This window comes from Gleimia europaea ACS-120-V-Col10b, assembly GCF_000411155.1.
Classification (GTDB): Bacteria; Actinomycetota; Actinomycetes; order Actinomycetales; family Actinomycetaceae; genus Gleimia; species Gleimia europaea_B.
The window spans coordinates 86,572-139,793 of the sequence record NZ_KE150268.1 but is presented as its reverse complement, the minus strand read 5'-3'; the positions used below and the strand labels follow the sequence as shown (position 1 = coordinate 139,793).

42 protein-coding genes, 1 tRNA gene, 3 rRNA genes and 1 other RNA gene are annotated in these 53,222 nt (G+C 56.1%); 10 read left to right on the top strand and 37 right to left on the bottom strand.

Features of this window, described 5'->3' with window-relative positions; genetic code table 11:
- Positions 1–4 precede the first annotated feature (4 nt).
- The 5 genes from rrf to tyrS form a co-directional block, all read right to left on the bottom strand.
- Positions 5–123: ribosomal RNA gene (gene rrf, locus HMPREF9238_RS08475) — 5S ribosomal RNA — on the bottom strand.
- Between the two features lie 172 nt (positions 124–295).
- Positions 296–3,421, bottom strand: a 23S ribosomal RNA gene (locus HMPREF9238_RS08470).
- 45 nt (positions 3,422–3,466) lie between these two features.
- The gene (locus HMPREF9238_RS09105; RefSeq protein WP_232217618.1) at positions 3,467–3,685 is read right to left on the bottom strand and encodes a hypothetical protein; all 219 of its coding nucleotides are present in this window, start codon (positions 3,683–3,685) and stop codon (positions 3,467–3,469) included.
- 95 nt (positions 3,686–3,780) lie between these two features.
- Positions 3,781–5,319: ribosomal RNA gene (locus tag HMPREF9238_RS08465) — 16S ribosomal RNA — on the bottom strand.
- The 16S, 23S and 5S rRNA genes sit together here, the layout of an rRNA operon.
- Before the next feature lie 436 nt (positions 5,320–5,755).
- Positions 5,756–7,021 (bottom strand): tyrosine--tRNA ligase, encoded by a 1,266-nt coding sequence (gene tyrS / locus HMPREF9238_RS08455; RefSeq protein WP_016445042.1) that lies wholly within the window; start codon positions 7,019–7,021, stop codon positions 5,756–5,758.
- Between the two features lie 94 nt (positions 7,022–7,115).
- On the opposite strand from tyrS, the gene HMPREF9238_RS08450 reads away from it, so the two are divergent.
- The 3 genes from HMPREF9238_RS08450 (at position 7,116) to HMPREF9238_RS08440 (ending at position 9,729) form a co-directional block, all read left to right on the top strand.
- Positions 7,116–7,646: a transcription repressor NadR gene (locus HMPREF9238_RS08450; RefSeq protein ID WP_016445041.1), complete on the top strand. Its 531-nt coding sequence runs from the start codon at positions 7,116–7,118 to the stop codon at positions 7,644–7,646.
- A gap of 78 nt (positions 7,647–7,724) precedes the next feature.
- Entirely contained in the window at positions 7,725–8,795 is a 1,071-nt protein-coding gene (locus tag HMPREF9238_RS08445) for a PTS sugar transporter subunit IIC (protein WP_016445040.1), read from the top strand.
- A 34-nt stretch (positions 8,796–8,829) separates the two neighbouring features.
- Positions 8,830–9,729 carry a TIGR01777 family oxidoreductase gene (locus HMPREF9238_RS08440; RefSeq protein ID WP_040316898.1) on the top strand — a complete coding sequence of 300 codons (900 nt, stop codon included), beginning with the start codon at positions 8,830–8,832 and terminating at the stop codon, positions 9,727–9,729.
- A gap of 59 nt (positions 9,730–9,788) precedes the next feature.
- Here the strand turns inward: HMPREF9238_RS08440 and argH are convergent, their stop codons facing one another.
- The 10 genes from argH to pheS form a co-directional block, all read right to left on the bottom strand.
- Positions 9,789–11,201, bottom strand: coding sequence for an argininosuccinate lyase (argH, locus tag HMPREF9238_RS08435; RefSeq protein ID WP_016445038.1), 1,413 nt, complete (start codon positions 11,199–11,201; stop codon positions 9,789–9,791).
- A 5-nt stretch (positions 11,202–11,206) separates the two neighbouring features.
- On the bottom strand, positions 11,207–12,439 hold the full coding sequence (locus HMPREF9238_RS08430) for an argininosuccinate synthase (protein WP_016445037.1): 1,233 nt from the start codon (positions 12,437–12,439) through the stop codon (positions 11,207–11,209).
- Positions 12,436–12,981 (bottom strand): arginine repressor, encoded by a 546-nt coding sequence (locus HMPREF9238_RS08425; protein WP_016445036.1) that lies wholly within the window; start codon positions 12,979–12,981, stop codon positions 12,436–12,438. Before HMPREF9238_RS08425 ends, HMPREF9238_RS08430 begins: the two co-directional genes overlap by 4 nt.
- Positions 12,978–14,183: an acetylornithine transaminase gene (locus HMPREF9238_RS08420; RefSeq protein ID WP_016445035.1), complete on the bottom strand. Its 1,206-nt coding sequence runs from the start codon at positions 14,181–14,183 to the stop codon at positions 12,978–12,980. Before HMPREF9238_RS08420 ends, HMPREF9238_RS08425 begins: the two co-directional genes overlap by 4 nt.
- Positions 14,184–14,185: 2 nt before the next feature.
- Positions 14,186–15,070: an acetylglutamate kinase gene (argB, locus tag HMPREF9238_RS08415; RefSeq protein ID WP_016445034.1), complete on the bottom strand. Its 885-nt coding sequence runs from the start codon at positions 15,068–15,070 to the stop codon at positions 14,186–14,188.
- Positions 15,067–16,236, bottom strand: a complete 1,170-nt coding sequence (gene argJ / locus HMPREF9238_RS08410; protein WP_016445033.1) for a bifunctional glutamate N-acetyltransferase/amino-acid acetyltransferase ArgJ — start codon at positions 16,234–16,236, stop codon at positions 15,067–15,069. Before argJ ends, argB begins: the two co-directional genes overlap by 4 nt.
- Positions 16,236–17,306, bottom strand: coding sequence for an Asd/ArgC dimerization domain-containing protein (locus HMPREF9238_RS08405; RefSeq protein WP_016445032.1), 1,071 nt, complete (start codon positions 17,304–17,306; stop codon positions 16,236–16,238). The genes argJ and HMPREF9238_RS08405 overlap by 1 nt, the downstream gene beginning before the upstream one ends.
- Before the next feature lie 87 nt (positions 17,307–17,393).
- Positions 17,394–17,888 (bottom strand): flavodoxin domain-containing protein, encoded by a 495-nt coding sequence (locus HMPREF9238_RS08400; protein WP_016445031.1) that lies wholly within the window; start codon positions 17,886–17,888, stop codon positions 17,394–17,396.
- 91 nt (positions 17,889–17,979) lie between these two features.
- Positions 17,980–20,631 (bottom strand): phenylalanine--tRNA ligase subunit beta, encoded by a 2,652-nt coding sequence (gene pheT / locus HMPREF9238_RS08395; RefSeq protein WP_016445030.1) that lies wholly within the window; start codon positions 20,629–20,631, stop codon positions 17,980–17,982.
- A gap of 2 nt (positions 20,632–20,633) precedes the next feature.
- On the bottom strand, positions 20,634–21,725 hold the full coding sequence (gene pheS, locus HMPREF9238_RS08390; protein ID WP_016445029.1) for a phenylalanine--tRNA ligase subunit alpha: 1,092 nt from the start codon (positions 21,723–21,725) through the stop codon (positions 20,634–20,636).
- Between the two features lie 142 nt (positions 21,726–21,867).
- Between pheS and panB the strand changes: the two genes are divergently transcribed.
- The 3 genes from panB to ppgK are packed head-to-tail and all read left to right on the top strand — an operon-like array spanning position 21,868 to position 24,385.
- Positions 21,868–22,701 (top strand): 3-methyl-2-oxobutanoate hydroxymethyltransferase, encoded by an 834-nt coding sequence (gene panB / locus HMPREF9238_RS08385; RefSeq protein WP_016445028.1) that lies wholly within the window; start codon positions 21,868–21,870, stop codon positions 22,699–22,701.
- Positions 22,702–22,713: 12 nt separating this feature from the next.
- Positions 22,714–23,598, top strand: coding sequence for a type I methionyl aminopeptidase (gene map / locus HMPREF9238_RS08380; protein WP_016445027.1), 885 nt, complete (start codon positions 22,714–22,716; stop codon positions 23,596–23,598).
- A 16-nt stretch (positions 23,599–23,614) separates the two neighbouring features.
- Positions 23,615–24,385 carry a polyphosphate--glucose phosphotransferase gene (ppgK, locus tag HMPREF9238_RS08375; RefSeq protein ID WP_016445026.1) on the top strand — a complete coding sequence of 257 codons (771 nt, stop codon included), beginning with the start codon at positions 23,615–23,617 and terminating at the stop codon, positions 24,383–24,385.
- A gap of 114 nt (positions 24,386–24,499) precedes the next feature.
- Here the strand turns inward: ppgK and rnpB are convergent.
- An RNA gene (rnpB, locus tag HMPREF9238_RS08715) (RNase P RNA component class A) lies at positions 24,500–24,843 on the bottom strand.
- 31 nt (positions 24,844–24,874) lie between these two features.
- Between rnpB and HMPREF9238_RS08370 the strand changes: the two genes are divergently transcribed.
- Positions 24,875–25,657, top strand: coding sequence for a YaaA family protein (locus HMPREF9238_RS08370; RefSeq protein WP_016445025.1), 783 nt, complete (start codon positions 24,875–24,877; stop codon positions 25,655–25,657).
- A 3-nt stretch (positions 25,658–25,660) separates the two neighbouring features.
- Here HMPREF9238_RS08370 and HMPREF9238_RS08365 read toward each other — a convergent pair whose 3' ends face one another.
- The 3 genes from HMPREF9238_RS08365 to HMPREF9238_RS08355 form a co-directional block, all read right to left on the bottom strand.
- Entirely contained in the window at positions 25,661–26,389 is a 729-nt protein-coding gene (locus HMPREF9238_RS08365; protein ID WP_016445024.1) for a zinc ribbon domain-containing protein, read from the bottom strand.
- Between the two features lie 77 nt (positions 26,390–26,466).
- Positions 26,467–27,306, bottom strand: a complete 840-nt coding sequence (locus tag HMPREF9238_RS08360) for a Nif3-like dinuclear metal center hexameric protein (protein ID WP_016445023.1) — start codon at positions 27,304–27,306, stop codon at positions 26,467–26,469.
- A 125-nt stretch (positions 27,307–27,431) separates the two neighbouring features.
- The gene (locus HMPREF9238_RS08355) at positions 27,432–28,454 is read right to left on the bottom strand and encodes a LacI family DNA-binding transcriptional regulator (protein ID WP_232217647.1); all 1,023 of its coding nucleotides are present in this window, start codon (positions 28,452–28,454) and stop codon (positions 27,432–27,434) included.
- A gap of 137 nt (positions 28,455–28,591) precedes the next feature.
- Between HMPREF9238_RS08355 and HMPREF9238_RS08350 the strand changes: the two genes are divergently transcribed.
- Together HMPREF9238_RS08350 and HMPREF9238_RS08345 are read left to right on the top strand one after the other, a co-directional pair.
- Positions 28,592–31,657 carry a glycoside hydrolase family 2 gene (locus tag HMPREF9238_RS08350; RefSeq protein WP_016445021.1) on the top strand — a complete coding sequence of 1,022 codons (3,066 nt, stop codon included), beginning with the start codon at positions 28,592–28,594 and terminating at the stop codon, positions 31,655–31,657.
- Between the two features lie 18 nt (positions 31,658–31,675).
- The gene (locus HMPREF9238_RS08345; protein WP_016445020.1) at positions 31,676–33,238 is read left to right on the top strand and encodes an MFS transporter; all 1,563 of its coding nucleotides are present in this window, start codon (positions 31,676–31,678) and stop codon (positions 33,236–33,238) included.
- Between the two features lie 168 nt (positions 33,239–33,406).
- On the opposite strand, the gene HMPREF9238_RS08340 is transcribed toward HMPREF9238_RS08345, so the two are convergent.
- Together HMPREF9238_RS08340 and HMPREF9238_RS08335 are read right to left on the bottom strand one after the other, a co-directional pair.
- Positions 33,407–33,480: transfer RNA gene (locus tag HMPREF9238_RS08340), tRNA-Val, on the bottom strand.
- Between the two features lie 99 nt (positions 33,481–33,579).
- Complete coding sequence (locus HMPREF9238_RS08335; protein WP_232217646.1) at positions 33,580–34,014, bottom strand: DUF3052 domain-containing protein; 435 nt, start codon at positions 34,012–34,014, stop codon at positions 33,580–33,582.
- 261 nt (positions 34,015–34,275) lie between these two features.
- Between HMPREF9238_RS08335 and aceE the strand changes: the two genes are divergently transcribed.
- Positions 34,276–36,981, top strand: coding sequence for a pyruvate dehydrogenase (acetyl-transferring), homodimeric type (aceE, locus tag HMPREF9238_RS08330; protein ID WP_434056930.1), 2,706 nt, complete (start codon positions 34,276–34,278; stop codon positions 36,979–36,981).
- Positions 36,982–37,071: 90 nt separating this feature from the next.
- On the opposite strand, the gene aspA is transcribed toward aceE, so the two are convergent.
- The 16 genes from aspA to pyrH form a co-directional block, all read right to left on the bottom strand.
- Complete coding sequence (gene aspA, locus HMPREF9238_RS08325) at positions 37,072–38,520, bottom strand: aspartate ammonia-lyase (RefSeq protein WP_016445017.1); 1,449 nt, start codon at positions 38,518–38,520, stop codon at positions 37,072–37,074.
- 73 nt (positions 38,521–38,593) lie between these two features.
- Entirely contained in the window at positions 38,594–39,328 is a 735-nt protein-coding gene (locus HMPREF9238_RS08320) for a succinate dehydrogenase/fumarate reductase iron-sulfur subunit (protein ID WP_016445016.1), read from the bottom strand.
- Positions 39,325–41,265 (bottom strand): fumarate reductase/succinate dehydrogenase flavoprotein subunit, encoded by a 1,941-nt coding sequence (locus HMPREF9238_RS08315; protein WP_016445015.1) that lies wholly within the window; start codon positions 41,263–41,265, stop codon positions 39,325–39,327. The genes HMPREF9238_RS08320 and HMPREF9238_RS08315 overlap by 4 nt, the downstream gene beginning before the upstream one ends.
- Positions 41,265–41,972 (bottom strand): succinate dehydrogenase cytochrome b subunit, encoded by a 708-nt coding sequence (locus HMPREF9238_RS08310; protein ID WP_016445014.1) that lies wholly within the window; start codon positions 41,970–41,972, stop codon positions 41,265–41,267. The genes HMPREF9238_RS08315 and HMPREF9238_RS08310 overlap by 1 nt, the downstream gene beginning before the upstream one ends.
- A gap of 107 nt (positions 41,973–42,079) precedes the next feature.
- A complete protein-coding gene (locus tag HMPREF9238_RS08305) occupies positions 42,080–42,409 on the bottom strand; it encodes a phosphopantetheine-binding protein (protein ID WP_016445013.1) in 330 nt (109 codons plus the stop codon).
- A gap of 12 nt (positions 42,410–42,421) precedes the next feature.
- Positions 42,422–42,919 carry a DUF3145 domain-containing protein gene (locus HMPREF9238_RS08300; protein WP_016445012.1) on the bottom strand — a complete coding sequence of 166 codons (498 nt, stop codon included), beginning with the start codon at positions 42,917–42,919 and terminating at the stop codon, positions 42,422–42,424.
- A gap of 290 nt (positions 42,920–43,209) precedes the next feature.
- Positions 43,210–43,698 (bottom strand): peptide deformylase, encoded by a 489-nt coding sequence (def, locus tag HMPREF9238_RS08295; protein ID WP_016445011.1) that lies wholly within the window; start codon positions 43,696–43,698, stop codon positions 43,210–43,212.
- A complete protein-coding gene (locus HMPREF9238_RS08290; protein ID WP_016445010.1) occupies positions 43,695–45,506 on the bottom strand; it encodes a proline--tRNA ligase in 1,812 nt (603 codons plus the stop codon). The genes def and HMPREF9238_RS08290 overlap by 4 nt, the downstream gene beginning before the upstream one ends.
- Before the next feature lie 83 nt (positions 45,507–45,589).
- Positions 45,590–46,717 carry a flavodoxin-dependent (E)-4-hydroxy-3-methylbut-2-enyl-diphosphate synthase gene (ispG, locus tag HMPREF9238_RS08285; RefSeq protein ID WP_051109844.1) on the bottom strand — a complete coding sequence of 376 codons (1,128 nt, stop codon included), beginning with the start codon at positions 46,715–46,717 and terminating at the stop codon, positions 45,590–45,592.
- Between the two features lie 77 nt (positions 46,718–46,794).
- The gene (locus tag HMPREF9238_RS08280) at positions 46,795–48,030 is read right to left on the bottom strand and encodes a M50 family metallopeptidase (RefSeq protein ID WP_016445008.1); all 1,236 of its coding nucleotides are present in this window, start codon (positions 48,028–48,030) and stop codon (positions 46,795–46,797) included.
- Positions 48,027–49,229, bottom strand: coding sequence for a 1-deoxy-D-xylulose-5-phosphate reductoisomerase (dxr, locus tag HMPREF9238_RS08275; RefSeq protein WP_016445007.1), 1,203 nt, complete (start codon positions 49,227–49,229; stop codon positions 48,027–48,029). Before dxr ends, HMPREF9238_RS08280 begins: the two co-directional genes overlap by 4 nt.
- Before the next feature lie 2 nt (positions 49,230–49,231).
- Complete coding sequence (locus tag HMPREF9238_RS08270) at positions 49,232–49,786, bottom strand: DivIVA domain-containing protein (RefSeq protein ID WP_016445006.1); 555 nt, start codon at positions 49,784–49,786, stop codon at positions 49,232–49,234.
- Positions 49,786–50,988 carry a dual-specificity RNA methyltransferase RlmN gene (gene rlmN, locus HMPREF9238_RS08265; protein WP_016445005.1) on the bottom strand — a complete coding sequence of 401 codons (1,203 nt, stop codon included), beginning with the start codon at positions 50,986–50,988 and terminating at the stop codon, positions 49,786–49,788. The genes HMPREF9238_RS08270 and rlmN overlap by 1 nt, the downstream gene beginning before the upstream one ends.
- On the bottom strand, positions 50,982–51,857 hold the full coding sequence (locus HMPREF9238_RS08260) for a phosphatidate cytidylyltransferase (RefSeq protein ID WP_040316897.1): 876 nt from the start codon (positions 51,855–51,857) through the stop codon (positions 50,982–50,984). The genes rlmN and HMPREF9238_RS08260 overlap by 7 nt, the downstream gene beginning before the upstream one ends.
- A 13-nt stretch (positions 51,858–51,870) precedes the next feature.
- The gene (frr, locus tag HMPREF9238_RS08255) at positions 51,871–52,428 is read right to left on the bottom strand and encodes a ribosome recycling factor (protein WP_016445003.1); all 558 of its coding nucleotides are present in this window, start codon (positions 52,426–52,428) and stop codon (positions 51,871–51,873) included.
- 3 nt (positions 52,429–52,431) lie between these two features.
- The gene (gene pyrH / locus HMPREF9238_RS08250) at positions 52,432–53,175 is read right to left on the bottom strand and encodes a UMP kinase (protein ID WP_016445002.1); all 744 of its coding nucleotides are present in this window, start codon (positions 53,173–53,175) and stop codon (positions 52,432–52,434) included.
- Positions 53,176–53,222 lie beyond the last annotated feature (47 nt).

Genomic DNA, 53,222 nt, shown 5'->3' with positions numbered 1-53,222 from the left:
GTGGTTGCGGTGGTTTCCTACTCTCCCACACCCTACCAGGTGCAGTACCATCGGCGTTCACGGGCTTAGCTTCCAGGTTCGGTATGGAATACTGGGCGTTTCCCCGTGGCTATGACCACCGCAAAAATATCAGCCAACACGAACAGCCCCCCTTTGTTTACAGGCCGCATGGCCTGCGCGGGCTTGTCCCACACGCTTCAGTGGTAACAACCACGATCACGCGTGTGTGGGTTGGTGGTGGTTTGCATAGTAGTTACGAGCAAACAGGATTCCTGTTTGTCATTGTTGTAATGGTTGTTTTTAGTTGTTGACTATTAGTACCAGTAAGCTAAACACGTTACCATGCTTACACCCCTGGCCTATCAACCCAATCATCTATTGGGAGTCTCTCCCCCACAAGAGGGGGTTGGAAACCTTGTCTTGAAGCAGGCTTCCCGCTTAGATGCTTTCAGCGGTTATCCTTCCCAAGCGTAGCTAACCAGCCATGCACCTGGCGGTACAACTGGCACACCAGAGGCTTGTCCGTCCCGGTCCTCTCGTACTAGGGACAGGCCTTCTCAAGTTTCCTACGCGCGCAGCGGATAGGGACCGAACTGTCTCACGACGTTCTAAACCCAGCTCGCGTACCGCTTTAATGGGCGAACAGCCCAACCCTTGGGACCGACTCCAGCCCCAGGATGCGACGAGCCGACATCGAGGTGCCAAACCATGCCGTCGATATGGACTCTTGGGCAAGATCAGCCTGTTATCCCCGGGGTACCTTTTATCCGTTGAGCGACCGCGTTTCCACAAACCACGGCCGGATCACTAGTTCCTGCTTTCGCACCTGCTCCACCCGTCAGTGTCACAGTCAAGCCTTCTTCTACACTTACACTCAACACCTGATTACCAACCAGGCTGAGAAGACCTTTGAGCGCCTCCGTTACCATTTAGGAGGCAACCGCCCCAGTTAAACTACCCACCAGGCACTGTCCCCAATCCGGATCACGGACCAAGGTTAGATAACCGTTTATATCAGAGTGGTATTTCAACAACGACTCCACCACCACTAGCGTGAAGGTTTCACAGTCTCCCACCTATCCTACACAAACACAACCGGCTACCAATACCAAGCTATAGTAAAGGTCCCGGGGTCTTTCCGTCCTGCTGCGCGAAACGAGCATCTTTACTCGTAATGCAATTTCACCGAGTTCATGGTCGAGACAGCGAAGAAGTCGTTACGCCATTCGTGCAGGTCGGAACTTACCCGACAAGGAATTTCGCTACCTTAGGATGGTTATAGTTACCACCGCCGTTTACTGGGGCTTAACTTCAAACCTTCACCCCACAAAAGAGGGGTTGAGCCTTCCGCTTAACCTTCCAGCACCGGGCAGGCGTCAGTGCGTATACATCGCCTTGCAGCTTCGCACACACCTATGTTTTTAGTAAACAGTCGCTTCTTCCAAATCACTGCGACCACACCCAAACAAAAAATACCAGAAACAGTAATGTCCGGGCCTGGTCCCCCTTATCCCGAAGTTACGGGGGCATTTTGCCGAGTTCCTTAACCATGATTCACTCGCACGCCTTAGTATACTCTACCTAACTACCTGAGTCGGTTTAGGGTACGGGCGGTCCTTTCTCTAACGTCGAGGCTTTTCTAGACAGCACAGGCACACCAATAACCACCACAAAACGTGGCAGTCCCATCAGCCCTCACCCTCATCATTTAAGACAGCACACCGGATTTACCTAGCATGCAGGCCACAACCTTAGACTGGCACAACCACCGGCCAGCATCAGCTACCCTACTGCGTCACCCCTGTTAACACGCTTGCCTACCCAAGAAGGGACCCCAAGACCACTAAGAGGCAAAACCCGAAGGAATCACCCCCATCACGGCGTTGGTTAGCACAACTTTGTCAGCACTGGACAAGAAAAAACCGGTACCAGAATATCAACTGGTCATCCATCGACTACGCCTGTCGGCCTCGCCTTAGGACCCGACTAACCCAGGGCGGATAAACCTTGCCCTGGAACCCTTAGTCAATCGGCGCGTGGGATTCTCACCCACCACTCGCTACTCATGCCTGCATTCTCACTCCCAACCAGTCCACAAACCCTCACAGGCCTGCTTCACCCCAGTCAGGACGCTCCCCTACCCAAAAAACAAAAACATTTTCTGCCACGGTTTCGGCGGTGTGCTTAAGCCCCGCTACATTGTCGGCGCGGAATCACTTGACCAGTGAGCTATTACGCACTCTTTCAAGGATGGCTGCTTCTAAGCCAACCTCCTGGTTGTCTATGCAACTCCACATCCTTTCCCACTCAGCACACCCTTAGGGGCCTTAACCGATGATCTGGGCTGTTTCCCTCTCGACTACGAAGCTTATCCCCCGCAGTCTCACTGCCTTGCAATTATCAATGGCATTCGGAGTTTAGCTGACGTCAGTAACCAAAACGGCCCATCAACCAACCAGTAGCTCTACCACCACAACAACACACGCAAGACGCTGCACCTAAATGCATTTCGGGGAGAACCAGCTATCACGGAGTTTGATTAGCCTTTCACCCCTACCCACAACTCATCCCCCCAGTTTTCAACCTAGGTGGGTACGGCCCTCCACGACCCTTTACAATCGCTTCAACCTGGCCATGGGTAGATCACCCCGCTTCGGGTCTAGAACACGCGACTGGGCGCCATTTTAAGACTCGCTTTCGCTACGACTACCCCACAAAGGGTTAACCTCGCCACGCATCACTAACTCGCAGGCTCATTTTTCAATAGGCACGCCATCACCACAACCCAAAAAAGGGCCGACCGGCTCTGACGGCTTAAAAGCGCTTGGTTTCAGGCACTATTTCACTCCCCTCCCGGGGTACTTTTCACCATTCCCTCACGGTACTACTACACTATCGGTCACCTAGAAGTATTCAGGCTTACCCAGTGGTCTGGGCAGATTCACAGCAGATTCCACGAGCCCGCTGCTACTTGGGAACACACTCAAGCAGAGTTGCATGAACCACCTACACGACTATCACGCCCTACGGTCAACCATCCCAGACTGTTCAGCTCCACACAACCATTTATAACTACCCCCACCCCCGGCAGAGAATGGAAAAACACGCCCCAACAACCCCACATGCGCAACAGCTGCCGCCTTGACACGCACACAGTTTAGCCATCATCCGCTTTCGCTCGCCACTACTCACAGAATATCTCTTCCTGCAGGTACTAAGATGTTTCACTTCCCCACGTTCCCCCCACCACCCTATACATTCAAGCAGTGGTAACAGGCCACAAAACCTGTCAGGTTACCCCATTCGGAAACCCCCGGATCAACGCTCGCTCGCCAACTCCCCAGGGAATATCGCAGGCCACAACGTCCTTCATCAGCTCTAGGCACCAAGGCATCCACCAAACGCCCACAAAAACTAAAAAACCCAACAAAACAAACAAAAAAGATGCTCGCAACCACTATACAAATCACCAACAACCCAACCACAACCACCAAACCACCACACACAAACCATCAACAAACAACAACTTGTGAAAACCAGTAGCAGCTAGTGGAAGAGCCAGACCAACAGTGTTAGCCATAAACCCGACAGCATGCCCCCAAACCAAACCAACACGAACCAGTGAAATTCGATTCAGAGTAAATTCTGTAATGCCCAAAACAATATTTTGTTCTTGTAAAAACAATCCAAAAAACTAAGGAACAAACCCACAGCAGGCCACAACCACAACTGGTTGCAACAAACCCACCACGAATCCTACTTAAAAAAGATAATCCTTAGAAAGGAGGTGATCCAGCCGCACCTTCCGGTACGGCTACCTTGTTACGACTTCGTCCCAATCGCCAATCCCACCTTCGACCACTCCCCCCACTTTCGTGGTTAGGCCACGGGCTTCGGGTGTTACCAACTTTCGTGACGTGACGGGCGGTGTGTACAAGACCCGAGAACGTATTCACCGCAGCGTTGCTGATCTGCGATTACTAGCGACTCCACCTTCACGCAGTCGAGTTGCAGACTACGATCCGAACTGAGAACAGCTTTAAGGGATTAGCTCCACCTCACAGTATCGCAACCCTCTGTACCATCCATTGTAGCATGCGTGAAGCCCAAGACATAAGGGGCATGATGATTTGACGTCATCCCCACCTTCCTCCGAGTTAACCCCGGCAGTCTCTCGAGAGTCCCCAACCAAATGCTGGCAACACGAGACAAGGGTTGCGCTCGTTGCGGGACTTAACCCAACATCTCACGACACGAGCTGACGACAACCATGCACCACCTGCACACCAGCCAAAAAAGCCAGCATATCTCTACACTGTACCGGCGCATGTCAAGCCTTGGTAAGGTTCTTCGCGTTGCATCGAATTAATCCGCATGCTCCGCCGCTTGTGCGGGTCCCCGTCAATTCCTTTGAGTTTTAGCCTTGCGGCCGTACTCCCCAGGCGGGACACTTAATGCGTTAGCTACGGCGCAGAAACCACACGGCCCCCACACCTAGTGCCCAACGTTTACAGCATGGACTACCAGGGTATCTAATCCTGTTCGCTCCCCACGCTTTCGCTCCTCAGTGTCAGTAACGGCCCAGAGACCCGCCTTCGCCACCGGTGTTCCTCCTGATATCTGCGCATTCCACCGCTACACCAGGAATTCCAGTCTCCCCTACCGCACTCAAGCCTGCCCGTACCCACCGCAAGCCCATGGTTAAGCCACAGGATTTCACGACAGACGCGACAAACCACCTACAAGCCCTTTACGCCCAATAAATCCGGACAACGCTAGTACCCTACGTATTACCGCGGCTGCTGGCACGTAGTTAGCCGGTACTTCTTTACCAGTTCAAATCAACCACACCCAAAGCATGGCCTTTCAACCCAGCGAAAGAGGTTCACAACCCGAAGGCCTCCATCCCTCACGCGGCGTCGCTGCATCAGGCTTGCGCCCATTGTGCAAAATCCCCCACTGCTGCCTCCCGTAGGAGTCTGGGCCGTATCTCAGTCCCAGTGTGACCGCCCACCCTCTCAGGCCGGCTACCCGTCACCGCCTTGGTAGGCCATCACCCCACCAACAAGCTGATAGGCCGCGAGCCCATCCCCCACCAGACCAAACCATTTCCCACCAAAGCCATGCGACCAAAGCGGAATATCCTGTATTAGCCACACTTTCATGCGGTTATCCAAAAGAAGGGGGCAGGTTACTCACGTGTTACTCACCCGTTCGCCACTCTCACCAAAAACAAAAAGCCCTTGGATCCCGTTCGACTTGCATGTGTTAAGCACGCCGCCAGCGTTCGTCCTGAGCCAGGATCAAACTCTCCAAACAAAAACAAAACAAAGAGAAAACCAGAACCAACCAAAAAAGCCAGCCCCAGCGACCCCAACCAAAAAACAAAAACAAAACAAAAAAGGACAAAACAAAAAACACACTATCGAGTTCACAAACAACACCCACACACACTCATCCCACGAAAGCATCGTTGGGAAAGAAGTGAGGTGTAACGCCGTTTCTGAGTTTTCACTGCCTGAAACAGCTTCTCTAGCCTACCAGGTTGTAATCATTTGTCAATATCTCTGACTCGAATCACATTTCCTATAAGCAGATTGCTTGACTTTCGGACTTTGTCGTCTGTCTCGCAACGAGTTCCAACTCTACACACCTGCATTCACTCGGTCAAACCGACCTGCGGTGACTCCGACCACACATGCAGTTTTAGCCCGCATTGTGGGGCAAAACAATTCCGGCCACGAGGTCTGTATCTTTACTGCACGGGACGCACCACTGCCAGATTGCGCCTGCCCTTACGGATCAAAACGGTTCCATCTGCCAAGGCGTCCTCGCCGCTAATAATCAGGTCTTCGTTTTCGACGCGCTCATTGTTTAGGTACGCCCCGCCCGAAGCGACAGTTGTGCGCGCCGCCCGCTTCCCCTTCTCTAAACCTGCCGCGACCAGTGCGTCTACGATCGTTGCCTCACCGAACACGATCTTGCCGGAGGGCAACTCTGCGGTGGCCGCAGACAAGGTAGCTGGATCGATCTTCTTCAAATCGCCACCTCCCCACAGGGCATCGGTGGCCTCGAGAACACGCTGCAGAGTTTCCTCACCGTGCACCAGCTTGGTTACTTCCGCCGCAAGAGTCTTTTGCGCCTCGCGCTTATATGGAGCGTCTGCAACTGTCTTTTCAAGACGCTCAATCTCCGGACGATCCAAGAATGTGAACACCTTTAAGAAACGCACCACATCTGCATCATCCACATTCAGCCAGAACTGGTAGAACGCGTACGGCGACAACATGTCGGGATTCAGCCAGACGGCGCCGCCCTCCGACTTGCCGAACTTTGTCCCGTCCGCCTTCGTGATAAGAGGCGTGGTCATCACACTGACCTCAACGTCCTCCACCTTGCGAATCAAGTCGAGGCCCCCAACCAGGTTGCCCCACTGATCATCGCCGCCGGTCTCAAGCGTGCAACCGTAGCGACGGTAAAGCTCCAGGTAGTCATTAGCCTGGAGGATCTGGTAGGAGAACTCCGTGTAGGAAATGCCTTCCTTAGAGCTCAGACGCCGGGCAACCGAGTCTTTGGAGAGCATCGTTCCCATCCGGAAGAACTTGCCCAGATCGCGCAACAAATCAATCGCGGACAGCTCGGACGTCCATTCCAAGTTATTCACCATCAGCGCAGCATTCTCGCCCTCAAAATCAAGGAAACGCGAAATCTGCTCCTTCAAGCTCTCCACCCAGCCTGCAACAACCTCTCGGGGCTGCAAAGTGCGCTCGCCTGACATGCGCGGATCGCCAATCAGACCAGTTGCGCCGCCAACCAAAGCCAAAGGACGGTGCCCGGCAAGCTGCAGGTGACGCATCAAGATCAACTGAACCAAGTGTCCGTGGTGTAGCGAAGGCGCCGTTGGATCAAAACCACAATAGAAAGTGACCGGCCCCGAAGACAGTTCCTTACGCAACTTATCCAGATCGGTGTGCTGGCGGATGAGGCCACGCCACTGCAGATCATCAATTAGATCGGCCACTTCTATTCCTTCCAAATAACAACAAATTCCGATGGCATTCTAAGCCACCGGTGCAATTTTTCACTATTTTGAGTCTTTTGGCTAACGTGTTCCTATGGTGAGAAACGGGAGCCGCGCCGGCAATAATGACAGGCGGACCGCGATTTTAAGCAAGTTGGAGAGTTCGCGCACCCCCATTTCCGCCACCAAATTGGGAGACTGGCTTGGAGTTACGCGACAAGTCATTGTCAAAGACGTCGCCCTCCTGCGAGCCGAAGGTATTCCCATTCTTTCCACTAACCGCGGGTACATATTAAATCGTCCGATCCAACTACCTCGACGCGAGTTCTGGGTTCGCCACGACTACCTCGCAACTAAAACTGAACTGGAGATCATCGTTGAGCACGGCGGACGCATCCTCGATGTCAAAATCGATCACCCGCAATATGGGGAAATCAGCGCCGATCTAAACGTGGTATCACCCAAGAGCTTGAAAAGCTTCCTGGAAAGCTTTGAACGGCACCAACGCCTCTCTCGACTCACTGACGGCTACCACAAGCACACGGTCGAAGCCGATAACGAAGAAACACTCGACGCGATTGAGGCGGCGTTAGGTGAACACGGCTTCCTGTCCGAGCCCAAGTAATAATCCGAATTTGGGATAACCCAACGCTCTGATAACGTCTACCTGAGTGTATATACAGTAACGCTTTGGAGATGCGCGATGAAAATCCCACACAGGGTGAAAACCTCGGCAAATCGGTTCTTTATTGACGGCCTAACCGGCATGGCACACGGCCTATTTGCCACCCTAATCATTGGCACGATCATGGTTTCAGTAGGGAACCTACTACCCGACGCCATTGGAAAACCGCTAGTGCTGATGGGGTCCATCGCCTCGGTTCTCACCGGGGCGGGCATCGGCATCGGTGTGGCACACCGCCTCGAAGCTAGCACCTACGTACTCGCCGGTACCGGAGTTGCCGGCATGGTTGGTGCACACGCAGGCAAAATCCTCGACGCCGGCGTAGTGGACGGCCTTACCATGCAGCTGATTGGGCCCGGAGAGCCCCTCGGCGCGTTCCTCGCCTCATTCGTCGCCGTCGAAATCGGCCGGGCCGTATCAGGTAAAACCCCCATCGACATCCTCGTCACACCATTTGTGACAATCGTTTCCGGATCCGCGCTTGGCCTCCTCATTGGTCCGCCCATCTCGGCCATGATGCTCCGCCTGGGCGACATCATCAACTGGGGCACCATGCACCGCCCATTCACCATGGGAATCATCGTCTCGGTAGTCATGGGCATCATCCTTACCCTGCCCATCTCGTCGGCTGCACTGTCGATCATTCTTGGCCTATCCGGGCTAGCAGCCGGCGCCGCAACCGTTGGAACTTCCGTGCAAATGGTTGGCTTCGCCGTGGCCTCCTACCGAGAGAACAAGGTGCCCGGCCTCATCGCGCAAGGACTTGGAACATCCATGCTGCAAGTTCCCAACATCTTGCGCCATCCCCAAATCTGGATTCCCCCAATCCTCACCTCCGCGATCCTTGGCCCCCTTGCCACGACCGTCTTCCACATGGAGAGCAACGCTGCCGGCGCAGGCATGGGCACATCCGGCCTCGTCGGCCAAATCATGACGTGGACCGTCATGTCCGAAACCACAAATCCGGCAACACTTTTGGCGCTCATCGTTGGGCTTCACTTTGTTGCTCCTGCACTGCTCACGCTAGGTTTTTCTGAGATCATGCGTAAACGAGGATGGATCAAACCTGGCCAAATGAAGCTACCTTAATGCGTTCGGCGGCGGCCAAGTGTAACAATGAAGCATGCGTAAAAGGATTTTCATAGGCGGCGCGAGCGGTTTCGTGGGCACCGCGCTACAAAATGAATTAAACAAGAGCGACTGGGAAATCATTCGCCTCACGCGTAGCGAGCCGAGGCCCGGCGAGGCACAATGGCACCCCGACGCCTACGACATCGACCCGCAGAATCTGGCCGGCGCCCACGCGGTAGTTTGCCTGAACGGCGCGCCTCTTGCGCGCTGGCCCTGGACCCACGCGTACAAGCACGAGATGGTGAACTCAAGGCTGAAATCAGTCAAGACTTTGGCCGATGCCATTAACGCGCTACCAGAATCTGAACGGCCGGAAACATTCCTCACCGGCTCTGCAGTTGGTTACTACGGATCGCGCGACAACGAAGTACTGGAAGAAAACTCCGCACCGGCAAACGACTTTTTGGGTGGATTGTGCCAAGTGTGGGAACGCGAATCGCGCCAGGCAAAAGTGACCCGCGTGGTGAACATCCGCACCGGCCTGGTTCTTGAAGACGGAGGCGGTATTCTCCACGCCCTCGAACCCCTATTCAAAACATTCCTTGGCGGACGCCTGGGAGACGGACGGCAATGGATGCCCACCATTTCACTACGCGACCACGTGCGTGCCATGCGCTTCCTACTGGACAATCCGCAACTAGAGGGCGCCTTTAACCTGACCGGACCCAATCCGTGCACGAATGAAGAATTCACCGTTGCAGTAGCTACCCACTACCGTCGCATTCCCGGACCGCCCGTACCCGCGTCTGTGCTGCGTATGGTACTTGGGGACATGTCTGTGCTTGCCACTTCTTCCCAATACGCCGTACCCACAAAACTGTTTGAAGCAGGCTTCATATTTAAAGACGAAACCTTGCAGCAACAACTAAAGAGTGCCACTTCCAACAGGTAGAGCTAAAGGGGTGGATCAGCGGCAACGCCGCCGATCCACCCCACACTTCTACAATGACGCTAGCTGGCTAGATCTTGCCGAAGTTGTAGAACCTTTTGTTCCAGCTCAGCCCTTTGCTCGCGCACTCGGATTGGAGCCGTGCCTCCCCTACCCGCCCGCGCTGCAACTGAGCCCTGCGCGGACAGCACACCCCGAACATCAGCTGTCAAAGCCTCATGAATCCCGGCGAACTCTTCATCTGAAAGCTCCCACAGCTCTCGGTTAGTCGAATCTGCAAGTGCGACGCAACGCCCCGAAATCTCATGCGCATCGCGGAACGGCACGCCCTTTTTGACTAGCCACTCGGCAATATCCGTTGCCAGTGAGAAACCGCGCGGAGCCAGGTACTCCATACGCTCAGTATGCAATGTCATCGTTTGGATCATTCCGGTCATTGCTGGCAGGAGAACATCGAGTGTGTCGATCTGATCGAAAACCGGCTCTTTGTCTTCTTGCAAGTCGCGGTCATAAGCGAGGGGAAGCCCCTTTAAAACGGTCATTAGACCCGTTAGATCACCAATCATCCGGCCCGACTTGCCGCGCGCCAGCTCAGCAATATCCGGATTCTTCTTTTGCGGCATGATTGACGATCCCGTTGAAAACGAATCGTCAAGGGTCACATACCCGAACTCGACCGTGTTCCAAATGATGATTTCTTCCGCCAAACGCGACAGATTCACGCCGATCATCGCCGCGATGAATGAGAACTCCGCAGCTACGTCACGCGCAGACGTGGCGTCGATAGAATTCTCACACACCGCATCAAAACCGAGTTCCGCAGCTATGTTGCTCGGCTCCATCCCCAGCGTATTACCCGCGAGCGCACCCGCACCGTACGGAGACTTTGCCGCGCGTCTATCCCAGTCGGCAAGCCGCTCCAAGTCTCGGACCAGCGGCCACGCGTGCGCCATCAAATGATGAGCAACAAGGACAGGCTGGGCATGCTGCATGTGGGTACGCCCCGGCATGATCGCCTCACCTGCCTCGCTCGCCTGATACAAAATAGCGTCCACGAGGTCTAGGACCCGCCCCGCCAGATGTTTGGCCTCGTCACGCAAGTACATGCGGATGAGCGTGGCGATCTGGTCATTACGGGAACGTCCCGCCCGCAACTTGCCTCCCAGCTCATTACCGGCGCGTTCGAGGAGGCCCCGCTCAAGTGCGGTATGCACATCCTCATCACCGGGTTGTGGAGCGAACCGCCCGCTCACCACGTCCTCGTCCAGGGACGAAAGTGCGGCAAGCATGGCATCAAGCTCTTGTGCGGTGAGCAGGCCAACTCGGCTAAGCTCCCTCGCGTGTGCCTTCGAGCCGGCAATATCTACTCTGGCTAGGCGCCAATCAAAATGAGTAGAAACCGAAAGCGCATCTAACGCCTGCGCGGGAGCGCCAGTGAACCTACCGCCCCAAAGGCTAACGTTTTTGCTTGCCATATCTCCTACTTAGTTGCTTCGAACGCGTCACCGTGCCGGAAACGAACGTCGCGAGCGGCAGCGAGCTTGGAGCTAAGACCGTAGATCTCAATGAATCCGCGCGCGTGCGACTGGTCAAACGTGTCACCCGTTTCGTACGTGGCCAGGTTGAAGTCATATAGCGAGGTGTCGGACTTGCGTCCCGTTACCGTCACGCGGCCACCGTGCAGGACGATGCGAACATCGCCAGACACGTAGCCTTGTGTGTGATCGATGAAAGCATCGAGCGATTGCTTGAGCGGTGAGAACCACTGTGCCTCGTAAACGAGTTCACCCCAGCGCAAATCCACGCGGCGCTTATAACGGTGCTGCTCACGCTCAAGAGTCACATTCTCCAGTTCCTGGTGCGCCTTAATCAGCGTAACTGCGCCCGGAGCCTCGTAAATTTCGCGCGACTTGATACCCACCATGCGGTCTTCAACGATGTCGATACGGCCAACGCCCTGAGCACCGGCGCGTGCGTTGAGCTCTTGGATAATCTGTAGAGGCGTGAGCTTTCGGCCATCAATCGCCACGGGAATACCCTTTTCAAACGTGAGAATAAGCTCGTCTGGAAGCGGCGGATACGTGGGGTCATCCGTGTAGGAATAGACGTCCTTAGTGGGCGCATTCCACAGATCTTCAAGGAACCCCGTTTCAATGGCGCGGCCCCAAACGTTCTGGTCGATGGAGAAAGGGTTCGACTTGGTAGTTTCAATGGGCAACTTGTGCTTGTTGGCGTAGTCAATAGCCACGTCGCGAGTAAGAGCGAGGTCACGAACCGGAGCAATACAATCCAAATCCGGCGCAATCGAAGTGAACGACACCTCGAACCGAACCTGGTCATTACCCTTACCCGTACACCCGTGCGCCATGGTGGTAGCACCAAATTCGCGGGCGGCCTTCACGAGGTGCCGCGAAATCAGCGGGCGCGAAAGCGCGGAGACCAGCGGGTATTCGCCCTGATAGAGGCCGTTGGCCTTAAGTGCCGGCATGCAGTAGTCGTTAGCGAACTCGTCACGCGCATCCGCCACGTAGGCCTCAACCGCTCCGCAGTCGAGGGCGCGCTGGCGAATCACCTCAAGGTCTTCGCCTCCCTGCCCCACGTCAACGGCAACAGCAATAACTTCCGCGCCCGTACGCTCCCCGATCCAACCGATCGCCACAGAGGTATCTAGACCGCCTGAGTAGGCAAGAACAATCCGGTTTTTCTTACTCATTTGTTTTCTTCTTTCTGTAGCTCTTGGCTGGAAGTTTTAACGCCTTCCGCATATTTAAGTAACTTGTCGCAGTACGCTTGCGCAGCCTCGTCCGATACGCATACGACGATAATCGTGTCATCTCCCGCAACGGATCCAAGGACCGTTTCATCCCTTGAAAAGTCAATAGCCGAACCCAGGAGGTTCGCCGCACCCGCCGGGGTGCGAAGCACCACCAGATTGTTTGCCGTGGCGCCTCCTACCAACAGATCCTGGGACCAGCGTTGCAGTTTCTGCTCTGCCCCTTCCTCGCCCCATTCCACCGGCCGCTCCGGATTTGCAAGTGCGTAAACCTGGCGCCCATCAACACCACGAACCTTAGTTGCCCGCACTTCCAACAGGTCGCGTGAAAGCGTTGCTTGGGCAACAAAAATACCCAACTCTTCTAGCGCTTCACGCAGATCCGATTGAGACGCTATCTGCTGAGTTGCGAGGATCTGCTCGATCGCCGCGTGCCGCCCAGCCTTCGAGGCTGGCATGCGGGTGTTATCCGAATCTTTCACAGCTCTCCTTCGCTATAGCTCTTTGCAATAATGCCGGGCAAGGCCGCCGTGAACGCATCCGCCTGCTCCCCGGTAAGTATCAGTGGTGGCGCTAACCGGATGGTTGTGGGATTGGCCGCGTTAATGATAAACCCGCTTTCTTGCGCCACCTTAACAGCCATGCCGGCACGCGGTTCATCAAGCTCAATACCGATCAGCAAGCCGCGACCTCGAACCTGTTTGATATGCGGATTGTCGAGGGCGCGGATACGTTGCATCCACTGCTCCCCCAAGGTTCGTGCGCGTTCGAGGAGGCCATCAGACTTGATTGTATGGATAACGGCGAGGGCGGCGGCAGCAGCAACCGGGTTACCTCCGAACGTGGTTCCGTGCATACCCGGCTTCAAGACCGCAGTTGCAACGGGCGACAAAGTGATGGTCGCACCGATGGGAACTCCCCCACCCAGCGCCTTCGCCAACGTTATAACGTCTGGAACCATCCCACTTCCGTGATGCGCCATCCACTTGCCAGTGCGTCCCATACCGGTTTGTACTTCGTCCGCAACGAGGAGCGCCCCTTGCTCGTCACACAGCGCACGCGCTCGAGCTAAGAAATCCTGCGGAACCTCAATCACGCCTGCCTCGCCTTGAATCGGCTCGACAAAAATACCCGCAACATCGCCCAGCGCGAACGCATCTTCCAAAGCGGCGCGGGTAGGCTCAATCCACTCGACGTTCGAAATGAGGGGCGCAAAAGGCTCCCGATAAGCTGCCTTATGCGTGAGAGATAGCGCCCCAAGCGAGCGACCGTGGAACGCGTTTGTGAGCGCAAGAATGCGGTGCTTGCCCGTAGCGTTACCGTGTGCTTTCACGATTTTTAAGGCAGCCTCGTTCGCTTCTGTTCCCGAGTTAGAAAGAAATACCTTGGCGTGGGCGCCTCCCCTCACGATCTCGCGCAGCGCTTCACCCAGCTGGATCTGCGGCGTCGTGGCGAAGAAATTCGAGGCGTGCACCAGTGTACGCACCTGCTTTTCAACCGCCTGCACGATAGCCGGGTGAGCATGGCCGAGCGCGTTCACCGCGATGCCTCCAAGCAAATCCATGTACTTGTTGCCATCTGTGTCTTCCACGTATACGCCTTCGCCGCAGGCCAACACCAGGGACGGCGCCCCAAACACTCCGAGCATCGAATCCTCGTAGCGGGCAAGCCAGTTCGATTCCACCGCTAACCCTCCTCAGTAATCATTGTGCCCACGCCCTCGTCGGTGAAAACCTCCAAGAGCATCGAGTGGGGAACACACCCGTCAATCACATGCACCTGCTCAACACCGCCCTCGAGCGCGGATAAAGCGGCCTGCGCCTTCGGGATCATGCCCGAAGAGAGCGCGGGCATCAGCTCTTCCAGTTGCGTGCGGCTCATGCGATTGAGTAACGAAGACTTGTCCGCAAAGTCGCGGTAAATCCCCTCTACGTCAGTGAGCATTATGAGCTTTTGTGCACCTACGGCCACCGCGATGGCCGCTGCAGCCGCGTCCGCGTTCACGTTAAGAACATCACCGGGGGCATCCTCATCGATCGCGATCGAAGAAATTACCGGGATACGGCCGTGGCTAACCAGATCCTCCACCGGCGCTGGGTTCACTCCCGCCACGTCACCGACCTGTCCCAAATCAATGGGCCGCCCATCAACTATCTGTACTTTGCGCCTCGCGTGCAACAGTGCGGCGTCCTCACCCGAAAGCCCCACCGCGGCAATCGAGCGCTCATTCAGAAGCGACACGAGTTCACGCTGCACCTTTCCCGCCAGAACCATGCGCACCACCTCCATAACTTCAGGCGTTGTCACGCGAAAACCCCCGGAAAATGGGGCCTGTAAGCCCAGGCGATCAAGCATTTCGTTTATCTGTGGGCCACCCCCATGCACCACGATCGGATGCACGCCCCACGTGTGCAAGAACGACACGTCAACCGCGAACGCGCGTTGTAGCTGCGGCGAAATCATCGCGTTTCCGCCGTACTTGATCACTACTTTGCGGCCCGAATAACGCCGTAACCAAGGCTCTGACTCAAGTAAAATCTTGGTCTTATCCAATGCTGAAAGACTACTCATGACGTGTAGGCGCTGTTCTCGTGTACGTAAGCGTGCGTCAAATCAGTTGTGTAAACCGTTGCGCCACTACTGCCCGCCCCCAAGTCAATCTCGATCGCAACCTCCTTGGAGGCCGCCAAATCAAGCGCTTCCTTTGGCTTGCCAATACCGCCGTTCTTGCAAATCATCACGCCATTAATCGACACGTTCACCTTGCCAACGTCAAACGGGGCCACCCAGCTTGGAACCGTGCCAATCTGTGACAAAATGCGCCCCCAGTTTGGGTCGTTGCCAAAAATCGCGGTTTTTACCAAGTTTGAACGCGACACTGCGCGCGCCACCTCAACTGCGGCCGTCTCACTACTTGCACCACTAACCGTGATGTTAACGAAGTGTTCTGCCCCCTCTGCGTCGTCACGGAGCATCTTCGCAAGCTTCGTGCACGCCTGTTCCAGTGCGGCGCCAAAAGCTGTCTCATCTGGCGTAATCCCCGACTCTCCTGAAGCGAGCACTATCACCGTGTCATTCGTGGACATGCACCCGTCCGTATCCAGACGATTGAAACTCATTTGGACGGCGCGGCCAAGCGCGCTATCTAGGGTGTCGCTATCAATAACCGCATCGGTTGTTATTACGCAGAGCATGGTTGCAAGCGCGGGCGCGAGCATTCCTGCTCCCTTGGCCATACCTCCAATGCGCCACCCGTCTACCTCTAGCTCTACCTGTTTTGGGATCGTATCGGTAGTCATGATTGCCGAGGCCGCATTGGCTGCTCCCGACGCGCTAAGGTCGCTGACCAGCGTTGGAATCGCCCGCGTGACCGCCTCCGTATCGAGGTACTCACCGATAACTCCCGTAGAACAAACCGCGATTTTCGCCTGGCTCACATCCGCCGAGCGCGAAAGTGCACTCACGCAAGCCTGCACATCTTTGCGCCCCTGCTCTCCCGTACACGCATTAGCGTTGCCCGAATTGAGTAACACGTGGGTAACCACGCCGTTTTGCATCTGCGCTTGGGAGAACTTAACAGGCTCTGCAACTACGCGGTTAGACGTGAAGACTGCCGCCGCTCCAGGCAAAGCGCCCTGATTTACAACCAGTGCCAGGTCTTTGGAGCCCGAAGCCTTTAAACCTGCCGCAACGGCGGCTGCGACAAACCCCTTTGGGAAACAAACACCCGTCCCCATCACAACACTCCGTTCATGTAAATGCCGAGGTACTCGTCAAAACCAAACGCAAGATTGGCCGCCTGAACTGCCGCCGCAGCCGTGCCTTTACCCAGATTATCTATCGCCGCCATCGCGGTCAGCGAACCCGTATCCGGATTTACACCCGCCCATACTTGCGCGCGCCCTGTTCCCACCACGGGTCCGGACTGCGGGTAGTCCGCAATAAATTCGATCAAACGCTCTTGCCCGTATGCAGTCCGGTATGCCGCCTGCAACTGCGCGTTAGAGACGCCATCCATAGCGGCGTTCACAACTGCCACTATTCCCCGCGAAGTTGGAACAAGAACGGGCGTCATCTCCACCCGGATGTCACTGGCTCCACAAACCTGCAGGTTTTGCACGATCTCTGGAATATGGCGATGTTTGCCTCCCGCCGAGTAAGGGGCGATGTTCGATAGGGCATTGGTTGCCATCAAATGCGGTTTCGGGCTGCGCCCCGCGCCGGAATAACCAACTGCGAGCGTGGCTATCATTGGCCCCGCGCTCACAAATCCCGCAGCCACCGCCGGCATCATCGCAAGCGTCACGGCGGTCACATTACATCCCGGAACCGCTACAGCGCGCGAGCCTCGCAAAATTTCACGCTGTTTAGCAGCCTTTTTCTGCTTCCCTGAGACGATGGCGGCCGCCTCGCACTGGTGAATGAGTTCTGGCATCGCGTAGTCCCACGCCTGCATGTACGGGCCCCCGTAGAACTTCTGCCACGCTGCCTTCGAGGTGAGACGATGATCCGCTCCGGCATCAATAACCACGGGCCCGCCGGCTAAGGCGCTCGTAATATCAGCTGACTTGCCGTGCGGCAGCGCCACAAAAACCAGATCGAGAGAAGAGAGGGAAACAATATCGGCAGGTTGAATAATCTTGTCTGCCAATGCCGGAATATGTGGATTTAGATCGCCAAATCTAGTGCCTGCAGAAGAAGCGGCCGCAAGTACTTGGACATCAAAATGTGGATGTTCACTTAGAATACGAGCAATCTCGCTACCCGCAAAACCCGAAGCACCAACAATTCCAACAGAAACACTCATGCGAATAACTATAACATCGAATGAATAGTTATCAACTAGGTGTTTGCATAATGAAGCCCCGGCCCAAGAAATGAGTCGGAGACAGTGTTAGCGAAGGGACTTCACATCTTTCGCTACGGCACGTGCCCATCCGCGAATGTCATCCCAATCGCGGAAGTCCCCCTCAGCCGCACCGCCGAGGCGAGCGATTGTGCGTTCACGCAACGACAGTTTGGAGGGATCAAGGCATCCGGAAAACTGCTTGTTCATCCGCGGCTGCACACCGATCTGGGTGGCACCCACGCGAGCCGGATCCTTGACCAGCCCCGTAGGAACCGAAGACAGCCCCGCAGAGAACGTCCACAGATGCTTCTCAAACAGCTCCGCCTGATGCTCCTTCATGAAGATACGCATCGACTCTTCCCACTGCGTCATATGCACGGAAGAACCGAGCACAACACCGCCGTATTCAGAAATGTCCTTCGCGTCCGCAGCATTGACAATGTCTACGTCAATACCCTCGCTACGAAGCTCCTCGTAAATCGCGTTGGCGATGTCACGAGTGGAGCCGTGGCGAGATGCCCATACAACCAAAATCTTCATAGCTCTAGTCTGCCTTATTTGATGCCAATAGCACAGTTTGCGACGAGGAGTTCACAGTAAGCACCTACAAGCGAACCCTCCGCTTTCTTGATTAGGCGCGTAGTTTCGCGCCCAGCTGGTTAGAAAGACGCGTGATGATCGCTTCTCTAACCCGCGCCGTCTCATCTGACTTCAGCGTGTGATCGGATGCGCGCATACGTAACGCAAAAGCGAGCGATCGCTTGCCTTCATCGATTTGCGATCCACGGTATTCGTCGAACAGTTCCACGTCTTCAAGCAGGTCTGACCCAGCAGCGTAGATCGCATCAACTACCATGGCGACAGGGATATCCGCATCCAAAACCACCGCAATGTCTTCTTTCACCACAGGGAAAGTAGATACGCCAGAAACCGTAATCGGGTTAGCCGGCATTGCTTTGATCAGTGCATCTAGGTCGAGCTCAAGAGCACCCGAGCGCTTAGGCAAACCGTATTCCTTCACCACGGCCGGATGAAGCTCGCCCGCACGACCAACTTCAACCAAATTTTTCTTTTGCCTGACGAACAGTACTGCGGAGCGACCCGGATGCCACGGCGCGGCTTCCGCCGGGGTAGCAACCGGTTTTGGAGCAGGCTTTCCATGGGGCAACTGAACCTGCGGATCGCGGTACAGAGACGCCACTTCTACCCGCACGCCCAGCGCGGAACCAACCGCCAGGGCGGCCTCTAAAATGTCAGCCCAATCGAAATCGCGCGAACCGGCACGAATACCACTACCAACCGCTGATCCACCGGCAACAAGACCAAGGTGCCACGGCTGCTTGGGGGTTCCGCGATGAAGAGCTCCGATCTCGCGGCCACTGGGGCGCTGCTCTGCCGAAGGAATGGGCGAAGGCTTAGTACCCTGCGGGCGCGTAACCATACCCAGTTCGAAAACGCGAACGGATTCAGCTCCACGGGCAGCGTTGCGCTGCGCAGTTTCTAAAAGCGTATCAATGATGGAAGAGCGCATATTTGGCGCGCCATCCACTAGCGGATTACGAAGAGTTACAACCTCGCGGCGCTCATCGCCAGACAAAATGCGCTGGCGATCGTGCGCATCACCTATAAACGGATAGGATCCCACCTCAACAAAACCGCGATCCGCAAGCGTGCGCGCCGCGAAACGGCGAGCCACCTGCGCCTTAGGCAATCCAACACCTGCCGGCGCCTTGGGAAGTACCGGCTCAATGTTGTCATAACCATCTAGGCGGGCGATCTCTTCTACAAGGTCACACGGCTGCGTCAGATCCGGCCGCCAGGAGGGAACCGTCACAAGAAGAACATCTTCCCGGCGTTCAACCGTGGCGCCAATCATTTCGAGAAGCTCAACAACTCGCTGCTCGCCATACTCAACACCGGTCAAGCGGGCCGGTTCGCCCAGTTTCATCTCGATGGCTTTACGCTCGGGAACCTCGTTGTAATCGGTAACCGGCGCGTCTGCCACGCCACCACCGTATTCCACGAGCAGATCAACCACACGTTGCGCTGCAACCGGGGGAAGCTCGGGGTCCACACCACGCTCAAATCGCTTTGCGGCCTCCGACGGGATCTTGTGGCGACGTGAAGTGCGCGCAATAGAGACGGCGTGGAAGTGAGCGGCCTCAACCAGAACGTCAGTAGTGGTCTCCTCGACCTCTGAATACTGGCCGCCCATCACGCCAGCCAGGCCAAGGATTCGGCTACCACGCTGGCCGTTAGGACTATCGGTAATCAGCAGGTCTTCGGCGTCCAGCTTGCGTTCGACCTCGTCGAGGGTTACTAGCGTCTCGCCAGCATTTGCGCGGCGCACCACGATCGGCTCTGCAAGTGCATGCAAATCGTAAGCGTGTAGGGGCTGGCCCAGATCCAGCATCACGTAGTTGGTGATGTCAACCGGTAGCGAGATGGAGCGCATGCCCATTGCTTCGAGGCGCTTAACCATCCACGCTGGCGTCGGTGCATTTGGGTTGATACCGCGCACGATGCGGGTCACAAACCTGTCGCAACCTACCTTGCCATGAATCGGAGCCTCGTCCTCAACCTGGATCTCGAAACCTTCGGCGTTGCCAGCCGGAGGCTGGGTCTGCAGGTTTTGCGCAAGACCGGGATCCGTGAACTTCGCGCCCGTTGAATGTGAGTATTCTCTTGCAACGCCGCGCATGGAAAAGCAGTAGCCTCGATCTGGCGTGACGTTGATTTCCAGTAGTTCCTCGCCCAGTCCGAGCAGGCCGATCACGTCCTCACCTGGCGCAGGAATCTCGCTTTCATCAAATTTTTCTGTAAGCACGATGATGCCGTCGTGCTCATCCGACAGGCCGAGTTCGCGTTCGGAACAAATCATGCCGTCAGAAATGTGCCCGTAGGTTTTACGTGCGGAAATCACGAAATCGCCGGGAAGGACGCCGCCGGGAAGGACAACGACAACTAGGTCTCCCACCCCGAAGTTGTGGGCGCCGCAAATGATTCCACGCGAGGGCAAATCCGAAGGCTCTTTGCCTTCACCAGGAGCATCGTTATGAGCGCCAACATCCACGCGACAGTAGTTAATGATCTTGCCGTTGGTCTGCTCTTTGGCTTCCAACGTGAGTACGCGACCGACCACCAGCGGGCCTTGCACAGCTGCACGGTGAATCGTCTCTTCTTCTAAACCAACCTTCACCAGGTCGGCGGCGAGGCGCTGCGCGTCCGTACCGGGGAGAACCTCCACGTGATCGCGAAGCCAAGAAATCGGTACGTTTGGCATGCTTAGTTCCCCTTCCCCGTCGTGCCGAACTGGAGGGAGAACCTTTGATCGCCCTCCACAATGTCATGCATGTCAGCGATCTCGTGGCGCAACATCAGGGTGCGCTCAAGCCCCATGCCGAAAGCGAAGCCCGTGTATTCGTCGGGATCGATACCGCAGGCGCGCAACACGTTCGGATTGACCATGCCGCAACCGCCCCACTCGATCCAGCCGGCGCCGCCCTTCTTCTGTGGGAACCAAAGGTCCATTTCTGCGGACGGCTCTGTGAATGGGAAGAACGACGGGCGCAGACGCGTCTTAGCCTCGGGGCCAAACATTGCTTTCGCAAAATGATCCAGGGTGCCCTTCAAGTGCGCCATCGTTAGCCCCTTATCCACCGCGAGGCCCTCCACCTGGTGGAATACGGGTGTGTGCGTGGCGTCGAGCTCGTCCGAGCGGAACACCTTGCCCGGCACCGCAACGTAAAGAGGCAGATCATGCGAGAGCATCAAGCGCGCCTGAACGGGAGACGTGTGCGTGCGTAGCACCAGGTGCGCATCGTCCTGTTCTTCGCCACCAACCGAGCGGCCATCGACATAGAACGTATCCTGCATCTGTCTTGCAGGGTGATCAATGTCGAAGTTCAACGCGTCGAAGTTAAACCATTCGTGCTCAACCTCCGGGCCTTCACCAATATCCCAGCCCATCGAGGTGAAGAAATCCGCGACCTCTTCAATCAAAACCTGAAGTGGATGGCGTGCTCCGTCGGGCTGGCGCTTCACCGGAGCAGTTACATCTACGGCCTCCATGGCCAAAACGCGAGCTTCTTCTTCCGCCTCCAACGAGGCTTTGCGCTCCTCGAGGGAAGCGCTGATCGTTCCGCGCGCCTTGCCAACTGCTTTACCAGCGGCGGCCCTATCTGGCCCCGGCAGCTGCCCGATGGCACGGTTAGCAAGCACCACTGCAGACCCGTCACCGAAATGCACCCGCTTAGCCTCAGCCAGTTCCTCTAGCGTCGAAGCACTACTGATAGCCTCCAAAGCACGCTGCACAGCCGCATCCATTTGCTGAGCGTCCAAAGGGTTCACTTCTACATTCTCATCAACGTTCGACATATCAATCCTTGTCGCTTATCAACGACTACCAGACTAACGCCTACGGCCTCTAACTGCGGAATTGTCCCACTTTTCTAGACGAATAGCTCACGCGTAAAACACATGAAGTGACTTTTGTACGCTACCGCGCATAATTGGATTTATGACGAGTGAAGATACAGCCCAAGAATCGTTCAAAGAACCGAAAAAGTGGCGTATGCATCACCTTGCGATGGCCAAACAGGCCGGACGTAAGCTCACGATGATTACCGCATACGACGCGCTCACCGCCCCCATTTTTGAAGAGGCCGGGGTGGACATGATCCTCGTTGGAGATAGTTACGGCAACGTGCAACTCGGCTACGGCTCAACCATTCCCGTCCTCATGGAGGACATGGAGCGCGCGACCGCCGCTGTGGCTCGCTGCGTGAACCGACCGATCGTTGTAGCCGACCTGCCGTTTGGAGCGTACGAGGCGAACTCGCAAGTGGCATTCGATAACGCTGTCCGCCTCATCCGCGTGGGAGCGAATGCCGTCAAGCTCGAGGGGGGTGCCGAAGTCGCTCACACCGTTGCACTACTCACCCAGGCGGGTATCCCCGTTGTAGGACACCTGGGGTTCACACCACAGTCAGAAAATGCCCTCGGAGGCCCCCGAATGCAAGGGCGCGGCGAGGCTAAACAGAAGATGATTGACGACGCACTCGCGCTACAAGCAGCTGGAGCGGTTGCCATCGTCCTCGAACTCGTTCCCGCCCCGGTTGCCAAAGCCGTGACCGATGCCCTGCATGTTCCTACCATTGGAATTGGAGCCGGACCGGACACGGACGGGCAGGTACTTGTCTGGGCTGATATGGCCGGCATGTACGAGTGGGTGCCAAGCTTCGTCAAGAAATTCACAAACCTGCGCGAAAGCCTAAAAGACGCGGTTTCTGCCTACACCGAAGAAGTGAAAGACGGATCCTTCCCCGGCCCAGACCATTACAAAACCAACTAGAGAGCAAGATTCATGACCTCCGCATCACAGCTAGCGCTTCGCGCCCCGCTCGGTAACACAAAACCGGGACTCATCTCTCCTAAGCGACACGTTCCAGACCACATTGAGCGACCCGAATACCTGTTTCATGACGGGCCGGAGGTAGTCACCACCTCTGATATCAAAACGCCTGAAACCATTGCGAAGATCCGCCGGGCTGGCAAAATCGCGGCCGATGCTCTAGCTAAAGCCGGCGAGGCTGTAGCACCTGGCGTAACCACTGACCACTTGGATCAAATAGTTCACGACTACATCATCGGACAAGACGCCTACCCTTCCTGCCTTGACTACATGGGCTTCAAGAAATCGTGTTGCACCTCCATCAATGAAGTGATTTGCCACGGGATCCCCGACTCGCGCCCCCTAGAAGAGGGCGACATTGTCAACATCGACGTAACCGCCTACATCGACGGGGTACACGGCGACACTTGCGCCATGTTTACCGTTGGTGAGGTTGATGAGGAATCTCGCCTGCTCTGCGAGCGCACCGAGAAAGCTATGTATCGCGGGATTAAGGCAATCGCGCCTGGCCGTGAAATCAACGTGATTGGTCGGGTCATTGAAAAGTACGCCAAGCGCTTCGACTACGGTGTAGTGCGCGACTACACGGGGCATGGCGTTGGCGAAGCCTTCCATTCCGGGCTCATCATCCCTCACTATGATTCGCCGCGCGCAACCGAAATAATGGAAGTTGGCATGGTCTTCACCGTTGAGCCAATGCTCACTCTCGGTTCCATCGAATGGGAGCAGTGGGACGACGACTGGACGGTTGTCACCAAAGACCGATCTCGTACCGCCCAGTTTGAACACACGATCGCAGTTACCGAGGACGGCGCCGAGATCCTCACCCTGCGCTAAAACTAAGGAGCACACCATGGAACAAGCAGTGGAACAAAACCTTGCTTTTGGCATAGACATCGGCGGCTCTGGTATCAAGGGAGCCGTGGTCAACCTTGACACCGGCGAGTTCGCTACCGAGCGCGTGCGCATCCCCACGCCAAAAAAGTCCACTCCCAAAGCCGTAGCGCAAACCTGTAAAGAACTGATTTACCAGTTTGATTTGCCTGCTGACATGCCTGTTGGCATCACGTTCCCCGCTCCTGTCTCACACGGCGTGGTTTTGTTCATGGCCAATTTGCACAAGTCATGGGAAGGTGTGAACGTCACCGAGTTAATGGAAGCTGAACTTGGCCGCAAGGTATACCCCGTTAATGATGCTGACGCTGCCGGTTACGCCGAGGTCGTCTTCGGCGCAGCCAAGGGCGTTGACGGCCTCGTGATTGTCACCACGCTAGGCACCGGCATCGGCACTGCGATGATCTACAACGGACAGTTGCAGCCCAATACGGAGCTCGGCCACATTGAAATCGATGGCTACGATGCGGAATCTCGCGCTTCATCGGGAGTGCGCACCGCTGAAGGCCTGTCGTTTAAGAAGTGGGCAAAGCGGCTCACCAAATACTACTCTCACCTAGAAATGCTGTTCACCCCCGACCTGTTTGTTGTGGGCGGCGGCGTGTCTAAGAAACATGACCAGTTCATTCCACTAATCGACATCAAAACACCCATGGTTCCCGCCAAGTTGTTCAACACTGCGGGCATTGTAGGTGCCGCCGCGCTCGCAAAGCGCTACATGACAATATAGGTTGCCTAGCTGGGCTAAGCTGCGCTGTTTCTAGCTGGACCAGGACCAGTTGGCGCAGATTGTAGTTTCTCCCTCATTGACTAATAGATGAGGGAGAAACTATATAAGTAGAGGCGGAGAAGACGGCCTATAAGCCGGATTCTGTTCCAGGGCGAAGCCCCTTCGATGGCCATCTATCTCGGGCCGTTGTTACCAGCGGCCTCTAGCAACCTACCCGCGCGCTTTGGACGGACAGCCCGGCGCGCTGCTTGGTTTTGCTCCCGGTGGGGTTTACCCTGCCAGCCCAGTCACCTGGGCCGCGGTGGTCTCTTACACCACCTTTGCACCCTTACCCAAAAACGGGCGGTTTGTTTTCTGTGGCACTATCCCGCGAGTCACCCCGGGTGGCCGTTAGCCACCACCGTGTCCTGTGGAGTCCGGACGTTCCTCGACAATGTCGCGGCCATCCAGCCATCTTCTCCGCCGCCCAAGTCTACTAGAGTTGGACGCATGCTTGTACTTTTACCTCCGTCTGAAGGCAAGACCCTTCCCGCCTCGACCGTCAATTTTGATGCCGACGCGATTGCCCCGTTTTCCACGCAGCTCGCAGATGCACGCCAGAGCGTGCTCGATTGCTTGATTGAAACTTCCGCGCGGCGCGACGCCCTGGAAATCCTAAAAGTAGGCAAGACCATTGCAGACGAGGTGGAAGCAAACAAGCACCTGCGTTCAGCGCAAGCTGGCCCCGCTTGGCAAGTTTATTCAGGCGTACTTTACGAAGCTGGCCGATTTGGCGAGATCGGTGCGCAGTACACGGCGAGCCCGGACTTTGAGATCTGGGTTCAATCTGCCCTATTCGGAGTGGTAGACCTGGCCTGCCCCATCCCGCCCTACCGCCTATCAATGGATACAAAGCTACCCGGTTTGGGAAACCTTGCCCCCTGGTGGAAGAAATACCTCGAGCCCCTCATGGAACAGCGCGCCCACCATCGCGTAGTGGTTGATGCGCGCTCTGGCGCGTACCAAAAAGCCTGGCCGGGAACTTCATCCGAATGCGACCTCATCCGAGTGAATGCGGTGCGCGAGCGCGACGGGAAACGCACCGTGGTTTCACACAATGCGAAGAAATACCGCGGAATCCTCGCTGGCGCCTTACTGGAGCGCGCTAGTGAGGCTGACGGGTCCATCGATTTTGTGCTCGATACCGCGCGTTCACTGACCGGCGCCGATTTTACGGGCGTCGAAGTTAGACAACGCCGCGACCATCTCGAGCTCGTGATTGTGACGAGCTAGCCCCTACTCGGTTTTAACGATGATTGCTTCAAGTTCGTCAGACATGAGCACTTCATCCTCGGCGAGCATAGTGATGTCATGCCATTCCGATTCGGGAAGATCTACAACCATGCCCACGATCTGGCGGCCCTTCGCCTCGTACACGCCGATGCCGCCGGTGCGCTCGCGGTAGTACTCGTATTCATCTAGCAGCTCAGAGTCGATTTCGCCCGCAAGTTCGTCACGTTTTGCAAGCTTTTCATTAAGTTCGACTTCGACCTCACCCATCGCATCTTGAAGTTGCGCGATCGCGGCCTGTTCATCGGCTCCCACGGCTTCGGTCTGGCGGTCTAGTTCCGAAATAGTTTCCTGCGCTGCCTCGAACGTAGCCATAACGTCAATCAGCTCATTTTCGAGGACATTGCGACGCTGGGCCATCTGGTTCAGCTCATGCTGCATGGCAGTGAGGTCTTTGTGAGATCCTTCGCCTGCCGCGAGACGCTCGCTCATCACGTCTTGACGGGAAGTGAGGCGCTCCAGATCGTTCTCAACTCGCTTCACTTCACGGTTTGCGTCCGTTGCGGCGGAGCGCGCGGTTACTTTTGCGCGCTCCAGATCAGCTTTCCGTCCCTCAAGGGCGTCGAGCACTTTGACCGCCGGGTGTTTACTGCGGGCCGCGCGCAACTGCAAGATCCGCGTGTCAACCTGTTGTAGTTCAAGAAGTTTCACCTGGTCCGCTTTTGAAGCTTTCACTATGCCCGCTCTTTCACTAGGTAGTGCTTTTAGTTCTAATCAAAGTGTATTAGGCTGACGCGCCCTACCCCAATAGTTTATCCAAGGGTTTCCAAGTGCAGGTTCCACGGTTCGGTAACAAATCGCGAAACATCCACCTGTAGTTGCACGCCCGTCTCCTCTGCGGCTTCTTCAAGATCATCTGCCAAGTGCGGCAACCACAGCCATTCAGTTGCCCAGTGCGAACCGCAGATGAGGGCCGGACCGCCCTCTTCAAGGTGTTCACTCGCCGGATGGTGGCGCAGATCCGCGGTGACGTATACATCGGCCCCAAGCTCGCGAGCGCGCACGAGGAACGAGTCGCCAGACCCTCCCGACACGGCAACAGTTCTGACCGGCGCTTCAAGATCTCCACCGGGCGCACCCACGAAAATGCCGTGTGGGCCAGCGGGGAGGGCTTTTGCCACTAGGTCAGCGAACTCGCGTAGTGTTTGCGGCGCTTCGAGTTTGCCGATGCGCCCCAAATCGCGAGCGGTACCCGCTTCATCCTCGTCGATGGGATCAAACGGTTCACCTTCAATACCGACCGCCTGCGCAAGTGCCCAAGCCACGCCGCGCGCCGCCGAATCAGCGTTGGTATGCGCGTTCATGAGGGCCACGTCGGATTTGATGAGGTCGTGAACGATCCTGCCCTTGTAATCTAAACGCGACACGAAGCTGGTGCCGCGCAGGTAGAGAGGATGGTGCGTAATAAGCATGTCGTAGTCATCCTCAATCGCCTGCGCAACCGTTTCGGCAACAGGATCAACAGCCAGGAGGATCTTGCTTACCTTCTGTTCAGGATCCCCAACGATTAGGCCGTTCTTATCCCACGACTCTTGGAGGCGCTGCGGATAGCGGGCCTCCATAATTTCCATAATCTGCGCAACATTAAGCATGTACTGAGACTATCGAAGAGCTACCTTTGCCTGCTACAAATACCCGCATTGGGTTTTAGGTTTTCGAGAGGCGTCCTCATCCGCAACTATCACTTCTTGTCGCGTTCTTAAAACGGGGGTATTCCCTAGCGCGCGGCTGGGGCAGCGGTGGAGCCGCGGAGAATGAGTTGGGTGGGAATCGTTATGTGTAGGTTCTCGGTATCTCCTTGGATCTGACGGTGGATCAGATTTACCATGCCAACGCCAGCTCCATAAAAATCCTGCTTCACGGTGGACAGAGGCGGGAAAGAAAACTCCCCCAATTCGATCCCGTCAAACCCGATCACCGAAACGTCCTCGGGCACTCGCATATTCCGTTCATGTAGCGCTCGAATAAGGCCCAATGCGACTTCATCGTTAGCACAAAAAACGGCGGTAACATCGGGATTTTGCGCTATTTCCTTACCCGCTTCATAACCTGACTTTGCGCTCCAATCTCCCAAGATTATGGGTGGGATCTGGCGATTCTCTTTTGTCAATACATCGCGCCAAATCGCTTCACGAACCTGAGCGGAACGCGAATGATGCGGGCCGCGCACATGATAAACAGTGCGGTGGCCTAGGTCTAGTAGATGATTCACGGCCTTGCGCACACCCCCTACTTGATCAGCTGAGGCTGCCGGATGCATATGCACCAGATTAGAATCCGAGGACGCAACAGGCAGGTTAGGAGGTAGTGAAAGTTGATTGGCGTTGGCATCTCCCGCCTGCACAATGACAAGGCCGTCAATATCTTCTTGAGAGAGCAGAGATACTGCTTTGTAAACCTGGGGAGTGTGCGGATGCTCCACTTGAACTAAGGTGACCGAATAGCCTAACTGGGCGGCCCTATCGATCACACCGTTAGCGGTATGGGCCTCGCCAGTGCGGCGAATCTCTTGGGTGAGCAACCCAATAACGCCGTAGGAACCCGTGCGCAATGCCTGCGCGGTGCGATTGGGGGTGTATCCGAGTTCGGATATGGCTTTGAGAACACGCATACGGGTAGGCTCGGAAACATTTTTATGTCCGCGTGTCACGCGCGAAACGGTTTGAGCGGAGACGTTCGCCGCCCGCGCCACGTCGTGAATGGAAGCGGCCCCACTTTCCCGCTTTTCTGTTCCTGTCACCTATGAAGCATATCAGATAGAAAAGATCGATTGTGACGTGCGCAACTCATTCCAGTGTTATCGTTATCATAAGTGTGGCATCGATAACACCGTGAGGTGCGAGTGGCCGTCCGCTAATGCATTGACAGGAGAAATAAATGCAGTTACAGGTTCACCATCGAGATTTGAACGTTTTACATGAAAATACGCTGAAACCTCGCGCCTACTACATTCCTATTTCCCCAAATCTTTATCACAACGGGAATAAGTGCGAACGTAACTTTAATTTGGATCGCGAACACTCAGACCGTTTCCAACTTTTAAATGGCCAGTGGAGTTTCGGATACTACCCAAACCTGGAATCGGTACCCGAGCGCTTCTTTGCACCTGAAAGCACTGACCTCGAAAACACGATTCCTGTTCCAGGGGCGTGGCAATTCAACGGCTGGGATGGCCACCAGTACACGAACATCAACTACCCGTTCCCGTTCGACCCTCCACACGTTCCGCATAACAACCCGGCGGGCGCGTACCGGCACGTGTTCACCTACCGTAAAGACCCGGCAGCGCCGCAGGCTCACCTGGTATTCGAAGGCGTTGATTCTTGCTTTTACGTGTGGGTGAACGGGCAGTATGTGGGCTATTCGCAGGTAACACACGCCCAATCCGCTTTTGACGTCACGCAGTTTTTGAAGGACGGCGAAAATACGCTGGCCGTTTTGGTTTTCAAATGGTGTGACGGAAGTTATTTAGAAGACCAGGACAAGTTCCGCACTACCGGGATCATCCGCGACGTTTACCTATTATCCCGCCCTGAATCACACCTAAACGATTATTTCGTAACTACCGAAATGAGAGGAAACAATGCTGAGGTAACTGTGCGCGCAAACTTCGCTGGCAACTCGCTGCCAGTAAACGCCACTTTACTTCGCGACGAGGACGAGATCGGCAGCGCCACCTTGACGCCCTACACCGATGACGCGGGGATTTACACCCACACGGCGCAATTCACTGTTCAAAACCCGCGCATGTGGCATCCCGGTGACCCGTTTTTGTATCGATTGGTAATGGAAACGGATGCGGAAGTAATCACAGAAACCGTTGGCATCAGGGAAGTAAGCATTGAAAACGGCGTCTTAAAGTTCAATGGCACTGCCATAAAACTAAAGGGCGTCAATCGGCACGACTCTGATCCAGACACCGGTCCAGTAGTTTCTGTTGAGCACATTAAACGAGATTTACGTCTAATGCGCGAGCACAATATTAACGCTATTCGCACCGCCCACTACCCCAACTGCCCCCAGTTTTACCATTTGTGCGATGAAGCCGGTTTTTATGTTATGAGCGAGGCCGACAATGAAAGCCACGGTACTAGAAACCGGCTTTTGGCAGATGAGTCTGAAGAAAACATTGTGGAGCATTGGAACAAGCCCATCGCTGACAACCCCGATTGGATAGCCTCCACGATGGACAGGATGGAAAGGTGTATCCATTCCGAAAAGAACCGGCCTAGTATTTTCTCTTGGTCTGCGGGCAATGAGTGCGCCTATGGGCAAACGTTCGAAATCGCATTGGAATGGGTGAAAAATTTTGACCCTAGCCGCGTGACGCACTACGAAAGCGCGTTTTACCGTTCCACTGACCGAAAGTACGACTACCGAAACATCGACCTTTACGCCCGGATGTATCCGCCGCTGACCGATATCGCAAAGTATTTGAACGAACTGGGCGATAAACCGTTCCTTTTGGTCGAATACTGTCACGCGATGGGCAACGGCCCGGGCGACTTAGAGGATTTTTGGGCTGTGGTTGGCGCCGATCCGCGCATGTGCGGCGGATTCATATGGGAGTGGTCTGACCACGCTGTGAAAGACGAAGCAGGAAATCTGCTCTACGGCGGCGATAGCGGGGAAGATCCTCACGACGGTAACTTCTGCGTAGATGGCTTGGTATCTCCATATCGGGTGCCTCACATTGGTTTGCTAGAAGCAAAAAATGTATACCGTCCGCTTCGTTGCGAATATGACCAAGCAAATGGAGAGCTCCGCGTCACCAACACTGCCGACCACCTAAACGCAGCTGATTATGCCCATCTAGAATGGATCAAAGTCGTGGATGGCGTTCAAGAGCGCGGTGAATTAACACTTCCGAGTTTGCCAGCCCACAAGACCGTCACCCTCCCGTTGTCGCTAGACATTCCCACTGACGGCCGATGCTATTTACGGGTGGAAACCATCCTCACCCGCCCTCTGGCTTTCCTTGAACCGGGGCATTTGCTTGGCATTGACGAGCTTTCCCTCTCCAATGCAAAACCGCATACTCCGCGCGCCCTCGAACTGGTTAAAGAGGCTCGCCAAACCCAAATTTCAAACGCCACCAAAGTGCAGGAAACACCACTGGAAATACTTGTGGAAGCCAGCGAGTTTAGCTATGCATTTTCGCGTCACACCGGGATGCTCACAGCTTTATCTAGGAGCGGGAAGAACCTACTGACTCAGCCTGCCGAGCTCAATATCTGGAGGGCGCCTACCGATAATGACATGTACATCCGCCCGCTTTGGGAACGTGCACGCTATGACCGCACCTACCCACATGCCTACGAAGTAAGTGTCTCAACCGGTGAAAGCGGCGTAATCGTGAGTAGCCACGTAGCCGTGGTGTCAAAATCACTGCAACCGATTTTGAAGGCCAACATCGACTGGATTGTTAAGCCTAATGGAATCGTCCAGGTGAATGCGAAAGTTCAAAGGGACACGCAGTTTCCTGAACTGCCTCGCCTTGGACTACGCTTCTTCTTCGACAAATCATTGCAACAGGCTAACTGGGCGGGGCTTGGCCCACACGAAAACTACATTGATAAGCGTCGTAGCGCTTGGCATGGCCAGTTCACATCCGACATTGCCGACCTGTTCGTTTCCTACTTGCGACCCCAAGAAAATGGTTTGCGGTCAGATTGTGACTACTTGGCACTACGCGGCGAAGACCTGTGCGTAGAAGTGGGTAGCGAGAACGCATTTTCTTTCAACGCTTCCTACTTCACTCAGGAAGAGCTAACTGCTAAAACACACTACTTCAACCTGGAAGAAGCTGACTGCACAATCTTGTGCGTCGATCACCTTCACGCCGGCATCGGTTCGCAAAGCTGCGGGCCAAAGTTACTTAAGCAGTACCGAGTCGATTTTGAGACAACTAACTTCTCATTCACATTCAAGGTTTCTGGCTGAGCAAGGAGACGATAAGCCATGGAAGAAAAGAAATACCTTAAGTGGTACAACAAAGTAGGGTACGGTTCTGGCGACATCGCAGGAAACGTGGTTTATGCCTTCCTCTCAGCGTTCGTAATGATCTACCTCACGGACACTGTGGGAATGAACGCGGGAATTATTGGAACTCTAATGATGCTGTCGAAGTTCTTCGATGGCTTCTCTGACATCATCTTTGGGCGTTTGATGGACAAAACCCACTCCAAGATGGGTAAGGCACGACCGTGGATGTTCTATGCTTTCTTCGGTTGCGCTGCCATGTTGGTGCTGATTTTCTCAATCCCAACTTCTTTAGGGGCAACCGCCCAGTACGCCTGGTTCTTCATCACCTACACGTTGTTGAATGCAGTTTTCTACACTGCGAATAACATCGCCTACGCTGCCTTGACCGCTCTTATTACTAAGAACAGGTCCGAGCGCGTGCAGATGGGTTCAATCCGCTTCATGTTCGCTTTTGGCACTAGCCTCATGATCCAGACGATCACGGTTGGAGCCGTACAAGCTATGGGAGGCGATGCAGCAGCGTGGCGTAACATGGCGATCATTTACGCCATAATCGGCATCCTTTCGAACTCGTTGGCTGTATTTTCAGTCAAGGAGCTGTCCCCCACTGAGCTGGCTGAGGGAGACTCGGAAGCTGCTAAGGATGACGAGCTCAGCTTCCTTGAGGCGCTTAAGCTCCTTGGAAATCGCTACTACGTGATAATTGTGGTTTGCTTCATCTTGATGCAGTTCTTCACCGCCACGTTGAACATGGGCATTTACTTCATGACCTACATTCTGGGTAATGCAAACCTACTGGGCGTATTTGCGTGGGCAATCAACATTCCTCTCATCGTGGGGCTTCTTGTGACACCGATAGTGGTGCAAAAGATTGGGCGGATGCAACCGGTTACTATCGTCGGCTATATCATTGCCGTGCTTGGCCGGTTAGGCGTCGTATTTGCCGCGTCGATGGGATCCATCCCGCTCATGCTGTTCTTCTCTGGACTCGCATCCCTTGGCATGAGCCCATTGCAAGGAACTCTCAACGCACTTATTGCAGAGATTAGTGAAAACACGTTCTTGCGCACAAAAAAGCGTATCGATGGAATGATGTTCTCCTGTTCCTCACTGGGAGTGAAGATTGGTTCTGGAGTTGGCACAGCTGTTGCTGGATGGTTACTGGAGTATGGCGGATACGACGGCAAAGCCACTGTGCAAACCGAATCTGCACTACAGATGATCTCGTTCATGTACCTGTGGGTACCACTGATCGCGAACACACTCATTCTTGGCTTGCTGTTCTTCTTAAACGTTGAACGCAAGAACGAGGTATTGCGCGCAAATCTAGACCATGATGATTCGGGTTCAGCACACGTTGGGCAGACAACACAGCCGTTGAAGGGAACCTCAAGCAAGATAGTTCAAGGCCACGCGATGGGTGGTTCTGGTTCTAGAGAATCTGCCGGCTTGCACCTGGCTGACCCGCAGGCTGAAACCCTAAAGGATGGACAAGATCCCCGGCCGGAGCCTCCAAACGACGGCAATAGTCAATCCTAACGGGAACCTACTTAGCCGATGAGGTTGATACCTCAAAACCGGTCGGCTCTAGGTGTGGCTCCGCACAAGCGGGGCCACACCCTTTTATGCAGGCAAGTCCTTGGAAGGAAAGCAAACTGGATCACCCACGCGGCAAAAGAAAAACCCGCGCGCTAGCGCGGGCTACTGTGGGCCCAGAGGGACTCGAACCCCCGACATCCACGGTGTAAACGTGGCGCTCTAGCCAACTGAGCTATAGGCCCAACTCCAACGGAATGGAACGTCAAAGATCATATCCAACTCCGGGAGCAAATTGCATCTTTCAAACCATCGTTTTGTAAAATAGTGGTAATAGTCTCAGTCTACTGCCGAGCCTGCGCGATTAAACGCATGCCCGACCAGTCCTCACAAACCATGGCAGCAGACGTGGCGCTCATACCCGCAACCTGCGCGGCATCCGCCACCACCGCTGGCGGAACATGATTTGGAGTACCCGACTTCGGAGTCAGCACCCAGACGACCCCACCATTGTCCATGTTTGCCGACGCATCCAGCAGAACATCTGCCAGATCGTCCTCCTCCGAATCGTCAAGACGCCACCAGACAATCACGCCATCTACCACGTCTGAATAATCAACGTCTACGAGCTCATTGCCCGTTGCGTCTTCAACCGCAGCACGCAAAGAATCATCGGTATCTTCGTCCCAATAGAACTCTTGCACAATCTGGCCGCTTTTATAACCGAGACTCGAAAGAGCCGTCGGATCCACCTTTCGGGAATCAGAATTTGATATCACGCGCCCAGTCTACCGAAGTTTTACGCGCGTGCGCGCCAAATAGTCCACATGCGGGCCAAGACGAGGCGGCGCCCGCCCACACTTTCAGTCATCTTGTGTTTTCACGCACACGTATAAACAAATCGACACTTTACCTAGTGCAAAAACCCGCAAAACCGGGAATGATTAGAACCAAAGAAAACTATACGATCCATTAGTGGATACGTTTCGAGAGAAAGAGGATTCGTGGCTGAAGTTGATCACCGCCCAGTAGTCAATGGCATGCTGAGTCAAGTGCCGGACAATGATCCGCACGAAACCGAGGAGTGGCTGGAATCTCTAAGAAGCCTCTATGAAGCAAAAGGCGGGCCGCGCACCCGCTACATCCTGCTTCATATGCTCGCAGAAGCGCGTCGCAAAGACGTTCAAATTCCTCTTGAACTCACCACCCCCTACATCAACACCATTCCAGTTGATCAAGAACCCTACTTCCCGGGCGATGAGGCGACCGAGCGTCAGTACCGCCGCTGGATGCGCTGGAACGCTGCCGTTCAAGTCATGCGCGCCCAGAGGCCCGGTGTTGGAGTTGGCGGCCACCTCTCTTCCTATGCTTCGGTAGCGACCCTTTACGAGGTTGGTTTCAACCACTTCTTCCGTGGTAAAAACCACCCCGGCGGTGGCGACCACGTGTTCTTCCAAGGCCACTCCTCCCCCGGTGTTTACGCGCGCGCCTTCCTGGAAGGCCGGCTCACTGAAGAGCAGATGGACGGATTCCGCCAGCAGGTATCCACCGAGCATGGCATCCCCTCCTACCCGCACCCGCGCCAGCTACCCGACTTCTGGGAATACCCCACGGTCTCCATGGGCCTGGGCCCCGCCGAAGCGATCTACCAGGCCTGGTTCGACAAGTACCTGGAGCTACGCGGTCTCAAAGACACTTCGCAGCAACACACGTGGGCGTTCCTCGGTGACGGAGAGATGGACGAGCCAGAGTCACGCGGCATGCTCCAACTCGCCGCCCAGCAGGGCCTGGACAACCTCACGTTCGTCATTAACTGCAACCTGCAGCGCCTGGACGGCCCGGTGCGCGGTAACGGCAAGATCATTCAGGAACTCGAATCGTTCTTCCGCGGTGCCGGTTGGAACGTAATCAAGGTTGTATGGGGACGAGGCTGGGACCGTCTGCTAGAAGCCGACCAGGATCACGCTCTTGTAAACATCATGAACGAAACCCTTGACGGCGACTACCAGACGTTCAAGGCAAACGACGGTGCATACGTGCGCGAGCACTTCTTTGGCCGCGACCCGCGTACCAAGGAAATGGTTAAAAACTGGACCGACGACGAGATCTGGGATCTGCGCCGCGGCGGCCACGACTACCGCAAGGTGTATGCCGCTTACAAGGCCGCTGTCGAACACACCGGCCAGCCCACCGTCATCCTCGCGCACACCATTAAGGGCTACGCGCTCGGCTCACACTTCGCTGGCCGCAACGCCACCCACCAGATGAAGAAGCTCACGGTTGATGACCTCAAGGGCCTGCGCGACCTCCTGCGCATTCCGATCTCGGATGAGGAACTCGAGAAGGACCCGTACCTGCCTCCGTACTACAAGCCGGCTGATGACGACCCGGCCTTGCAGTACATGCTTGAGCGCCGCGCTAAGCTTGGCGGTTTCCTCCCCTCGCGCCATCAGGAAGACAAAGCCTTGCCAATGCCGGCGGACAAGCCTTTCGACGCTCTTGCCAAGGGGTCGGGCGCCCAGCAGGTAGCCACCACCATGGCGTTCGTGCGCCTTTTGAAAGACCTCATTAGGGATAAGGAGTTCGGCAAGTACATCGTGCCGATCATCCCCGATGAGGCACGCACGTTCGGCCTGGATGCCATCTTCCCGTCCGCTAAGATCTTCAACACGCACGGGCAAAACTACACGGCCGTGGATGCCTCCATGATGCTTTCCTACAAGGAAGCAAAGGAAGGTCAGGTTCTTCACACGGGCATTAACGAAGCCGGTTCTGCGGCTGCTCTACAGGTTGTGGGCACCTCTTACGCAACGCACAACTTCCCGATGGTTCCGGTTTACATCTTCTACTCGATGTTTGGATTCCAAAGGACGGCAGACCAGTTTTGGGCGGCCGGAGACCAGCTGTCGCGCGGCTTCATCATTGGCGCTACTGCGGGTAAGACCACGCTTGCCGGTGAAGGCTTGCAACACATGGACGGCCACTCGCCGATCATTGCCTCCACGAACCCCGCTGTGGTCACCTACGATCCGGGCTACGCTTACGAGATTCGCCACATCGTGAGGGACGGAATTGAGCGCATGTACGGCCCGAACGAGTCTGGCCGCGATCGCAACGTCATGTACTACCTCACGGTTTACAACGAGCCGATCCACCAGCCCGCAGAGCCGGAAAACCTTGATGTCGACGGCCTGATCAAGGGCATGTACATGCTTGACGACTTCGAGGGCAACGGCCCGAGAGTTAAGCTCCTTGCCTCAGGCGTGGGCCTACCGTGGGTTCGCGAGGCCCGACAGATTTTGCGCGATGACTGGGGCGTTGACGCAGCCGTTTACTCGGTCACCTCTTGGACCGAGCTACGCCGTGAAGCGAGTGCGGTAGACAAGTACAACTTCGAACACCCGAACGAGGAAGCTCGCAAGCCGTACATCACCTCCGTTTTGGAGCAGGCTGAAGGCCCAACCATTGCAACCTCCGACTTTGAGCACCTGGTTCATGACCAGATCACTCGCTGGGTACCCGGCAAGTACTACCCGCTTGGCGCGGACGGTTTCGGATTCTCCGACACTCGCGCAGCGGCGCGTCGCTACCTGAAGATCGACGCCGAGTCGGTTGTGATCCGCGCCCTCCAGGGCCTTGTCGAAGAGGGCCAGATGGACCGCTCCGTACTCCAACAGGCGATTGACAAGTACGACCTGTCCAACCCGAACGCGGGCCACTCAGGTGGTGAAGGCGGCGACGCCTAACCCGGCCGAATATCCCATAACAGTGTCCCGACGGCGTGGTCGTCGGGACACTGTTTTACTGTCTAAACAATCACTTTAGATACAACGAGTTTAGGAAGCATCAGTTGGCAAACCGCGCTCGCCGGCCTCCCAAATCCTTCCCTCATACTCTGGAGACACGAGATTTTGCGCCGTCAAGATGGCCTCAACCTCCTCGCGCGGCAACAAGCCCCGCTCAACGATCAGATCGGAAACTCGCCTGCCCGTGCGCGCAGCTTCCTTACCAATAATGTCGCCGTTTTGGTGTCCGATCAGCTCATTAAAGTAGGTGACAATGCCGATCGAGCCCATCACCTGCTCGTGCAAATGCTCCCTGTTAGCTGTGATGCCAGTGATGCAACGTTCAGCGAGAGTCACCGTGGCGTTCTCCAGCAGACGCATCGATTCGAACAGCACCTGCGCGATAACCGGCTCCATCACGTTGAGTTGCAACTGGGCGGCCTCAGCGGCCATCGTCACAGTCATGTCGTTGCCCACCACTTTGAAACAAACCTGGTTCACCACCTCTGGGATCACCGGGTTAACCTTGGCAGGCATAATCGACGAGCCGGCCTGCATAGGTGGCAGATTAATCTCCTGCAAACCCGCAGTAGGGCCGGAGGACAAAAGCCGCAGATCGTTACAAATCTTCGAAAGCTTCACCGCAAGGCGTTTTAGCGCTGCGTGTACGGAAACAAACGCGCCCGTATCAGATGTCGCATCGATGAGGTTCAAAGCCCTGCGGAAAGGCACCCCCGTTACCCGCGACAGCTCTTCCACCGCAACCTGCGGATACCCCTCCGGCGTATTCAGCCCCGTGCCGATCGCAGTAGCCCCAAGATTTACGCTCAGTAGCAGGTCAGCTGCCTGATCAATCACACGCAACTCTTCACGCAAAGACACGGTGAACGCCTCAAACTCCTGCCCGAGCGTCATCGGCACAGCATCTTGCAGCTGGGTTCGCCCCATCTTCAACACGTCAGCAAACTCATGAGCCTTACCATCTAACGCATCCATGAGATGCGAGGCCGACAGGCGCAAATCCACAAGCTCGCGATACACCGCCAGGTGAAAACCAGTGGGGTACGAATCGTTGGTGGACTGCGACTTATTCACATCGTCATTAGGATGAATAATGTCGTAGCGACCCTTTTCGAACCCCAGCATCTCGAGCGCAACGTTCGCGATCACCTCGTTAGTGTTCATGTTTACGGACGTGCCCGCGCCACCCTGGAACAGGTCGAGTGGCCACTGATCGTAAAAATCATCGCTTTCTAAGATTTTGTCGCATGCCGCTTCGATGGCGCGCGCCTTGTCTTCCGGAAGCACCTTCAGACGCCGATTTGCCCGAGCCACCGCCTTCTTCACCTGCACCATCGCGATGATGAAATGCGGATAGCTCTCTAACTGAGTTCCTGAAATCTGAAAGTTTTCGATGGCGCGAAGGGTGTGGATACCCCAATACGCATCAGCTGGAACTTCCCGTTCACCAAGCAGATCCACTTCTGTGCGCGTTTGCATCCAAAGCCCCTCTCACTACCACCATCACAATCATATATATGATTCATGGCCGAGGCTGACGCTTTGTGGCTTCCTATTTCGGGGCTGGAGCGTAGGCCCGCTCGCGCATCACGGCGGCTACTGCGCGTAGCGGGATCCCCGCCGGACACACGGCTGCACATTCACCGTAGAGCGAGCAGGGACCGAAGTTTGCTTCCATGACGGCCGTCATGTCTTTGGCGCGTTTGCGCCGGGCCCGCCCCGGAACTTCCAGGGCAGCAAGATGGGCGAGTTTCGCCCCGGTGAACAGGTTTGCTGCCCCATTTGGACATGCCGCAACACACGCCCCACACCCGATGCATGCGGCCATATCCAGCGCCATCTCCGCAACCTCATGCGTGTTATACGCCTCATCCGCATCCGGAGCCGTGCCCGCATTCGTGTGCGAGTATGCTCCGGCCATAAGGACCTCATCGAGGGCGGAGCGATCCACCACTAGATCTTTGATTACCGGGAACTGCTTGGCGCGCAACGGTTCGAGAGTGACCACCTCACCCTCTTTACGCTCCCCCACTCTTTGGTGGCACGCGGGCAAATTCTTTGCGTCCCCATGCGGGCGGCCATTTACAAGCAGGCCACACGAGCCGCAGATTCCTTCGCGACAATCCGAGTCAAACGCGATCGGTTCTTTCCCCTCACGCAGACGTTGAGCGTTCAAATGATCGAGCAGCTCCAGCCATGACATGTTCGGGTTAGCCTCGACCTCGTACATTTTAAACTGGCCGCGAACGCCCGGGCGATCTTGGCGCCAAACTTTTAGCTTAATCATTTGTAACTCCTCGTTACCGGCTGAACCGCTTCGAAATGCAGGGGCTCACGGTCTTCAATGAATACCGGATCAGAGTCCCAATGCTTGGTGCGCCAAGCAGTGGTGTGCATCCACTGTTCGTCGTTCCTGACGGCTTCACCCTCGAAACTGTATTCTTCACGGAAATGAGCGCCGCACGACTCTTCGCGGTGCCAAGCATCAACGCACATAGTTTGGGCGAGTTCCAGGTAGTCTTGGACGCGCAGAGCCTGCTCCAGATCCTGATTCAGTTTCGCCTGCGAGCCAGTCACGTGCAGATCCTGCAAGTAGTTTCGCCGCAGGTCACCGACCTTTTCAATTCCTTGCTCCAAGCCTTCCTTTGAGCGGGAAACCCCGCAGTGCGCGTACATGATCTTACCGAGCTCGGCGTGAATATCTATTGCGGGTGTGCTTCCAGTTGCCGCCCGCAACTTCAGTATTCGACTCTTCACTTCTGAAAGCGTGAAGAGGGCCGTCTCACTATTAGCATCTGGGCGCGGCGTACCCAGTAGCGTAGCCAAATAGTTGGGCACCACGTTTGGAATCACAAAGAAACCATCCACACAGGCCGATAGCAACGAATTTGCACCCAGCCGGTTCGCCCCGTGGTAAGCATAAGAGGCCTCGCCCGCAACGAACAGACCCGGAATCGTAGACATCAGATTGTAGTCAACCCACAGCCCACCCATGGTGAAGTGCGCGCCTGGAGCGATACGCATAGGTGTTTCACGCGGATCCTCACCCGTCACGTCGAAGTACATGTCGAACAGGTTGCCATACCGCTCGTTCAACACGTCCTTACCCAACCGTGCAATCGCGTCAGAAAAATCCAGATTCACCGCGTTCTTATTCGGGCCAACCCCGTGGCCAGAAATGATCTGTTCGCGCGCCGCCCGCGACGCCACATCACGCGGAGTGAGGTTGCCGAACGCCGGGTACTTCCGCTCCAAGTAGTAATCGCGCTCCCCCTCCGGAATCTCATTGGCGGGCCGCTCGTCGCCAGCCTTGCTTGGAACCCAAATGCGACCATCATTGCGCAAAGACTCACTCATCAAAGTGGTCTTTGACTGCCATTCGTTCTCCACCGGAAGCGCCGTAGGGTGGAACTGGATGAAAGATGTATTCGCTATCGCCGCGCCGCGCCGGTGCGCCCTCCACGCGGCCGTCGCGTTCGAGTTCTTAGCCAACGTCGAATACTTGTACACGTTGCCGTACCCGCCCGTAGCAAGCACCACTGCATCGGCCATAAGGCAGGTGAGCTCACCCGTGATCAGATTGCGCACCACCACGCCCACTGCTCGGCCGTCCTCGACAATCAGATCTAACATCTCGTGGCGAATCCACAGTTCCACTCGCCCGGCCGCCACTTGACGCAATAGTGACTGGTGCGCTGCGATCTGGAGCTGCTGGCCGGTTTGCCCGCGAGAGTAGAACGTGCGTGAAACCTGCACGCCCCCAAATGAGCGGTTCGACAATGCCCCGTCATACTCGCGCGCAAACGGCACACCGTGCGCCGACAGGTGATCGATCACCCGATTAGATTCCTCAGCGAGGCGCCAAGCCTCCGCCTCGCGCGCTCGGAAGTCCCCTCCTTTGATCGTATCCGTCACGAACCGGAGCAAACCATCACCATCCACGCGCTTACCGCGCGCCGCGTTAATTCCGCCCTGGGCGGCAACTGAGTGTGCCCTCCTTGGCGAATCATGATAGGTAACGGCCGTTACGTTATATCCCAGCTCGGCGAGCGTGGAGGCTGCTCCTGCTCCCGCAAGCCCCGTACCAACCACGAGCACGCGGAACTTCCGCCTATTCGACGGCGAAACCAGGCGCATGTGCTGCTTGTGCTCATCCCAGCGCGACGCCGGATCGCTTGCCTGCGGAACATGCCCGTCTAAGATGTTGCCTCTCAAAATAGTCATCACACCGCTCCTAGATTCGCGCTCAGAACCACGGCCGCGTCCCCCACCAAAATCAATATGGCAAGTAGAATCCCGATTGCCCGCATCCACTTGCGCCAAGACCTCGAAGTCACTCCGAGGTCGTTGATCGCCAACTCAAAACCGTGCGCCAGATGGATAGCGAGGGCAAGTAGCACTATCAGATAAAACGCGGCCATCACCGGCCGATCCAATGAGGCGATCATGTTGGTTGCCGCATAGAACTGCTCGTCAGGATGTTGGAACGTTGCCGGCTGCACCAGCGCACCCACAGTTAGATCCAAGATATGTACGAATACGAACGCGAGAAGCACGATCCCCGTAGGTAGCATCAGCTTAGCGAAATAACCGGTCAAACCCCTTGGCCGCGCATTTGCGGTGTTCGCCCGGGACCTCTTCCACACGAGCAGCGCACACAGCACGTGAATAAGCAAGCAAGTGCCAAGCACGATGCGGGCGATCCATAGCAATCCCTCATACGGTAGAAGCGGAGTAAACGCCTCGCGCAACCACTTCGAATAAGCGTTGTATTCTTCGTGCGACGCAAAAATCTTCAAGTTGCCCAGCATATGTACGAATACGAACGCGAGCATCACAAGCCCGGTTATCGACATCGCCAGCTTCGCCGCCCAAGTGGGAAATACTCGCGCCTTTTTGCGCGGCTGCCACACCCTTCCATGGACTGTCATCGCTCACCCCTAACGGTTGAACCTACAGTCCAGTCTATGTACGCTACCTCACAGATTTAGCAGATCGAGTCTAATTTGCCCTAATGAACGCACTCCCAATCGGCGATTCAACCCCTGGTTTTGCGTGCAAGACCAATCAGGTCTTCCAGTGTTTTCACCTGCGCCACGTCAGCGTCTTTCAAACTGATTTTGAGGTCTTGCTCCACGGCCGCAACCACCGCGTACAGGCCGATCTCATCAAGATCAAAATCCTCGGCAAGACTCATATCCGAGCGGAAATCCTCAGCCTTAACGGTTGATTCATCGAGGAGGGCGGCAACCACTGCTGCCTCAACCTCGTCAACTTCCGCACCTTCACTTGCAGACTCGGCGCTCACCTCATCGGGCTGCTCATCTAACAGGTCGTAGCCAAGCATTTCTGCAATAGAGATTCCCACAGCTCCTCCTCGTTAACCAACCCGGTGGAGCCAACGCACAGCAACGCCGTCTCCCGCGTACCTGAACGGTTCCAACTCCTCATCCCACGCGCCGCCCAATGCGAGGTTGAGGCGCTCGCGAAGCTCGGCAGGGTCAGTGGCCTCCATTGCAAAGCGAATGCGATCTTCTGGCACCATCATATTGCCCGAAGCGTCCATCGGGGCGTGGAAAATACCAAGATCAGGCGTATGACACCACCTTGCACCGTCCGAGCCGCGTACGGCCTCCTCGGTGATCTCGTAGCGCAGATCGTCCCACCCCCGGAGCGCGGACGCCAGCTGCGCCCCCGTTCCCACGGGGCCAACCCAAGAAAACTCAGCGCGCATAAGGCCGGGCACAGCGCCCTGCTGCGTCCACTCCAAACGCACTTCCTGATCCAGCACCGACGCAACATTCCACTCAACGTGCGGGCAGAGTGCCGGCGGACATGAGTGCACGAAAACAACACCGCGGGTGTAACTTCCGGACATGATGCCTCCCTTTTCCTTGAGGTTCGTCTTCCCCTACGTCCTCAAGAACCAAAGGCCAACCGATCCAGCGGTGCTGTCCCCATTCTGTCCTAAAAACTGCTCTCGCGCTAGTCTAGGACCTGCAAGTAGCGCAAATCTGCCCCAGACGTCCCGAAGCCAGCCGCGCGCACGACATGGCCACCTTAAAGCGGAGACGCATCCCTATCTGTGTCGGTGAGCGTCAAGACTTCGAACCTTGCCTCCCAACGGAGCCCCGCCGAAGCAGGGCTCTCCAATCAGGTAGTGCGCTGTTACATCATCTCGCGAACCTGGCGCAGTGCCTTCTTGCGCGTTGCGCGATCCAACCGATCTAGGTACAGCATTCCCTCCAGGTGGTCGGTCTCGTGCTGTAGGCAGCGTCCCATCAGTTCTTCACCCTCAACCACGACCTTCTTACCATCGAGGTCTATTCCCTCAACGCGGGCGTACCAGGCACGCTCGGTTGGAAACCAAAGTCCTGGAACCGACAAGCATCCCTCGTCGCCATTTTGGAACTCGTCTTTGGAAACCTCGACCAGTTTCGGGTTCAACACGTAACCAATCTCGCCGTCGATATTCCAAGAAAAAGCGCGCAAACCAACACCAATTTGCGGAGCTGCGAGGCCGGCGCGGCCCTCTTCATCGACATTCTCTAGCAGGTCCTCAACGAGGCTCTTCACCGAATCGTCGATATCCGTGATCCACTCGCACGGCGTGCGCAAAATCGGATCGCCAATAACCCTAATCTCGCGGTACGTCACTTAGCCGACCCCCTGTTTGCTTCAAGCTCGGCAATAATAATCTGCTTTGCTTCTTCAACCGGAATTTCCTTGGAGACTCCGCCGCGACGGTCACGCAACTCAACCACACCGTTCTTCAGGCCGCGACCAACAACCAAAACGTAGGGCATTCCAAGCAACTCAGCGTCAGCGAACTTCACGCCCGCAGACACCTTCGGCCGATCATCATAAAGCACATCGAAACCTGCATCCGACACAGCTTGAGAAATGTCAGCCGCAGTATCAGCGATCTGGTCTCCCTTGCCGGCGGCAAGAACCTGCAGGTGGAACGGCGCCACAACCATCGGCCAAGACAAGCCAAGATCATCGTGGTGACTCTCAACCATAGCTGCAACCACGCGGGAAACGCCCAGGCCATACGAGCCCATGGTAACCACCTGCGACTTGCCATTTTGATCCAACACCGTCAGGTCCAAAGCCTTCGCATACTTGCGGCCAAGCTGGAAGATGTGGGCCACCTCAATACCGCGCGCAAGCTCTAGCGGACCCGAACCATCTGGCGCTGGATCCCCCGCCTTTACCTCGGCAACCTCAACCGTGCCATCTGCCGTGAAGTCGCGGCCCATCACCAGGTTGTACACGTGGTAATCAGCCTTATTACCGCCGGCGATCCAAGCGGTGCCCTCCACAACGCGCGGGTCAACGAAGAACCGCACCGAACCCGTCGGGTTGCCGTCCTCATCAACCGTGCGTTTCGGCGCGTTCGGCCCCACAACCTCGGGCCCTAAATAACCCGCCACCAACTCCGGATGCTTCGCCAGATCCTCAGGCGTTGCCTGCTCTACCTCCGCAGGTGCAAAAGCCGCCTCAAGGCGCTTCTCATCCACCTCCCGGTCACCCGGGATACCGATGTTCACAACCTCGCGCGCGCCATCGGGATGCGTCAGCGTCACGACATACGACTTCAGCATGTCGGCCGCCTCCCACGGGCGATCCTCGCGCGGGTACAGTTCATTTGAAAGATCCACGAGTGCGGCAATCGTCTTCGCATCCGGCGTATGACGCAGCTCCTTGGCCGGCGTGTTCGAGTAATCCACCGGATCTGGAACCGGCGTTACAACTGCCTCCGCGTTCGCGGCGTAACCGCCCGGCGAGCGCACAAACGTGTCTTCTCCCATGGGGTTCGGGTAGAGGAACTCCTCCGAACGCGAACCACCCATAGCGCCCGACTGCGCGGCCACAATCACAAACGGCAAACCAAGACGCTCAAACACGCGCTGATACGCCTTGCGGTGCAACTCGTACGACTTTGCTAGCCCCTCATCATCGATATCGAAGCTGTAGGAGTCTTTCATCACGAACTCGCGGCCGCGAATCACACCCGCACGCGGACGCGCTTCATCGCGGTACTTCGTCTGAATCTGATACAGCGAAAGCGGCAGATCCTTATAGGAGGAGTACATGTCCTTAACCGCGAGCGTGAACATTTCTTCATGCGTTGGCGCCAGCAGGTAATCCCCATCCTTGCGGTCCTTCAAACGGAAAAGGTTTGGCCCGTACTCTTCCCACCGGTTGGTCTTTTCATATGGTTCGCGCGGCAGTAGTGCTGGGAAGTGGACTTCCTGGGCGCCAATCGCGGCCATCTCTTCGCGCACAATCTGTTCAATGTTGCGCAAAACCTTCAAACCAAGTGGCAACCACGTGTATATGCCTGGAGCCACACGGCGAATGTAGCCGGCGCGCACCATTAGCTTGTGGCTTGCAACTTCCGCATCTGCGGGATCTTCACGAAGCGTCCGCAGGAAAAACTCAGACATGTTAGTAAGCACGTTTACCAGCCTAACTGCAAAGGGTGATGAGAGGAAACGGCGGCGCCTCTCATCGAATTAACAAGATATTGGAAGTCGCGGATTCAGCGGATTACGTCAACGCTGCCGGAGCCCTCTTCGAGTCCCATAGTTTGCGCAACTTCATTCGCGTATTTCAAGAGGGCGGGCACAATCTCGGCCTCCGGCACGGTATCTACCACCTGGCCCTTAATGAAAATCTGTCCCTTACCGTTACCAGACGCCACGCCAAGATCAGCCTCGCGAGCCTCACCGGGGCCGTTCACGACACAGCCCATGACTGCCACGCGCAAAGGAACCGTGAGGTCTTTCAACCCCTCGTTCACTTCATTTGCGAGCGTGTACACGTCCACCTGCGCACGACCACAAGACGGGCAAGAAACGATTTCGAGGGTACGCTCACGCAAGCCCAAAGACTGCAGGATCTCGATACCCACCTTGACCTCCTCAACCGGAGGGGCCGACAGTGAAACGCGAATCGTATCGCCAATCCCTTGGCGCAAGAGCGCGCCGAAAGCCGTTGCGGATTTGATCGTTCCCTGGAACTGCGGGCCCGCTTCAGTCACACCGAGGTGGAGTGGCCAGTCACCGCTTTCAGAAAGGATCTCGTAAGCGCGGATCATCGTCACCGGATCATGGTGCTTAACCGAAATCTTGAAATCGTGGAAGTCATGCTCCTCGAACAAGGATGCCTCCCACATCGCCGACTCCGCCAGCGCCTCCGGCGTTGCCTTTCCATACTTCTTCAACAAGCGGGGATCGAGTGAACCCGCGTTTACGCCAATACGCAAAGACACGCCCGCATCTGCGGCGGCCTTCGTGATGTCTTTAACCTGGTCATCAAACTTGCGGATGTTACCCGGGTTTACGCGCACAGCCGCACAACCCGCCTCGATCGCCTTAAATACGTAACGCGGCTGGAAGTGAATGTCAGCGATCACGGGGATCGTGGACTGCTTTGCAATAATGGGCAAAGCCTCCGCATCATCAGCCGAAGGCACCGCCACGCGCACAATGTCACAACCGGCGGCCGTGAGCTCTGCGATCTGTTGCAAAGTCCCGCCAATATCGGTGGTTTTCGTAGTGGTCATCGACTGGACCGAAATCGGTGAACCACCGCCAACTGGGATATCCCCCACGTGTATTAGACGCGTCTTCTTACGTGGGAACGGGGCTCCGTTCACCTTTGGCATCCCCAGGGCAATCTCGGTCACGATGACATCTCCCAAAAATCAGCGCCAGGTGATTCCTGGCAAACTATTAACAGTTCCTAGACTAGGCTAATCGGCTTAATAATATCGGCCACAATGAGCAACACAGTCATGGCCATCAGCAAAACAAAAATCACGTACGACACCGGCACCATGCGAGCCGTATCCGCAGGCCCCGGATCCGGCCGGCCCGTAACGCGGTTGAAAGTCCGGCGCAGTCCCTCCCAGAGCGCACCCGCCACGTGTCCCCCATCCAGTGGCGGCAGGGGGATTAAGTTAAACACGAACAGTGCCATGTTCAAGGAAGCCCACAAGCTCAGCAAAAGCATGGCCCGGTCGGCCACTCCAACGCCCTGCTCTGCCGACACCTCACCCGCAATCCGGCCAACGCCCACCACTGACAGCACCGAATTCGGATCTCGAGGAGCATCCGTGAACAGCTGGACTCCCACGTCCCACACAGCGCGCGGCAATACGAGCACAATCGATGCCGTGCCCTTAAAGGTCTGCCAAGTAATGTCACCGACGTCGCCGAGAGTGCCGCGCTCACGCTCCACCTTAGAGATGATGCCAGCAACCTTGCGCTCTCCCACCTGCACCGGGGTCACATCAAACTCTTGCAACACTCCGTCACGCTGAACCACAACCTTTGCCGCGCCGTCCTGATGCTCAATAGCGTTCACAACGTCATCCCACGAACTTGCCTGCACCGGCCCCCAAGACACGATCTTGTCACCCGCACGCAAACCCGCCTCGTAAGCCGGGGACTTCGGATTCTGCTTTGTACACGTTTGCGAAGTTGTGCCAATACATTGGGGAACCTGATCCAACGTAGTTGTCGCCACATTGAAGCCGAAACCAAGCACAATTATCGCAAAAAGCACGATGGCGAGCAGCAAGTTAGTTATCGGCCCGCCCAGCATTACCGCGAGTTTCTTCGGCACCGACAGGTTGTAGAACGCCTGAGATTCGCGGCCCTTAGGCAACTCTTCTGCCGAGGCCAAGCGGGCCTCCTGCGCGAGCGTCATCTGCCCCTTGCGGTTGGTCAGCTTCACGCCCTCACGCGCCGGAGCGTACATTCCTGCCAAACGCACGTAGCCGCCAAGCAGGATCGCTTTCACCCCATACTCGGTGTCTCCAACCTGCCTCGAGTACAAAGTTGGGCCAAACCCCACCATGTACTGCGGCACGTAAACGCCGAACTTTTTGGCTGGAATCATATGGCCAAGCTCATGCAGGGCAACCGAAATCATCAGCGCCACAATCGTGAGCAAAATGCCGATCGCGTAACTCAAACGCGGCCTCCAATAAGTTCCTTCGTCTTTGCGCGTGCCCACGCCTCGGCGTTTAAAATGTCATCAAGATCAGGCTCAGCAACACCCTCGTGCGCCTCAGTTACCTTCGCAACCGTATCCACGATGTCTAGATACGGCAGATCCCCATGAATGAAGGCGTCCACACACACCTCGTTGGAAGCGTTCATGACGCTCGGATGTGTGGGCGAGGCACTAACTGCGGCCCGAGCCAAGTTCAGTGCCGGGAATGTTTCGTTATCCACGGGTTCAAACGTCCAGCTCGCGCCTTCATCCCACTTCACCGACTGCTGCACGTGTTCCAAACGTTGCGGCCACGACAGGGACAGCGCGATAGGCAAGCGCATATCGGGCGGCGACGCCTGTGCAATCGTGGCTCCATCCTTAAATGTCACCATCGAATGCACAATCGACTGCGGGTGAACCACGGCCTTAATATCGCTCGGATCGATATCAAACAGAACGTGCGCCTCAATCAGTTCCAACCCCTTATTCATCAGCGTCGACGAATTGATCGTGACCACCGGACCCATATCCCAAGTGGGGTGATTAAGCGCCTGCGCGGCGCTAACATGGCGTAAATCAGCGCGCTTCTTACCGCGGAACGGACCTCCCGAAGCCGTGAGAACCAGGTGGCCTACCTCTGACCTACCCGTTACAACCGGAGAGGTAAGGCCCTTCTCGTGGCGGCCTGGAACCAAACACTGGAAAATCGCAGAATGCTCCGAATCGACCGGCAGGATCTGGCCTGGCCGACGCATCGCCGCCCGGACTAGTGGGGCGCCCACGACCAGCGACTCTTTGTTCGCCAACGCCAAACGGGCGCCCGATCGTAGCGCCGCCAACGTGGGTTGCAAGCCCACGCCGCCCGTCACGCCGTTCAGCACAATGCCGTCATCATCCAGCATGCCTGCGGCGCTCACAATCGCGTCCGCACCCACCCAAAGTTCAGCCTCAATGCCGCGCTCACGCATTTCGCTAGCAATAGCGGCCTCATTGCCAGAAGCCACAGCGATTACACGAGGCTGGAACTCCTGCGCCTGCTCGAGCAACAGGTCAACATTAGACCCGCCCGCCGCCAGAGCCTCGACCCGGACAATCGTGGGATTCGCGCGCACCACGTCCAGCGCCTGCGTTCCAATAGAACCCGTAGAACCAAGAAGAGAAAGACGGCAAGACATGACTACTCGATCGACAAGAGAATATCGATTGCGCGCGACAAATACGCATCCACAGGGCCCTCGAGGTAAGCGTCGTCGCCCTTCGCGGCCGGGAACGTCACCTGGCGAATCTCATCAGCCGTGAGCTTCTCTTCGTTATCAAAGAAACTTGCGATCCGATCCAAAAACGCGTCCACCTCCTCAACCCGGTAGCCGCGCTCTTTTGCCTCCGGATGTGCAAAACGGCTACCAACGGGGCGAACCAAGCGCGGATACAGCGTAGTTGCACGGTCAGCCACGTGATCCAACCACACGTCCTCGCCATTAACCGCCACGTGATTCGCGCGCTCACTTGAGATGAAAGCCGACTCCAAACGATCCAGTGCCGCATCCACCACAGCCGGGTTATAGCCGCGTCGCTTTAGCGTGAAAACCGTGCGCCGAACCTGCTCAGAAGTGATTCCCCCGCTCGGTCGGTCGCCTTCATACGCGGCACGCGCCTGCTGAAAGAACGCATCGACTTCTTCCTTGTTATAGCCCTTGCGGAAAAAACCCACTGTTGGGAAAAAGTTACTCATTACTGACGCTCCTCTTGATTCTTTACCGAGGTAGCCAACTGGCCACATGCCCCGTCAATATCTGATCCACGTGTATCACGAATGGTTGTTGTAATCCCGTTTTCACGCAGTGTTTCAACGAATTCTTTCATTACGCGCGGCGATGATGCAGTCCAAATCGAATCCGGAGTTGGATTCAGCGGAATCGGATTCACGTGTACCCAGCCGTGCCCGCGCTTATTCAGCTCGTCAGCTAGAAGCTGCGCCCGCCACGCGTGATCGTTCATATCTTTAATAAGCGCGTACTCGATCGACACGCGCCGGCCTGTCCTTACAAAGTAGCGCCGCGCCGCATCTAGTAGTTCTCCAACCTTCCAACGCGAGTTGATTGGAATGAGCTCATCGCGTAGCTCATCGTCAGGCGCATGCAGCGAAACCGCCAAAGTAACGGGAAGTCCCAGCTGCGCAAGCTTATCAATTCCTGGCACGAGGCCGACCGTGGACACGGTTATTCCTCGCGCTGACATACCGAAGCCACGCGGCGGCTCATCCGTCATGCGCTTAAGCGCCTGTACAATGCAGCGATAGTTCGCCAGCGGCTCGCCCATCCCCATGAACACCACGTTCGAAAGGTGGGTTGGACCACCCGCAAGCTCACCGTTCTCGCACGCCACGTGCGCCATGCGCACCTGCTCGATGATCTCCGCAGTAGACAGGTTACGCGTCAGCCCCATCTGGCCCGTTGCACAAAATGGGCACGCCATGCCGCAACCAGCCTGACTGGATATGCACAGCGTGGTGCGTCCCGGGTAACGCATGAGCACCGACTCCACTCGCGCCCCATCGTAAAGCTCCCACAGGTGCTTCAGCGTCTTCCCGTCATCCGTTGCCAAGGTGTGAACTTTCTTGATCAACCCCGGCATTAGCGACTTCTCGACCCTCTCCACCATGTTCTTTGGCAGGTCACTCATCTGCGCGGGATCCGCGATGTGACGCTGGAAGTAATGCCGCGACAACTGATCTGCCCGAAACTTAGGCAACCCCTGTTCCACGAGGACGCTACCGCGCTCCTCGAAATCTATATCCGCCAAATGCGCTGGCGGCTTTCCTCGCCGTCGCGGAGCGAACGATAAAATCGGTTTCGCATCCGGTGTCTTCGCCCCCTCTGGCGCCTGATCCGTTGGCATTACCTGGCGGCCGGCGCGTTTGCCTGCATCTACCATTGCATAGCCACCTTCAAGAAGAAATAAACCACCGGAGCCGTCATCAACAGCGAATCGAGCCGATCCATCAAACCACCGTGGCCCGGCAACATGTTTGACATGTCCTTCAAACCAACATCGCGTTTGATCAACGACTCGATCAGGTCACCGAAAGTTCCTGCAACCGTGGTGAGCAATGCCAGCGGGATGCCAAGCCACCAGGCGCCACCAAGCCAAACCATGCCGCCAATCCCAGCCGCAACCGAGAACACCAGCGACCCAGCAAAACCCTCCCACGACTTCTTTGGGGAAATCTTTGGAGCCATCGGGTGCTTACCCCACATAATTCCAAACGCCCAGCCGCCCGTATCGTTAGCAACACTTAGCAAAACCCAAGTGATCACAGCCGCCTGCGCGCCCGGAGAATCTAAAATCAACACCACAAACGACGCCAGCAACGCCACATAAATCAGCGCAAACGTCGTCACCATGATGTCTAGCATCGCCTGCGGACTACGCCCATCCAACAGCTTCCACACCGCCACGGCGAACACCGTCACCGTCAGTGCCCCCAGCACGGCCTCCAAACCCAAAAAATGGGCGCACACAACCATGCCAACGCCGCCAACCCAGGCTAGCGGAAGCACAATCTCGCGATTCTTTCGGGCGAAAGCTCCCGCCAGTTCCCACAAAGCCAGCACCACTGCAACGGATACCAGCACCACAAAAGCCTCGTTCGAAATGAACAGGACCGCAAGGAACAGCGCCGCTAAACCAACCCCCACACCGACCGCAGCAGGAAGATTACGCCCCGCCCGCCCCGATGATGGTAGCGGTTCATAGTTTTTGGTGGGCCCCGGATGGGTAATACGTCTAAAATCCACAGACATCCTACTTACCGCATTAAACGGTCATCAGATCCTTTTCCTTGGCTTCCAACTCGGCGTCAACAAGAGCCACAAACTTCTTCGTCAGATCCTCAAGCTGCTTTTCACCGCGCTCTACCTCGTCCTCGCCGGCCTCGCCGTCCTTCTTAATCCGCTCAAGCTCTTCCTTAGCGCGACGACGCTCGTTACGGATCGAAATGCGACCCTCCTCCGCGCGGGTACGGGCCTGCTTCACATAATCGCGGCGACGCTCCTCAGTGAGCGCCGGCAACGTGCAACGAATCAGGTTGCCGTCATCCGTTGGGTTAATACCCAGATCTGCATCGCGAATCGCTTGAATAATGGCCTGTACTGAACCACGATCATATGGGCTTACCAGCACCATACGAGCCTCCGGAATCTGCACCGAAGCGAGCTGCTGCAACGGGGTCATCGCCCCGTAGTACTCCACGAGAATGGAGTTAAACATTTCCGGATTAGCGCGGCCCGTACGAATGTTGCCGAAATCCTTCTTCGTAGCTGAGATAGCACGCTCCATGCCATCTTCGGCCTCAAGTAGAGCATCTTCGATCATTTCTTAGTTCTCCTTCTCGGAATTGTCATTAGTTACCAACGTACCGATCTTCTTCCCAAGCAGAGCGTCGGTAACATTGCCCGGCTCATTCATGCCAAACACACGCATGTTAAGGCTGTTTTCCTGACACAGCGAGAACGCCGCCGCATCAACCACCTTCAACCCGCGCGCAAGCGCATCCGAATACGTCACGTGATCAAGACGCTTCGCATTTGGCTCCACCCGCGGATCAGCGGTGTAAATGCCGTCCACCCCGTTCTTTGCCACCAGTAGCTCCGAACAGCGGGTCTCTAGCGCCCTCTGCGCCGACACCGTGTCCGTCGAGAAATACGGCAAGCCCGCGCCCGCACCAAACACGACGACGCGTCCCTTTTCCAAATGACGGATCGCACGCAGCGGAATATAAGGCTCGGCAACCTGCCTCATCGAAATCGCGGACTGCACGCGCGTAGACACGCCCTGTTGCTCCAAGAAATCCTGGAGAGCAAGCGCATTCATCACCGTGCCGAGCATACCCATGTAGTCAGCTCGCGCCCGATCCAAACCGTGGCGCGACAGCTCTGCACCGCGGAAGAAATTACCACCGCCAACAACCACAGCAACCTGGACGCCGTCGCGAACCGCCTGCGCGATCTGCGCCGCAATCATGTTCACCACGGACGGATCAAGACCAATACTGCCGCCGCCGAAAACCTCGCCAGACAACTTCAATAAAACGCGCCGCCCGGCGCCAGACTGCTCAGCCATCAGCTGCAAACCCTCCACAAATAAAAGCGGTGCACTAACTCAACACA

Coding starts and splice junctions, on each gene's coding strand:
- HMPREF9238_RS08270 (WP_016445006.1), bottom strand. CDS start 49,786: ATGAGTAACTTTTTCCCAACAGTGGGTTTTTTCCGCAAGGGCTATAAC.
- argJ (WP_016445033.1), bottom strand. CDS start 16,236: ATGGGGACGGGTGTTTGTTTCCCAAAGGGGTTTGTCGCAGCCGCCGTT.
- HMPREF9238_RS08440 (WP_040316898.1), top strand. CDS start 8,830: ATGCGTAAAAGGATTTTCATAGGCGGCGCGAGCGGTTTCGTGGGCACC.
- rlmN (WP_016445005.1), bottom strand. CDS start 50,988: ATGGTAGATGCAGGCAAACGCGCCGGCCGCCAGGTAATGCCAACGGAT.
- HMPREF9238_RS08320 (WP_016445016.1), bottom strand. CDS start 39,328: ATGATTAAGCTAAAAGTTTGGCGCCAAGATCGCCCGGGCGTTCGCGGC.
- ispG (WP_051109844.1), bottom strand. CDS start 46,717: ATGCCAAAGGTGAACGGAGCCCCGTTCCCACGTAAGAAGACGCGTCTA.
- HMPREF9238_RS08350 (WP_016445021.1), top strand. CDS start 28,592: ATGCAGTTACAGGTTCACCATCGAGATTTGAACGTTTTACATGAAAAT.
- frr (WP_016445003.1), bottom strand. CDS start 52,428: ATGATCGAAGATGCTCTACTTGAGGCCGAAGATGGCATGGAGCGTGCT.
- pyrH (WP_016445002.1), bottom strand. CDS start 53,175: ATGGCTGAGCAGTCTGGCGCCGGGCGGCGCGTTTTATTGAAGTTGTCT.
- pheS (WP_016445029.1), bottom strand. CDS start 21,725: ATGTCGAACGTTGATGAGAATGTAGAAGTGAACCCTTTGGACGCTCAG.
- HMPREF9238_RS08445 (WP_016445040.1), top strand. CDS start 7,725: ATGAAAATCCCACACAGGGTGAAAACCTCGGCAAATCGGTTCTTTATT.
- aceE (WP_434056930.1), top strand. CDS start 34,276: ATGCTGAGTCAAGTGCCGGACAATGATCCGCACGAAACCGAGGAGTGG.
- HMPREF9238_RS08400 (WP_016445031.1), bottom strand. CDS start 17,888: ATGAAGATTTTGGTTGTATGGGCATCTCGCCACGGCTCCACTCGTGAC.
- HMPREF9238_RS08370 (WP_016445025.1), top strand. CDS start 24,875: ATGCTTGTACTTTTACCTCCGTCTGAAGGCAAGACCCTTCCCGCCTCG.
- panB (WP_016445028.1), top strand. CDS start 21,868: ATGACGAGTGAAGATACAGCCCAAGAATCGTTCAAAGAACCGAAAAAG.
- HMPREF9238_RS08300 (WP_016445012.1), bottom strand. CDS start 42,919: ATGTCCGGAAGTTACACCCGCGGTGTTGTTTTCGTGCACTCATGTCCG.
- HMPREF9238_RS08315 (WP_016445015.1), bottom strand. CDS start 41,265: ATGACTATTTTGAGAGGCAACATCTTAGACGGGCATGTTCCGCAGGCA.
- map (WP_016445027.1), top strand. CDS start 22,714: ATGACCTCCGCATCACAGCTAGCGCTTCGCGCCCCGCTCGGTAACACA.
- aspA (WP_016445017.1), bottom strand. CDS start 38,520: ATGCAAACGCGCACAGAAGTGGATCTGCTTGGTGAACGGGAAGTTCCA.
- HMPREF9238_RS08450 (WP_016445041.1), top strand. CDS start 7,116: ATGGTGAGAAACGGGAGCCGCGCCGGCAATAATGACAGGCGGACCGCG.
- HMPREF9238_RS08360 (WP_016445023.1), bottom strand. CDS start 27,306: ATGCTTAATGTTGCGCAGATTATGGAAATTATGGAGGCCCGCTATCCG.
- HMPREF9238_RS08260 (WP_040316897.1), bottom strand. CDS start 51,857: ATGTCTGTGGATTTTAGACGTATTACCCATCCGGGGCCCACCAAAAAC.
- HMPREF9238_RS08345 (WP_016445020.1), top strand. CDS start 31,676: ATGGAAGAAAAGAAATACCTTAAGTGGTACAACAAAGTAGGGTACGGT.
- HMPREF9238_RS08310 (WP_016445014.1), bottom strand. CDS start 41,972: ATGACAGTCCATGGAAGGGTGTGGCAGCCGCGCAAAAAGGCGCGAGTA.
- argB (WP_016445034.1), bottom strand. CDS start 15,070: ATGAGTAGTCTTTCAGCATTGGATAAGACCAAGATTTTACTTGAGTCA.
- pheT (WP_016445030.1), bottom strand. CDS start 20,631: ATGCCAAACGTACCGATTTCTTGGCTTCGCGATCACGTGGAGGTTCTC.
- HMPREF9238_RS08430 (WP_016445037.1), bottom strand. CDS start 12,439: ATGAGTAAGAAAAACCGGATTGTTCTTGCCTACTCAGGCGGTCTAGAT.
- argH (WP_016445038.1), bottom strand. CDS start 11,201: ATGGCAAGCAAAAACGTTAGCCTTTGGGGCGGTAGGTTCACTGGCGCT.
- dxr (WP_016445007.1), bottom strand. CDS start 49,229: ATGTCTTGCCGTCTTTCTCTTCTTGGTTCTACGGGTTCTATTGGAACG.
- ppgK (WP_016445026.1), top strand. CDS start 23,615: ATGGAACAAGCAGTGGAACAAAACCTTGCTTTTGGCATAGACATCGGC.
- HMPREF9238_RS08405 (WP_016445032.1), bottom strand. CDS start 17,306: ATGAGTGTTTCTGTTGGAATTGTTGGTGCTTCGGGTTTTGCGGGTAGC.